Raw genomic sequence first — 57,671 nt, forward strand, 5'->3', positions numbered from 1 at the left:
CCACGCCCGGCGACATGCGCGTCATCCATGCCGCGGCGAATGCGGCCACCGCGAAGCCCGGCACGATGATCCACTTCTTGCGCGGCAGGAGCTTCGCGTAGCGCAGGTAGACGAACAGCGCGCTCGCCGAAATCAGCGACGTCACGCCGACCAGCCGCCCGGCATTCTCGACGGGATAGCCGAGGCCGCTCTCGAGAAAGCGCGACGTCAGATAGCTGAACACCGTCGAGATGTAGTAGTAGAACATGTACAGTACGAGCCCGACCTGAAACACCTTTTCGCGCAGCGCGTGCAGGCGCATCAGCGGCGCCGGATGGTGCCATTGCTGGTACGCGAACCAGCCGAGCGCGACGATGCCCGCGACCGTCAGCAGAATCAGCCCGGGCGAGGCGCTGAACAGCTGGAACCGCACTTGTTGCATGACGATTTGCAGCGCGCCTTGCGCGAACGCGAAGATCAGGTAAGGCCAGAAGTGCGCCTCGCCGCGCTCTTCCGGGAGGCGGTTGCCGGTGTCGGGCAGGGCGAGCAGGGCAAGGATGGCAAACAGCACACCCACCGGCGCGGTGCAGGCGAACAGCGCACGCCAGTCGAAATGCGCGACCAGTTGACCGCCGATCAGCGGCGCAAGCGCACTGCTCAACACGATCAGCACGAGAAAAGCGCGCGTCGCCGCAGGTCGCTGCCGCGGCGTAAAGCTCATCTGGATCAGGATGCGGCAGGTGCCCATCATCGGGCCAATGAAGTAGCCCTGAAAGCCGCGCGCGAAGGCGAGTTCTATCGATGACTCGCACAGCGTGGCGGCGATCGCGCCCACTGAATAGAGCAGCATGCAGCCGGCCACGTAGCGCCGGTAACCGAAGCGCTCGACCCACCATTGCTGCTGCATGATGCCGAGCACGGCCGCCACCGCATAGGCGCTCGACGCCCACACCAGTTCATCTGGCGACGCATTGATGCCGCCCGCGATGTAGCTGGTGAAAAACGAAAAGATCGCGTTGTCGAAATAGTCGAGGCCGGTGACGACGGCCAGTACCCACGGGAAAAAATCGCCGCGCAGTTTTGCGGCGCTAAACAACGGTACGCGAGAAGACGTGGCGCTCATGCGGATTTGTCAGGCTCTGCGGCATCGGGTGCTGCTTCATCCTGCGTCTTCCGGCGTTTCGCGGACGGACCCGCCGCCGCCGCCGCCGCGGCACGCGCGTTGCGCCGTTGCTCGAGCAGAACGTCGGCGTTTTCTCCTGCGAGGCGGCGTTCGAGATAGTCGAGATCGGGCGCCAACTCGGTCCGCAGCTTCTGCGCTTCCTTGAGTTCGCGACGCATCGCTTCGATGCGCGTGTCGAGGGCGCTGACCTGTTGCGAGAGGGCGTCACGAATCTGCTGTAGCGATTCCTGCGAGTAACGGTGGCCGCCGTCGACTGCTTCTAGCGGGCGTTTGAGCATCTCGGTGACGCTATGCAGCGAGAAACCGAGTGAGCGCAAACGCAGAATGCGGCCGAAGCGCTTGAGGTCTTCCTCGTCGTACAGCCGGTAACGGCCTTCGCTTCGACCAGGCGAAACGAGGCCGCGCTCCTCGTAGTATTTCAGCGTGCGTGGTGTGACGCCAAGGCGCTCCGCGGCGTCTCGGACGGTCAGCAGGGTGGGCGAGTCCTTTGACATGGGAGTTGGCGGGTTGGATGGATTGACCGCATTATAGTACAACGTGTACGTTCACGTTCAGGTTGGCAGGGGCACCAGCATTTGAATGAGCGCGGTGCCTGTGTGTCATTGCAGGTGCTGCGGACGAAAAAAAAGCCGCTCGTTTGCGGCGAGCGGCTTTTTTGCGGTGTGGTTGGTTGCTTCTGGCGCAGCCTTGAGGTTTAAACCTTAGCTGCCGCCGCCACGGCGCATCATGTCGAAGAACTCGGAGTTGCTCTTCGTCTGGCGAATCTTGTCGAGCAGGAATTCCATCGACTCGACTTCGTCCATGTCGTGAATGAACTTGCGCAGCACCCAGATCTTTTGCAGGACTTCGGGCTTGATTAGCAGTTCTTCACGGCGCGTGCCGGACTTGTTCAGGTTGATCGACGGATAGACGCGCTTTTCAGCAAGGCGACGTTCCAGGTGCACTTCCATGTTGCCGGTGCCCTTGAACTCTTCGTAGATCACGTCGTCCATGCGGCTGCCGGTTTCGATCAGCGCCGTACCGATGATGGTCAGCGATCCGCCTTCCTCGATATTGCGCGCCGCGCCGAAGAAGCGCTTCGGACGTTGCAGCGCGTTGGCGTCGACACCACCCGTCAGCACCTTGCCCGAGGCCGGCACGACGGTATTGTACGCACGTGCGAGACGCGTGATCGAGTCGAGCAGAATCACCACGTCGTTCTTCATTTCGACGAGGCGCTTGGCTTTTTCGATCACCATTTCGGCGACTTGCACGTGACGCGCAGCCGGTTCGTCGAACGTGGAGGCGATCACTTCGCCGGCCACCGAACGCTGCATTTCGGTCACTTCTTCCGGGCGTTCGTCGATCAACAGCACGAACAGCACGACATCCGGATGGTTTTGCTTAATGGCGTGCGCGATGTGCTGCAGCATCACCGTCTTACCGGACTTCGGCGATGCAACCAGCAGGCCGCGCTGGCCCTTACCGATCGGCGCGATCATGTCGATGATTCGGCCCGTGACGTTTTCTTCGCCACGCATTTCACGTTCGAGCAGCAGCACCTTGTTCGGGTGCAGCGGCGTCAGGTTTTCGAACATGATCTTGTGCTTCGAGGCTTCCGGCGGCTGGCCGTTGACCTTGTCCACCTTGACCAGCGCGAAATAGCGTTCGCCGTCTTTCGGCGTGCGCACTTCGCCTTCGATCGTATCGCCCGTGTGCAGGTTGAAGCGGCGGATTTGCGACGGGCTGATGTAAATATCGTCCGTGCTGGCGAGATACGAGGTTTCCGGCGAACGCAGGAAGCCGAAGCCGTCCGGCAGCACTTCGAGCGTGCCGTCGCCGAAGATCGTGTCGCCCGTTTTGGCTCGTTTTTTTAGAATGGCAAACATCAATTCCTGCTTGCGCAGGCGGTTTGCACTTTCGATCTCGAGGCCATTGGCCATCTCAATCAATTCGGACACGTGCAGAGTCTTAAGCTCGGATAAATGCATACGGAGAACCCGCAGGAGAAGGTGCGACGAAATGAAATCTGGGAGGAGAGTGAGCGGAACCGCTCAAGGACTTACACGTCTTTTCGACGTTTTGCGGATTCTAGCATAGCACAGGCCAATTTCCGTCAGTACGACGGTTTGGCATCTTTCTTATTAAGCGTGTTGTCGCCGGACAACACGCCTATAGCAGCGCGCCTGAAGGTCCCGAGGGCCTCACGCGCGCCGATGCGGCAGTTTTACAGGTTGCCGTCGAGGAACGCGGTGAGTTGCGACTTCGACAATGCGCCGACCTTCTGCGCGGCGACAGCGCCGTTCTTGAAGAGGATCAGCGTGGGGATGCCACGCACGCCGAACTTGACCGGCGTCGATTGATGTTCGTCGACATTGATCTTGGCGATTTGCAGGCGATCGGCGTAATCCTTCGCGACTTCGTCGAGGATCGGCGCGATCATCTTGCACGGACCGCACCATTCAGCCCAGAAATCGAGCAGCACGGGTTTATCGGATTTCACGACGTCCTGTTCGAACGATGCGTCGCTAATATGCTTGATTGATTCGCTCATTGTATGAATACCTCTATCGGTTCGAGGCCCGCCTGAATTGCTCGCCACGATACGTCAAAATCTAAGGAAACTTCCGTTCGCTTTGCCGCAATCGGAGTCTTACCTGCGCACGCCTGAAATGGTCGAAAAACCCATTCTGGAATGCGCGGAAAGCTCGCGTCTGCGGGTCATCCGTACCGGAGTTTAGCTTAATTCGCTATGCGTTGCCGGTGGTGATAGTACTCATCAAGGGCAGTGGGGCCAACGGCTGCCGGTGAAGCACCGCTACGTTCTGATAACCGCGACGCAGCTTATCTGGTGGCGGGCGGCGCAAACTCAAGTGACCCGGACGCGTCATTCGAGGGTAGTGTCTATATGGTACGAAGCGCGTGATTCGGCGCGTCGATGTCGGTTTGGTCGTATTAACAGTCGCGCGACGGGCCAAGCGGTGATAGAATGTTTCGTGACGGGCCTCCTCGCATGGAGGGATGGTCAACCTGGTCAGGTCGGGAACGAAGCAGCCACAGCCGTTTTCCACCAGTGCCGAGGGTCAGGCTCGTCACCTTCCTTTTTTCTGTATTTTTCCGCCTTACCTCCCATTTTCTGTTTACCCCAAGCGCTGTTACCCAGACGCCGCAGTGGCATTTTTCGCGCGCTTCATCTATTTTTTTCTATCGGTCCGTTAGCCTGTTTCAATGAAGCGGCAACACGCGTTCGCACGCCGTCTCGATTCGGTTTTGCGCGCCATCGTTACTGATACAATTTCCGGATGACCTATCAAGTTCTCGCACGCAAATGGCGGCCGAAGGATTTCGCTTCGCTCGTCGGACAGGAGCACGTGGTGCGCGCGCTCACGCACGCGCTCGACGGTGGCCGTCTGCATCATGCCTATCTGTTTACGGGTACCCGCGGCGTCGGTAAAACCACGCTGTCGCGCATCTTTGCCAAGGCGCTGAATTGCGAAACCGGCGTGACCTCCACGCCGTGCGGCGTGTGCCGCGCGTGCCGCGAGATCGATGAAGGCCGTTTTGTCGATTATGTCGAGATGGACGCGGCGAGTAACCGCGGTGTCGACGAAATGGCGGCGCTGCTGGAGCGTGCGGTTTACGCGCCGGTCGACGCGCGCTTCAAGGTCTACATGATCGACGAAGTGCACATGCTGACCAACCACGCTTTCAACGCGATGTTGAAGACGCTGGAAGAGCCGCCTTCGCACGTCAAATTCATTCTTGCTACCACCGATCCGCAGAAGATTCCGGTCACGGTGCTGTCGCGCTGTCTGCAGTTCAATCTGAAGCAGATGCCGGCCGGGCACATCGTGTCGCATCTCGAGCACATTCTCGGCGAAGAGAAGGTGCCGTTCGACGCCCAGGCATTGCGCCTGCTCGCGCGCGCGGCCGACGGCTCGATGCGCGACGCGCTCTCGCTGACCGATCAGGCGATCGCCTATTCGGCCAATCAGGTGAATGAAGAAGCGGTGCGCGGCATGCTCGGCGCGCTCGATCAAAGCTATCTGATTCGCTTGCTCGACGCGCTTGCCGATGGTGACGGTGCCGCCGTGCTGTCGGTCGCGGACGAGATGGCGTTGCGCAGCCTGTCGTTTTCGACGGCGTTGCAGGATCTGGCGAGCCTGTTGCATCGAATCGCGTGGGCGCAGTTTGCGCCGTCGTCGGTGTTGGACGAGTGGCCGGAAGCGGGTGATCTGCGTCGTTTTGCGGAAGCGTTGAGCGCCGAGCAGGTGCAGCTGTTCTATCAGATTGCGACCATCGGCCGAAGCGAACTGGGTCTCGCGCCTGACGAATACGCCGGGTTCACGATGACGCTGTTGCGCATGCTGGCGTTCGAGCCCGCGCCCACCGGTGGTGGGGGCGGCGCGGCTGCGGCGCGAGCGGCAGGGCCGGCCGGGGCGGGTGGCGCTAAACGTACCGGCTCGCCGGCAGTCGCTGCGCAACAGGCGATGGCGTCGTCGCGTGCGGTTGACGCGGCCGCCGCCGTACCGGTGCGTTCGGCAAATCCCGTGGCGGAAGCGAAGCCTGCGATGCCGGATTCGCAGCACGTAGCGTCGGCGGAACCTGCTGAAAGTGTTGACGCGCCGAAACCAGCTATTGGTGAAGCGCCGATTGTTTCCAAGTCTGCGTCCTCGCCAGCTTCTAGCGAAGCGAGCACGGCGCCTGACGTCACCGCCGCGCCGGCTTTAGCGCCGTGGCAGGAAGAAGCGTCCGCCGAACCGGTTTTGAGCGATTCGGCACCTGCACCTATGGACACGAGCTTGCCCCAAGCGGCACCGATGCCCGAAGCGATGTCCCCGGCACCGGCGGCCGAAGCGATGGAAATAATCGCAGCAACAAAAGTAGCGGCTGTGACGGCGACCGAAGTGGCCGAATCGACCGCAGCAACGAAAGCAGCAGCTGCACCGGCCTTGGCACCATGGGACGACGTGCCCACCGAGCCAGCCTGGAACGAAACCCCTGCTGCCGCCGCGCCTCAGGAATCGGCGCCCGCGTCTCCGCTCACTGCTCCGGCCGCAGCCGCGTCCGCGCGGGCAGAAGAGGCCGCACCCGCGAGAGCATCGCAAGAATTGCCGCCCGCAGCCGACATCCCGCCGCGCCGCGCAGGTGGTGCGAGCGACGCGCTCAACGTATTGCGCAGCGCGGGCCTGAAGGTGTCATCCGACCGTGGCCGCGCTACAGCAGCAGCTTCCACCGCCAAACCCGCAGCAGCCCCAGCCACGCCGAAGGCCGTCGCACCCCGCGTGGTCGTCAATGTGCCGACACCGGGCGCCCCGCGCCGCGCGCCGCAACAGGACGCCGCTCCGGCCGCACGTGCGCCGTCGCCGCAAGCCCAGGAGCAGAACGGCTCGTCGAGCGCACCGTGGGACGACATGCCGCCCGATGAATACATGCCGCTCACGGCAGCGGACGAAGGCTATTACGGCCTGCCGGACGACAACTACATGCCGGTGTTCGACAGCGGACCCGACGACGTCCGCGTGAACGCCACGCCTGCGTCGGCCCCCGCACCCGTAGTCGACAAGCGGCCGTTGCCGCCCGCCGTGCCGCTCGATCCGCTGGGTTTTCAGGGCGACTGGCCCGCGCTCGCCGTCGACCTGCCGCTCAAGGGCATTTCGTATCAGCTCGCGTTCAACAGCGAACTGATGGCGCTCGAAGGCAGCACGCTGAAACTGAACGTGCCGGTGCCGCAGTACGCGGAAGCCTCGCAGGTCGCTAAACTGAAAGTTGCGCTTGCGGAAAAGCTCGGCCAGAACGTCGACGTCCTGGTCGAAGTCGGCCCGGCGCGCCGCACCGCGGCCGCGCACGACGCCGCCATGCGCGCCCAGCGCCAGCAGGAAGCGGAGCGCGAAATCGGCGCCGATCCGTTCGTGCAGTCGCTGATTCGCGAGTTCGGCGCGAGCATCGTGCCCGGCTCGATTCGCCCGATTACGCGGGACGCCGGCCCGAACGGCGCGCCGCCCGCTCACTGATTCGCCGCGCCGTGCGGCGCACCCGATTTTTCGGATTTCACGCTTTCAAGAAGGAGCATGTCCATGATGAAAGGCCAACTCGCCGGGCTGATGAAGCAGGCCCAGCAGATGCAGGAAAACATGAAGAAGATGCAGGAGCAGCTTGCATTGATCGAAGTCGAAGGACAGTCGGGCGCCGGTCTCGTCAAGGTGACGATGACCTGCAAGAACGACGTGCGCCGCGTATCGATCGATCCGAGCCTGCTCGCCGACGACAAGGACATGCTGGAAGACCTGGTCGCCGCTGCGTTCAATGACGCCGTGCGCAAGGCCGAAGCCACCGCTCAGGAAAAGATGGGCGGTATGACCTCGGGTCTGCCGCTGCCGCCGGGCTTCAAGCTGCCGTTCTGAGCGGCGTCGCTGCAAGAATGGGCTCATGCCGCGGCTTTGAGCGCGGCATGAGTTGAATACGCGAGCCGGGCTCGTTCAAATACCTGCTCAGTTCGCAGCTCCCGGTGCGCGCAAGTCTGCATCGGAGCAGTTCAGCTCGGTCGTCGAGCTGATAGCAGCAACCAGAAACAACCGCATCGCCACCCGCACACCGGGCCATACCGGGCAACACCCACTTCGACACCGCCGATCCGCATGAAACAACCTTCCGCCTTGTCGGCGCTCGTCGAAGCGCTGCGCGTGCTCCCCGGTGTCGGGCCCAAATCCGCTCAACGCATGGCGTATCACCTGATGCAGCACGATCGTGACGGCGCCGAAAAACTCGGCCGTTCGTTGCTGTTCGCGACTGAACATCTGCAGCACTGCGAGAAGTGCAACACATTTACCGAAGCGCAGATCTGCGAGGTCTGCCTCGATGAGGAGCGCGATCCCGCGTTGTTGTGCGTCGTCGAGACGCCCGCCGACCAGATCATGCTCGAACAGACGATGACCTATCGCGGCCTCTATTTCGTGCTGATGGGGCGGCTCAGTCCACTCGACGGCATCGGTCCGAAGGAGATCCATTTCGACCGCCTGGTCAAGCGCGCGTCGGATGGCATCGTCAAGGAAGTCGTGCTCGCAACCAATTTCACGAACGAAGGCGAGGCCACCGCGCATTACCTCGGGCAGACTCTCAAGGCGCGCGGTCTTGCCGTGACGCGCCTCGCGCGCGGCGTACCGGTGGGCGGCGAACTCGAGTATGTCGACGCCGGCACGATTGCCCGCGCGATGCTCGACCGCCGCTCGATGTAGCACGACGTGACCGGCAGCGCCATGCCGCGGCGCCTGCAATTCCTGAGCGCGCCGGGCGGGACCGCTCCGCAACGCTTCCAGCCGCGCTGCGCCAAGGCAAGCACAGAACACAGAGGAGACACATGAGCGTCAATCCCGATCCCAACGCCACCGCCACGCCGAAAGGCCCGCTCGCCGGCGTCAAGGTACTCGAGCTCGGCACGCTGATCGCCGGCCCGTTCGCCGCGCGCTTTCTCGGCGAGTTCGGCGCCGACGTCATCAAGATCGAAGATCCTAAAGGCGGCGACCCGTTGCGCAAATGGCGCAAGCTTTATCCGGAAGTCGGCGGCACGTCGCTTTGGTGGGCCGTTCAGGCGCGCAACAAGAAATCCGTCACGATCAATCTGAAAGCCGAAGAGGGCAAGGAAATCGTGCGGCGTCTGGCGAAAGAAGCTGACATCGTCGTCGAGAATTTCCGACCGGGTCTGCTGGAGAAGCTCGGCCTCGGTTATGACGTCCTCTCAGCGGAGAACCCCGGGCTCGTGATGGTGCGTCTGTCCGGCTACGGCCAGACCGGGCCCTATCGCGACCGGCCCGGATTCGGCGCGATCGCCGAATCCATGGGCGGCTTGCGCCATATCACCGGCTATCCGGATTTGCCGCCGCCGCGCATCGGCATTTCGATCGGCGATTCGATTGCCGCGCTGCACGGCGTGATCGGCGCGTTGATGGCGCTGCATCACAAGCAGGTGAATGGCGGCAAAGGGCAGGTGGTCGACGTCGCACTGTACGAAGCGGTTTTCAACATGATGGAGAGCGTGGTGCCGGAGTACGGCGTGTACGGCATGGTGCGCGAGCGCACCGGCGCATCGCTGCCGGGGATCGTGCCGTCGAACACCTATCCGTGCCGCGACGGCAGCATTGTGATCGGCGGCAATAGCGACCCGATCTTCAAGCGCCTGATGATCGCTATCGAACGCGAAGATCTGGCGAACGATCCAGCGCTCGCGCACAACGACGGCCGCGTGCCGCGTACCCAGGAAATCGACGGCGCGATCGCCGCGTGGCTCGCCACGCGCACCATCGACGAAGCGCTCGCCGTGCTGAACGCCGCCGACGTGCCGGTCGGCCGGATTTACAGCGTCGCGGACATGTTCACCGATCCGCAATACATGGCGCGCCAGATGATCCAGCGCTTCAAATGGCAGGACGGTCAGGAGATCACGCTGCCGTCGGTGACGCCGAAACTCTCGGAAACCCCCGGCGAGACACGCTGGTTAGGCCCGGAACTGGGTGAACATACCGATGAAGTCCTTCAATCACTGGGTTATGATTCTGACCACATTGCAAGGTTGCATGCGCAACAGATTGTGTGAGTGAGCGCGCGGCAAAAAGACAACAAAAGTTCGGAGACTAGAGACCATGCAACGCAGAACCTTCCTCGCCGGCAGCGCGGCGCTCGCGGGCGCCACGTTCGTCGCCACGCCGTTCGCTTTCGCACAGGGCAAGCCCGAAACCACCAAGGTGGCGATCGCCGTCGGCGGCAAGAACCTGTTCTATTACTTGCCGCTCACGATTGCCGAGCGCCGCAATTATTTCAAGGACGAAGGGCTCGAAGTCGAAATCTCGGATTTCGCCGGCGGCTCGCAAGCGCTGAAGGCAGCTGTGGGCGGCAGTGCGGATGTAGTCTCCGGCGCGTTCGAACACACCTTGCTGTTGCAGGCGCAAAAGCAGGCGTTCCGCGAATTCGTGCTGCAAGGGCGCGCCCCGCAGATCGTGCTAGCTGTGTCGAAGAAGGCGATGCCGAACTACAAGTCGATCGCCGATCTGAAAGGCAAGAAAATCGGCGTGACCGCGCCGGGTTCGTCGACCTCGATCATGGCGAGTTTCGTGCTGGCGAAAGCCGGACTGACCGCGAAAGACGTTTCGTTTATCGGCGTGGGCGCAGGGGCTGGCGCGATTGCCGCGCTGCAGTCGGGCCAGATCGACGCCATCGCCAATCTCGACCCGGTGATGACCAAGCTCGAACGCACCGGCGAGATTCGCGTTGTGTCGGATACACGCACGTTGGCCGATACGCGCAGCGTGTTCGGTGGCGACATGCCGGCCGGGTGTCTGTACGCGTCGCAAAGCTTCATCACGAAGAATCCGAACACCACGCAGGCGCTGACCAATGCGATGGTGCGCGCACTCAAGTGGCTGCAGACGGCGACCGGCAGCGAGCTGATCAATACCGTGCCGGAAGGCTACCTGCTCGGCGACCGTGCGGTGTATCTGGACGCGTGGCAGCACGTGAAGGAGGCCATGTCGCCGGACGGTCTGATGCCCGCCGATGGCCCGGCCACGTCGCTGAAAACCCTGCAGGCGTTCGACCCGAACGTGCAGGGCAAACCGATCGATCTGTCGAAGACGTGGACCAACGACTTCGTCAAGAAAGCGCTGACCACGGTCAAGGCCTGAGTGCTGTCAGTCAGTATGGGGCGAAGGACGGCGCGTGCCGCATTCGCCTCGACCACCGTCGTCATGACGACGTGACAAACCGAAATCGATCTTCGAAGCGAGTCGAACGATGACCGTTGCCGCCCTGGCGCTCGACAACATCACCTGCACCTTTGCTGCGCGCGACAACCGCGCGCAGCGCTATACAGCGGTCAAGGACACGACCTTGCGCATCGCGCCGGGCGAATTCGTCTCGGTGGTCGGCCCGACCGGTTGCGGCAAATCCACTTTGCTGAACGTCGGCGCGGGTTTGCTGGAGCCGTCGTCGGGAACGGTCAGTGCGTTCGGCGAACCCCTCAAGGGCATCAACCGGCGCGCCGGTTATATGTTCCAGGCCGACGCGCTGATGCCGTGGCGCTCGGCTATCGACAACGTGATGGCGGGGCTCTCATTTCACGGCGTGCCGCCGGCCGAAGCGCGCAGCAAAGCCGACGAGTGGTTGAAACGCGTGGGCCTCGGCGGTTTCGGCGACCGCTACCCGCATCAACTGTCGGGCGGCATGCGCAAGCGCGTCGCGATGGCGCAGACGTTGATTCTCGATCCGGACATCATCCTGATGGACGAGCCGTTTTCCGCGCTCGATATCCAGACGCGCCAGCTGATGGAAAACGAATTGCTCGACCTGTGGGCCGCCAAACGCAAAGCGGTGCTGTTCATCACGCACGATCTCGACGAAGCGATCTCGATGTCCGACCGCGTGGTGGTGCTGTCGGCGGGGCCGGGCACGCATCCGATCGGTGAATTCACAATCGACCTGCCGCGTCCGCGCGACGTCGCCGAAATTCGTGCGCATCCGCGTTTCGTCGAGTTGCATGCACAGATCTGGAGCGTGCTGCGCGATGAAGTGCTCAAGGGTTATCAGCAGCAACTCACGGCCGTTTAAGCGGGGTGCGTAGTTGCGTTGTTTACTTGCGTTACGCAGTGGCGGCACGTACGGATATCCGTAGTTAAGTCCTGTTTGTTGCGTCCTGTATTGGCGTCGATCAATCGTCTAAGGCAAACCGAGTCATGTGGAAGACGTTGCGCCCGAATCGGGCGAACCTGGTGATCTGGCAGTGGCTGCTGCTCGTGCTGTGCTTCGTACTGTGGTACGTGCTGACCAGTCCGACCTTGCTGCCGGCGTTCTATTTCGACGACCCGAACAAGGCCGCGTTCTTCTTCGGCGAGCCGCAGAAGGTGCTGCAGCGCATCTGGGAGTGGTTCACGGGCGGCGAAATCTATCTGCACCTGTGGATCACGCTGGTCGAAACGGTGCTCGCGTTCGTGCTAGGCACCGCGCTCGGGCTTGGCGTCGGTCTGTGGCTTGCACTGTCGCCGCTCGCGAGCGCGCTGTTCGATCCGTACATCAAGGCCGCCAACTCGATGCCGCGCGTGATTCTCGCGCCGATCTTCGGCGTGTGGTTTGGCCTCGGCATCTGGTCGAAGGTGGCGCTGGGCGTCACGCTGGTGTTCTTTATCGTGTTCTTCAACGTCTACCAGGGCGTGAAGGAAGTGAGCCCGGTCGTGCTTGCCAACGCGCGCATGCTCGGCGCGAATCGCAAACAGTTGCTGCGCTTTGTCTACCTGCCAAGTGCGATGAGTTGGGTGTTTTCGAGCCTGCACACGTCCGTGGGCCTAGCGTTCGTCGGTTCGGTGGTGGGGGAATATCTTGGCTCGGCGCGCGGCGTCGGCTACCTGATTCTGCAAGCCGAAGGCACCTTCGATATCAACACGGTGTTCGCCGGGATTCTGGTGTTGACCGCGTTCGCGCTGATTCTCGACGCCATCGTCGGGATCGGCGAGCGGCGGCTGATGAAGTGGCAGCCGAAGTCGGGTGATACGGAAAAGCTGTAGCCCCACATTCCTGAAGGCTCAACAAAAACGGCGTGCGGTTTTAAACCGCACGCCGTTTTGCGTTTTCTTGCCGCTCGAAGGAGCGGCTGCGTCAGAGCATTGCGCCTAAGGCGTAATCACGATCTTCCCGATCACCCGGCGCTCCGCCATATCGCGCAACGCGCGGCCGGTGTCTTCGAGCGAATAACGTTCCGATACGTAGGGCTTGAGCTTGCCCGCGCCGATCCATCCGGTCATTTGCTCGAACGCGGCGTGATTGTGTTGCGGCTCGCGTTTCGCAAAGTCGCCCCAGAACACGCCGACCAGACTCGCGCCTTTGAGCAGCGTCAGGTTGAGCGGCAACTTCGGGATTTCGCCGTTCGCAAAGCCGACCACCAGATAACGCCCGCGCCAGCCGATGCTGCGAAACGCCGGTTCCGCATACACACCGCCGACCGGATCGTAGATCACGTCCGGACCCTTGCCGTCGGTCAGCGCCTTGATGCGTTCGCGCAAGTCTTCGGTGCTGTAGTTGATGGTGGCGTCCGCGCCGTGCTTCACGCACGTGGCGAGCTTCTCGTCGGTCGACGCCGCCGCGATCACGCGCGCGCCGAGCGCCTTGCCGATTTCGACTGCGGCGAGTCCGACGCCGCCCGCCGCGCCCAACACCAGCATCGTCTCGCCGGCCTTCAACTGGCCGCGATCGACCACCGCGTGATGCGATGTGCCATAGGCGAGCGTGAACGCGGCGGCCAGTTCGAAGTCGACGCCGTCCGCCAGCGGCACGCAGGCCGCGACCGGCGCCAGCGCCTGCTCGGCAAAGCCGCCCGAGCCGGTGAACGCGACCACCCGCGAGCCCGGCTTGAACTGCGTCACACCGGCGCCGACCGCGCGCACGACACCCGCGACTTCCGAGCCGGGCGTAAAGGGCAGGGGCGGTTTGAACTGGTATTTGTTCTCGATGATCAGCACATCGGGAAAGTTGACGGCCGCGGCCTTGACGTCGATCACGACGTGGCCGGGCGGCGGCTCGAGGTCAGGCAGATTTTCGACGACCAGGCTCTCCGGCGGTCCATATTGATTACAGCGAATCGCGCGCATCGTGTCTCCATATCGATCAGGGGTTCGCAACTATTCTGAGTGTAAAACAATCCGCACGACCGTGCGTTTTTATTGTTCGAAGCCGGTTCGTGCGCGATCGATACCCATCGGCGCGCGGCCCGGCGCGTGCGCTTTGCATGGGATACGCGCACGGCCTGCCGTGTCGTTCGCGTGCCTTCTTTCCTCGGTTACAATCGCCGCATGCGAATCCTACTCAGCAATGACGACGGTTATCTGGCGCCCGGCCTTGCCGCGCTTTACGAAGCGCTCAAGCCGATCGCGGACGTTACCGTGATGGCCCCCGAGCAGAACTGCAGCGGCGCGTCCAATTCCTTGACGCTGTCGCGTCCGCTTTCGGTGCTGCGCTCGGCGAACGGTTTCTACTACGTGAACGGCACGCCAACCGACTCAGTGCACATCGCGCTGACCGGCATGCTGGACCACACGCCAGACCTGGTTGTCTCGGGCATCAACAACGGCCAGAACATGGGCGAGGACACGCTCTATTCGGGCACCGTCGCCGCCGCCACCGAAGGCATCATGTTCGGCGTGCCGGCCATCGCTTTCTCGCTGGTCGACAAAGACTGGGTGCATCTCGAAGACGCTGCGCGCGTGGCCGCCGAGATCGTCGCGCACTACCTCAAGCAGCCGTTGCCGGGGCATCCGCTCCTGAACGTCAATATTCCGAACCTGCCGTATGAGCAACTCGACGGCTGGCATATCACGCGTCTTGGCAAGCGGCATCCGTCGCAGCCGGTGATCCGCCAGACCAACCCGCGCGGCGAACCGATCTACTGGATCGGCCCGTCGGGCAGCGCGCGTGACGCCAGCGAAGGCACCGATTTCCACGCTGTCGCCAACGGCCAGGTGTCGATCACGCCGTTGCAGCTCGACCTGACCCACACGCAAATGCTGCCCGCAGCGCGCGACTGGGCGCGCGCCGGTAGCGGCGCTTCATGACGAGCGAGCGCGCAAAGCGCTTTCCGCTCGGTCTCGAGGACCTGGTGCGCGAGCCGCGCCGGCCCGAAGGACGTCCGGGCGAAGTGCGCGCAGCGGCACTTGCCGCGAGCGCGGCGCTGAACGCACGCCAGCAACCGGCGAAGAACTCGCCGCTTGGCTCTGCGGGGAAGACCCAGGCGAAGTCGCCGGCGAGAGCGCAGACCCAACCACAAGTGACATCGCAAGCCAAGCCGCAGGCGAAGGCGCCGATCAAGGCGCCGGTGAACTCGACGCTGAAACCGCCTGTCAGCGCCCAGGCCAAGCCACAAGCCAAACCACACGCAACAGCGGTCGGACAAAGCTCGCCTGCGCGCGCCGCGCCAAAACCGGCGCCGGTGAACAAGCCCGCCGCCAAACTCAACGAGCGCGCCGCTGTGCCAAACGTCGCATTGAACGGCGCTTTGGCACTGACTTCGGAACGGGTTCGCGAACGGATGGTCGAACGCCTGCGTGCGAATGGCGTAACCGATCAGCGCGTGTTGAATGCGATGTCGGTGGTGCCGCGCCACATGTTCGTCGACCCGGGCCTCGCCGCTCAGGCCTACGAAGATGCCGCGCTGCCGATCGGCCATCACCAGACGATCTCCAAGCCCTCCGTGGTCGCGCGGATGATCGAACTGGCGGCCGCCGGCCGCACGTTGACCAACGTGCTCGAAATCGGCACCGGTTGCGGCTATCAGGCGGCGGTGCTGAGCCAGGTCGCGCGCGATGTTTACTCGATCGAACGCATCAAGCCGCTGTCCGAACGCGCGAAGACAAACTTGCGTCCGCTGCGCATTCCGAACATCCGGCTGCACTACGGCGACGGTCGCCTGGGGTTGCCGTCGGCGGCGCCGTTCGACGCCATTGTGATCGCCGCAGCAGGACTCGACGTACCGCAAGCATTACTTGAACAACTCGCGATCGGCGGCCGTCTGGTCGCGCCGGTCGGCTCGCAGGAAGGCCAGAACCAGGTGCTGACTCTGGTCGAACGCCTCGGACCCGCGCAGTGGCGCGAGTCGCGGCTTGATCGCGTTTTCTTTGTACCCTTAAAATCCGGAGTGATTTGACACCGATGAGTATGTTGCGCGCGATGCAAAGAACCAGACTGACTATCCCTATGACCGTAACCCAGCGTAGCGTGTGCGTGCTCGCCTTGTCCCTGTTGATGTCGGCCTGTGCGACCCGCCTCGATCAGGCGCCGGTCGTCGACCGTTCCGGCAGCGGTGCGCTCGGCACGCAAGCCGCGCAACAGCCGGCCGTGCCGCTCGGACCGCCGCCGCCGGGCTACTACCGCGTGAAGCCGGGCGATACGCTGTATCGGATCGCGTTGGAGAACGGCCAGAACTACCGCGACATTTCGACGTGGAACAATCTCACTAACCCGAATCAGATCGAAGTCGATCAGTTGCTGCGCGTCGTGCCGCCAGGTGCGAACACCGCCGCGCTGACGCCGGGCGTGTCGACGGCGCCGATTGGCGGTGGTGGCGCTGTGCAGAGCGCACCGCTCGGCAGTACGCCGCCGACGGCAGGCGTCGCGGCGCCGCCGATCTATGGTTCGGGTGCGAACAACGCCTCGCTGACGCCGCCGGCCAACCCGGGCGCAGCGAGCGATTCGAGCGCCGGCGCGTCCGGCAACGTGGCGTTCTCATGGCCGGTGCGTGGACCGATGCTCGGCACGTTCAACGATTCGACCAACAAGGGTATTAATATCGGCGGCGCGGCTGGCGACCCGGTTAAGGCTTCTGCGGATGGGCGCGTGGTTTATGCCGGAAATGGGCTGCGTGGTTACGGCAATCTCATTATCATCAAGCATGATGCAACTTATCTCACGGCGTATGCACACAACCGCGCTTTGATGGTAAAAGAGGGAGATGCGGTAACCAAAGGGCAGAAGATCGCCGAGATGGGCAATAGCGATTCCGACCGCGTGATGTTGCATTTCGAAGTTCGCCGCCAGGGTAAACCTGTCGACCCACTGAAGTATTTGCCGCCGCAATAAGCGATACGACCATGCCGAAATCGAAGCGCCGCCTGCCGCAAGCCGAGTCTGAGACGATTAGCCGCGTCACGCCCGCTTCGGTGGAGGAAAGCGGCGCTTCGGAAGTTGAAGAAGAGATCGCAGAGGAGCGCGATCTCGACGAACGTCAGGGCGGCGCGGAAGAACCCAGCGAGGCCCGCGAAGTCCCTGCCGACGCAGACGACTTCCGCGCGCTGCTGCAAGCCGAGCTGACGGCCGACACGATTCAGCACTACCTGAACCGTATCAGCGTCAAGCCGCTCCTGACGGTCGAGGAAGAGCAGAAGTATTCGCGTCTGGCGAAGGCGGGCGAGTTCGAAGCGCGGCAAGTGATGATCGAGCGCAATCTGCGGCTCGTCGTCAGCATCGCGAAGGGTTACCTCAACCGCGGCGTGCCGCTGCTCGATCTGATCGAAGAGGGCAATCTCGGCCTGATGCACGCCATCGAGAAATTCGATCCCACGCGCGGCTTCCGTTTCTCAACCTATGCCACATGGTGGATTCGCCAAAGCATCGAGCGCGCGATCATGAACCAGGCGCGCACGGTGCGTTTGCCGGTGCACGTGATCCGTGAGCTCAATCAGGTGCTGCGCGCGAAGCGCCATCTGGAAAAGAATTCGATGAATTCCGGCGAAGCCGCCGAACGCCGCGACGCGAGCATCGACGACATTGCCTATCTGACCGGCAAGACCACAGACGAAGTTACCGACATTCTCGCGTTGAACGAGCACACCGCGTCGCTGGACGCGCCGCTCGATCTTGACCCGGCGAGCAGCCTGCTCGACCTGCTGTCCGACGACCAGAGCCAGTCGCCGGATGCCGAAGTGCAGCACCGCGAGCTGGAAACGCTTACACGGGCATGGCTCGCGCGGCTGTCGGACAAGCATCGTCATGTGATCGAGCGCCGCTTCGGGCTGAATCACATCGAGCCCGCCACGCTCGAAGAACTGGCCGACGAAATGGGCCTCACGCGCGAGCGTGTGCGCCAGATCCAACAGGAAGCGCTGGTGCGGCTGAAGCGCTTCTTTGCCTCCAACGGTGTTCGGAAGGACGCCGTTCTATAACCTGATGACACCGATTCTTGTTTTCGACATCGAGACGATTCCCGATGTCGCCGGCATTCGCCGCCTCGAAGATCTGCCCGCCACGCTGAGCGACGCCGAAGTCGCCGAGCACGCTTTTGCCGCGCGCCGCGAAAAGACCGGCAGCGATTTCCTGCCGCACCACCTGCAGCGGATCGCCGCCATTTCCTGCGTGTTCCGCGACAACAACGGTTTCCGCGTGCGCTCGCTCGGCACGCTGGAAGACGGCGAAGCCGCGCTCGTGCAGTCGTTTTATCGCGTGATCGAAAAATACACGCCACAGCTCGTGTCCTGGAACGGCGGTGGGTTCGACCTGCCGGTCCTGAACTACCGCGCGCTGGTCAACGGCATTCCCGCCTCCCGTTTCTGGGACCTCGGCGAGGACGACCGCGAGTTCAAGTGGAACAACTACATCAGCCGCTATCACTCGCGTCACACCGATCTGATGGACGTGCTGGCGATGTATCAGGCGCGCGCCAATGCGCCGCTCGACGCGCTCGCGAAGATGTGCGGCTTCCCCGGCAAGATGGGCATGGACGGCAGCCAGGTGTGGAACGCTTACCAGGAAGGCCGCATCGAGGAAATCCGCAACTATTGCGAGACCGATGTCGTCAATACATACCTGCTGTATTGCCGCTTCCAGCTAATCCGCGGCGCGTTTTCGGCCGAAGAGTATGCTGACGAGATCAACCTGGTCAAAAATGCGCTGGCGTTGGAGGCGGCGCCGCAATGGGCCGAGTATCTGGCCGCATTCGATCAGTAAGCGGCTTGCTTATCGGTCTTGTTGAAACGAAACCGTTCGCCGCACACTAACGCAGTTGAGCGTCTGTTGGTAGCCGCCGTAGTGCGAAGCCGGGCGCAAGCGCCAGGCGTCGCCGTATGCTGATCGTGATCGAAGCGATCGGTGTGCGCGGCGCTTCGTCTACAATCTCGCCTTTCCCCAAGTTTGTCAGGAAGTCGCAGGTGTCCCGAACTGCCCCCCAACGCCGCTCGCCGAAGCGCCAGAAGGTGCCCGCTCCGGCGAAAGCGCACGTCATTACCGGCAATGAGCCGATCATCGAAATCGTTTCGCTCGACATGGAAGCGCGCGGCGTGGGCCGCATCGAGAGCGAAGACGGCACGCCCGGCAAGGTGATTTTTGTCGAAGGCGCGCTGCCCGGCGAGCGTGTCAGCTACTCGACGCATCGCAGCAAGCCGAAATTCGAGCAGGCTGAGGTCGTCCAGGTGTTCCGCGAAAGCGTGCTTCGCACCAAGCCGAAATGCACCTACTTCGATATCTGCGGCGGCTGCTCGATGCAGCATCTCGACATCCGCGCCCAGATTGCCGTCAAGCAGCGCGTGCTCGAAGACAATTTCCAGCATCTGGCGAAGCTGCGCCCGGAGACCGTGTTCCGGCCGATTCACGGTCCGGCCTGGGGATACCGCTACCGCGCGCGTCTGGCGGTGCGCTATCTGCCGGAAAAGGGCGGCATGCGCATCGGCTTCTACGAGAAGAAGAGCAGCTACATCTCGGACATGAAGACCTGCGAGATACTGCCGCCGCACATTTCGGCGATGCTGATGCCGCTGCGGTTCATGGTCCGCAAGCTGTCGATTTACGATCGTATGCCGCAGATCGAGCTCGCGGTCGGCTCGTCGGTCACCGCGCTGGTGCTGCGCAATCTCGCGCCGATCACCGCCGCCGACGAGCAGGTGCTGCGCGATTTCGCCGACGAACACAATATCCAGTGGTGGTTGCAGCCGGGCGGTCCTGACACGGTTGCGCCGTTCTATCCGCTCGACGCGCAACTCGACTACACGCTGCCGGAATACAACATCCGGATGCCGTTCAAGCCGACCGATTTCACCCAGGTGAATCACGCCATCAATCGCGTGCTGGTGAGCCGTGCGCTGCGTCTGCTGGCCCCGTCCAGCACGGACCGGGTGCTCGACCTGTTCTGCGGAATCGGCAACTTCACGCTGCCGCTCGCCCGGATTTCGAAAGAAGTGATGGGGATCGAAGGCAGCGAAGTGCTGACTTCGCGAGCGCTTGCCAATGCCGAGCTGAACGGTGTGGCGGGCCATACGTCGTTTGCTTGCCGCAACCTGTTCGAAGTCACCGCCGACGACATGCGCGCGCTCGGCCATTTCGACAAAATCCTGATCGACCCGCCGCGCGAAGGTGCGCTGGCTGTCGCCAAGGCGCTCGCGGAGATCGCGCAGAGCGGCAATGGGCCGTTGCCCAAGCGTATCGTCTACGTGTCGTGCGCGCCCGCCACGCTCGCTCGCGATGCGGGCCTGCTGGTGCATGAGGCCGGTTATCGGCTGGTGGGGGCGGGCGTGGTGAACATGTTCCCGCACACCTCGCACGTGGAGTCGATTGCGTTGTTCGAGCGGGACTGAGAGCGCTGGTTGCAGGCTGGTGCTTCATAGGCTGGGCGGCGACTGCGCAAACAAAAACGCCACGACCGAAGTCGTGGCGTTTTTGTTTAAGGCAGCTGGTCGAGGCTTAGAACTGCCACCACGACTTTTCCTTACCGGGCCTTGCGTGACCCGTGATATACGGGCTGTCAGGGAAGGTGCCGGCCAGAATGCGCTTCGTGTCGTCAGCCAGTTGCGGCTGGTTCAGCTTCTCATACGACAGCATCATGATGTGCAGTGCGTCTTCGATAGCCGGTGCGTTCTTGTATTCCTTCAACGCCAGTTGCGCGCGGTTGATTGCGGCGACATACGCACCACGGCGGTAGTAATAATCCGCCGCGTGGACTTCGTGCGAGGCCAGCGCATTCACGATATAGCGCATGCGTTGCGCGGCGTCCGGCGCATACTTGCTGTTCGGGTACTTGTCGACCACGACCTTGAACGCGTCATACGACTCGCGCAGCGACTTCGGATCGCGCTCGCTCATGTCCTGGCCAGAGAAGCGGCCGAACAGACCGAGGTCGTCGTTGAAGTGGATCATGCCCTTCAGGTAGTACGCGTACGCGATGTCCGGGTGATCCGGGTGCAGCTGGATGAAGCGGTCGATCGCCTGGTCGGCGGCGGCGTTTTCGTTATCTTTCCAGTTGCAATACGCGACGTTGATCTGCGCTTGCTGGGCAAAGTGGCCGAACGGATCGCGGCCTTCGAGCATCTCGAAATACTTGGCGCACTTGCCGAAATCACCACCGGTCAGAGCGTCGTTCGCCTCCGTATATAATTTGTTGTTGTTCCACGCAGCCGTCTCGTCGGTCTTTTCCGGCAGGCCGTGGCAAGCCGCAACAACGGCGACGGCTGCGGCGCACGCAATGTATCCGGCCACTTTCCGGGCCATCTTCTTGATGACCGCCAAATTGATCGCCGCTTTAGTGATGGTGTTCAAGGCTCGCATTTTCCAGTCTAGCTTTACGTCCAGGTGACCCAGACTCAATGACCCGCTCAAATACTCCAGGCGCCGCAACCGGTGCCGGGAATAGCAACAAAGATTATAGCGTAAGCGCTGACCCCTCCGACGCGTTGGGCGTCGATTCACTCGACGACGATCTCGGCAGCGACGCCCTCGCGGCCGCCGGCCCGGACAGGGTGCCAACCGTGGCGAGCCCCGTGGCGGACGAGTCGCCGCGCAGCGTCATCGTGCCCGACGAACTGGCCGGCGAACGCCTCGACAAGGTGCTCGCCCGAATCTTTCCGGAGTTTTCACGTAACCGGCTGCAAAGCTGGATCGAGTCGGAGCGGGTGCGCATCGACGGCAAGCCGGCCAAAATCCGTCAGCCGGTGCCGCTTGGGGCGACCATCGAGCTCGTGCCCGATCTGCTGCCTGAGCAGCTCGCGTTCACGCCCGAGCCGGTGCCGCTCGAGATCGTCTACGAGGACGACACGCTGGTGGTCATCAACAAGCCGGCCGGCATGGTCGTGCATCCGGCGGCCGGCAACTGGAGCGGCACCGTCCTCAACGGTTTGCTGTACCGCTATGGCGATGCCGCAGCCGGCTTGCCGCGCGCCGGTATCGTGCATCGGCTCGACAAGGAAACGTCCGGTCTGATGGTGGTGGCGCGCACGCTCGAGGCGCAGACGGATCTGGTGCGCCAGCTGCAGGCACGCACGGTGAAGCGCCGTTACCTTGCGCTGGTATGGGGCAACATGCCCGAAGAGGGCACGATCGACGCGCCGATTGGCCGCGATCCGCGCGAACGCACGCGCATGGCGGTGGTGACGAGCGCATCGGGCAAAGCGGCGCGCACGCATTTCCGGCGCGTGGACACGGCGATCTGGCAGCGTCAGCCGGTCACCGCGATTCATTGCGATCTGGAAACCGGCCGCACCCATCAGATTCGCGTGCATTGCGCGCATATCGGCCATCCGCTGCTCGGCGATCCGGTTTATGGACGTGCACGCGGCAAGCGCTCGGTGACGCCGCTGCCGGACGGTTTCGCGCGTCAGGCGCTGCATGCATGGCGCCTCGGTCTGATTCACCCGAAAACCGGCCGGACCATGCAATGGCGCGCCGATGCACCGGAAGACATGCAGGTGCTGTCGGCGGCGCTTGGCCTGGGGCGTGACGATGCGGGCGAGTTCGACGAGACGTACTACGAGGAAGACGACTACGACGCTTCGCTTGACGACGATATCGATGAAGACGGCGACGGCGAGCACGACGAAGACCAGGATCACGATGACGAACATGACGAGGACGGTCACGCATGAGTTTGCCCGAGCTGAGCTTTGCCGATGTTGTGCAACCCGCATGGAACGTATCGCCGCGTGTGCGTGCGCTCGTCACCACCCGTAACGGCGGTGTGAGCGAGCCGCCGTTCGGCCGTTGGCAGGATGGCGCTGATCAGCCTGGCGGCCTGAATCTGGGGATGAAAAGCGGCGACGATCCCGCCGCGGTCGCAACTAATCGCGCACGCTTGCTGAGTCTGGCAGGTGTAGGCGAGGCCGCGTGGCTTGAACAGATTCACGGCGCCGGCATCGTGCGTGCGGAAGATGCGCTCGCACAGACTCAGGCAAGCGGTACGCCGACACGAGCGGACGCCAGCGTCACCGATCGGCCGGGCACGGTGTGTGTCGTGATGGTCGCCGATTGCATGCCGGTGTTGTTGTGCGACGAAGCAGGGCGCGCGGTCGGCGCGGCCCATGCCGGCTGGCGTGGTCTGGCAGCGGGTATCGTCGAGCAGACTGCACAGCGTGTGGCCAGTCTCGCCGGTGTGGAGGCCGCATCGTTGCATGCCTACCTCGGTCCGGCGATCGGCCCGGGCGCATTCGAGGTGGGTGCAGATGTGCGTGACGCCTTCATGAACGGCGTGGACGGCGCACAACGCGAAGCCACCGCGAATGCATTCATTACGCATACGCAAAATCCTGGCAAATATCTCGCCGATCTCGCGGCGCTGGCGCGCTTGCGCTTGCAACGGATTGGTGTGACGCGCATTGTCGGCGGCGATCTGTGTACGGTCACGCAACGCGAACGTTTCTATTCCTATCGCCGTGATCGCGAGACAGGGCGCATGGCTGCGCTGATCTGGCTGGACGATCAGGCTACGCGTTAGTCCGGCACTCAATCATCCACGCACGGCCGCATGATGGCGCTTCGATTTATCAGCGCCATCATGCGGCCGTGGCGTTTCTCGCCGTTGCCTCGATTAGCGCGATGTGTTCCCGCAAGCATCCGTATGAGGGTTTATTCGGAGATACGTTGCGTGCTTTTGCTGCGCTGCCGGAATTTGTCGCGCGCACGTTAATCTGCCGCTCAAAGTGCGCGCGAGTGAACGGATAAATACGCATAAATATGCACAAGCCCATGCAATAGGGGAGCTTTTTTTGCTTATGCGAGCACTTATCAACCCATGTTCCAAAAGCGCGATCTGCTATACAGGGAAAACGATAATTAAAAAACTATCGCACTGCGGCAAAATCGGGAACAAGCATTGACATGCCTTGCGATGGGGAGCAAGAATGTTCCTCACAGCTCCTCGTACATGGGACAGGGCGTGACGAGGTCGCGAGCAATCGCCCACGTGCGCATGAACCTGCCTCTCAACCCGTCCGCAAGGACTCACCGGTCAAAAGCAGGTATGGCAGCATCACATTCCTCAGCTTCTCCCAGCACGGACTCCTCGACGGAGCACACGCAGCAGGCCGGTACGAGCGGCGCATCACCAGCCGCAGGCATGCAGCAGTTACTGGACGCCTGGATGAACGCATGGCGTTCGCTAGGCACGCCGCCTGGTGGCAGCGGCATACCTTTTCAGATGCCGCAGGTGCCCCAGATGCCGCCAATGGGCTTGCCGCAGATACCGTCGTTCCCCGGCATGCCTGATTTCAGCAAACTGGCTGCGGGATCCCTGCCGTCAATGCCTTCATTCGCCGGACTCAATGTCCCGAGCGCCGCGATTCCATCGGAGCGTTTGCAAAAGCTGCAAGCCGATTATTCGCGTGAGGCGATGGAGTTGATCCAGCAGGCGGCCACCTCCACGACGAAAGCCCCCGAACTCAAGGACCGCCGTTTCAGTTCCGACGCGTGGAGCGCGACGCCGGCCTATGCATTTACCGCTGCGTGGTATCTGTTGAACGCGCGTTATCTGCAGGAAATGGTCGACGCACTCGAAACGGAACCGAAGATGCGCGAGCGCGTTCGGTTCGCGGTTCAGCAATGGACCGCAGCCGCATCGCCGAGCAACTTCTTCGCGTTGAATCCGGAAGCGCAAAAGACCTTGCTCGATAGCAAGGGCGAGAGCTTGCGCCAGGGCGTGATGAATCTGCTGGGCGATATGCAGCGCGGCAAGATTTCGCAAACGGACGAATCGCGTTTCGTGGTCGGCGAAAATCTCGCGAACACCGAAGGCTCAGTGGTGTTCGAGAACGACCTCATTCAGTTGATTCAGTACAAGCCGCGCACGGCCACCGTGCGTGAGCGACCGCTGCTGATCGTGCCGCCTTGCATCAACAAGTTCTACATTCTCGATCTGCAGCCGGAGAATTCGCTGGTCGCGCACGGACTCGATTCGGGTCATCAGGTGTTCCTGATTTCGTGGCGCAACGCGGACGCATCGATCGCCGGCAAGACGTGGGATGACTACGTGAGCGAAGGCGTCCTCAAGGCGATCGAAACGGTCAGCAAGATCAGCGGCCGCGAGCAGATCAACACGCTGGGTTTCTGCGTGGGCGGCACCATGCTTGCCACGGCGCTGGCAGTAGCGGCCGCGCGCGGTGAGCATCCCGCCGCGTCGATGACCTTGCTTACCGCGATGCTCGATTTCTCGGACACGGGCGTGCTCGACGTATTCGTCGACGAGGCGCATGTGCAGATGCGCGAGCAGACCATCGGCGGCAAGAACGGCGGCAAGCCCGGATTGATGCGCGGCATCGAATTCGCTAACACCTTCTCGTTCCTGCGGCCGAACGATCTGGTGTGGAACTACGTCGTCGACAATTACCTCAAAGGGCGCACGCCAGTGCCGTTCGATCTGCTGTACTGGAACAGCGATTCGACGAGCCTGCCGGGCCCGATGTATGTCTGGTATCTGCGCAACACGTATCTCGAGAATCGTCTGCGCGAGCCGGGTGCGGTGACCACCTGCGGCGAGCCGGTCGACCTCTCGAAGATCGACGTGCCCACCTTCATCTACGGTTCACGCGAAGACCATATCGTGCCGTGGCAAACCGCCTATGCGTCGGTGCCGCTGCTCTCCGGGCCGCTGAAGTTCGTGCTCGGCGCGTCGGGTCATATCGCTGGCGTGATCAATCCGCCGGCGAAGAAAAAGCGCAACTACTGGGCGCTGGAAGGCGACGTCAAGACGTTGCCGGAAAGCCCGGACGAATGGCTCGACCAGGCGACCGAAGTGCCCGGCAGTTGGTGGCCCGAATGGACCACGTGGCTCGATCAGTATGGTGGCAAGAAAGTGAAGCCGCGCGCCACGGCCGGCTCCGCCGAATTCCCGGTGATCGAACCGGCGCCAGGGCGTTATGTGCGGCAACGGGAGTAGGCTTCAGCGCGTCTGAGGGCGCGGTGGTGTGGCGGTATGAGTGCGCGTCCTGATAGACGCAAGGGCGCATTGGCAACAAGATTTTTAACTTGACGGGCAGCGGCGTATTTAGCCGATGTCCCGGAGGATATGGAAATGACTGATGTTGTGATCGTATCGGCCGCCCGTACGGCAGTTGGCAAATTCGGTGGGTCGCTGGCGAAGATCGCTGCGCCCGAACTCGGCGCTACCGTGATTCGCGCCGTGCTCGAACGGTCTGGTCTGAAGCCTGAGCAGGTCAGCGAAGTCATTCTGGGGCAGGTGCTGACGGCAGGCTCGGGGCAGAACCCGGCGCGTCAGTCGCTGATCAAGGCGGGGCTGCCCACGGCGGTGCCCGGCATGACAATCAACGTGGTTTGCGGCTCGGGGCTGAAGTCCGTGATGCTGGCGGCCAACGCGATCATCGCGGGTGACGCGGACATCGTGATCGCCGGTGGTCAGGAAAACATGAGCGCCGCGCCGCACGTGCTGCCGGGCTCGCGCGACGGTTTTCGCATGGGCGACGCAAAGCTGATCGACTCGATGATCGTCGACGGTCTGTGGGACGTCTATAACCAGTATCACATGGGCGTGACAGCAGAAAACGTCGCCAAGGAATACGGCATCACGCGCGAGCAGCAGGATGCGTTCGCGGCGCTGTCGCAGAACAAGGCGGAAGCCGCGCAGAAGTCGGGCCGTTTCAACGACGAAATCGTGCCGGTCGAAATTCCGCAACGCAAGGGTGAGCCGCTGCGTTTCGCAACCGACGAATTCGTACGTCACGGCGTGACGGCTGAATCGCTGGCGGGTCTGAAGCCGGCATTCTCGAAGGAAGGCTCGGTGACAGCGGCCAATGCGTCGGGTCTGAACGACGGCGCGGCGGCGGTGCTGGTGATGTCGGCGAAGAAGGCCGAGGCGCTCGGCCTCACGCCGCTCGCGCGCATCAAGGCGTACGCCACCTCGGGTCTGGATCCGAAGGTGATGGGCATGGGCCCGGTGCCGGCCTCGCGCCGTTGTCTCGAACGCGCGGGCTGGACGCCGGCCGATCTGGACCTGATGGAAATCAACGAAGCGTTTGCCGCACAGGCGTGCGCCGTGAATCAGCAAATGGGCTGGGACACGTCGAAGATCAACGTGAACGGTGGCGCGATCGCGATCGGCCATCCGATCGGTGCGTCCGGCGCCCGGATTCTCGTCACGCTGATCCATGAAATGCAGAAGCGCGATGCGAAGAAGGGTCTGGCGTCGCTGTGTATCGGCGGCGGCATGGGCGTGGCGCTGGCGCTCGAACGCGCTTGATGGACCTTCAGGTCTTGAGGTCTCAAGCAGGCTCAGACAGGTTTTAGCAGGCGGTAAGCAGGGTTGCCGCGCGCCACATTGCAGCAGGTAGTGCGCGGTGAGCAATGGCCTCGTCGGCCGGTCGCCCGGCGGCAGCGGAGATGAAGCACAGGCGAGGGAAGAGGTAGCCGGTCGGCACCTCGAAAACGAAAAACGGAGTGTAGTTTATGACACAGCGAATTGCGTACGTAACGGGCGGGATGGGTGGCATCGGCACAAGCATTTGCCAGCGTCTGCACAAAGAGGGCTTCAAGGTGGTCGCCGGCTGTGGCCCGAACTCGCCGCGCCGCGTGAAGTGGCTCGAAGAGCAGAAGGCACTCGGCTACGATTTCATTGCGTCCGAAGGCAATGTCGGCGATTGGGAATCGACCAAGGCGGCGTTCGACAAGGTCAAGGCCGAAGTCGGTGAGATCGACGTGCTGGTGAACAACGCCGGTATCACGCGCGACGTCGTGTTCCGCAAGATGACGCACGAAGACTGGACGGCGGTGATCGACACCAACCTGACCAGCCTCTTCAACGTCACGAAGCAGGTGATCGACGGGATGGTCGAGCGCGGCTTCGGGCGGGTCATCAACATTTCGTCGGTGAACGGCCAGAAGGGGCAGTTCGGCCAGACCAACTACTCGACCGCGAAGGCCGGTATTCACGGCTTCACGATGTCGCTGGCGCAGGAAGTGGCCACCAAGGGCGTGACGGTCAACACCGTGTCGCCGGGCTACATCGGCACCGATATGGTCAAGTCGATCCGCCCGGATGTGCTGGAAAAGATCGTTGCGACGATCCCGGTGCGCCGTCTCGGTCAGCCGCAGGAAATCGGCTCGATCGTGGCATGGCTCGCCTCGGACGAATCGGGTTTCTCCACGGGCGCGGATTTTTCGCTGAACGGTGGTTTGCATATGGGCTGAGTCACCGGCGCACCGCTCACAAGGCAGCGCGCTTCGACTCAGATGGTTCCGGCGGCGTCCCGGTTGCACAATTGCCCGATTGTGCGCCGGCATGACGCCGTTTCCGCGCTCAACTCGCGCTCAAAGGCGTTACATGACCACTACTACAAAGAAAACAGCCGAACGACTGATCAAGAAGTATCCGAATCGCCGGCTCTACGATACCGAGACAAGCACGTACATCACGCTGACGGATGTTAAGCAGCTCGTGCTGGATCAGGAGGATTTCAAGGTCATCGATGCGAAGAGCAACGAGGATCTGACGCGCGCCATCCTGTTGCAGATCATTCTCGAAGAGGAGAGCGGCGGCCTGCCGATGTTCTCGTCCTCGATGCTGTCGCAGATCATCCGTTTCTACGGCCATGCCATGCAGGGCATGATGGGCACGTATCTGGAGAAGAACATCCAGGCCTTCATCGACATTCAGGCGAAGCTCGCCGACCAGTCGAAGAATCTGTACGAAGGCAAGGCGATGAACCCCGAAGTCTGGTCGCAATTCATGAACATGCAGGCCCCCATGATGCAGGGCATGATGACCAGCTACATCGAACAGTCGAAGAACATGTTCGTGCAGATGCAGGAGCAGATGCAGAACCAGGCTAAATCGATGTTCGCTACCTTCCCGTTCACGCCAGGTGGACCGGTGAATGCGGCAGGCGGACCGGCCACACCGGCTACGCCGCAAACCAATCCGGAGCCGGAGAAGAAGTAACGGCGCGACGCCGACGCGGCGACTGGGTCTTTACGGGTCGGCCCCATGGCCAAACAACGGTGCAGGAGTGGTGTGCCCGTCGCTCGATGAGGCGGCGGGTGGGCCACGGCGGCCTGCGTGCCGGGCGCAAGCGGACGGGCGCGGTACAATTACGGGTTGCGTGCGCTGGTGCTGTTGCAGGGTGTGGTCTTCGTGATCTTTTTGATCCCGTTACCCCTCAGGCCGCGGCGCAGCGTCCCATTTGTCGCCGTCGCCACCGCTGTATCCCAGCCCCACCTATGTCACAGACCCGTTTCCCTACCATCCCCACGCTTTCGATTCCGAAGGCCGGATTTGTCAGCTTTGGCTGACCGTACGATTCGCAGAAGCAGCCTGGGCGCCATTCCCACATGAGCCAGCTGTTTCTTGCGCCCATGGAGGGGCTTGCGGACTACGTATTGCGCGACGTGCTGACCAGCACGGGCGGATTCGAAGGCTGCGTTTCCGAATTCGTCCGAGTGACGGGCTCGGTGCTTCCCGAACGTGTCTACGAGAGGGATACGCCCGAAGTCCTCCACGGAGGACGCACACCCTCCGGCACGCCGATGGTGATCCAACTTCTTGGCAGCGATCCTGAATGGATGGCGCTGAATGCGGCCCAGGCGGCCAGTCTGTCGCCGCATGGACTCGATCTGAACTTCGGCTGTCCAGCCAAAGTCGTCAACCGGCACGGTGGCGGCGCGATGCTGCTCGCGCATCCTGAACAACTGAACCGGATTGTTTCGTCCGTTCGCGCCGCGGTGCCTGCCGGCATCGCCGTGACCGCAAAAATGCGGCTCGGCGTGTCCGATACGTCGCTTGCGATCGACTGCGCCACGGCGCTGGCGGAAGGCGGCGCGGCCTCGCTCGTCGTGCATGCCAGAACGCGCGACCACGGCTACCGGCCGCCGGCCCACTGGGAGTGGATCGCGCGTATCGACGACGCCGTGGACGTGCCGGTCACCGCCAACAGAGAAGTCTGGACGGTTGCCGACTGGGAGCGGTGCCGGGCCGTTAGCGGTTGCGCGGATGTAATGATCGGGCGGGGCGCCGTGTCGGATCCTTTCCTGGCATTGCGCATACGGGGACTGATGGAGCAGACGGCTTCCGCCGAGGAATGGCCGGCTGTACTGGGTTTACTCGCCGACTACCTGAGAAAATTGCAGGCCCGCGTCGCGGCCCGCCATGAGCACGGGCGCGTCAAAATGTGGCTCAGCTATCTGAAGCGGACGTGGCCGCAGGCTGCCGAACTGCATACGGCCATCCGGCGCCTGCATGATTCGCGCGACATTCTTGACGTGATCGAGCGCGCCCAGGCACTCAATGGCTTGATCCCGATGCCGGCGCATCAATACGCGGCCGATCCGGCAACGCCCCGCTACGTGGCCGACTGCACGGTCGCCGGCGCGGTACAATAAAGGGTTGCGTGCGCGGGACGCTGTCCGGGCCGTGGTCTGACTGACCATTGGCCCTTGGCCTTGCCGCACCGTCCCCATTTGTCGCCATCGTCACCGCTATACGCCGGACCCATCCTATGTCGCAGACCATTTCCCCCGCCGTGCCGACCCCTTCGACTCCGAAGGTCGGTTTCGTCAGCCTCGGCTGTCCTAAAGCGCTTGTCGATTCCGAGCAGATCATCACGCAGCTGCGCGCCGAGGGCTACGAGATCTCCGGCACGTACGACGGCGCGGACCTCGTCGTCGTCAACACGTGCGGCTTCATCGACGAAGCGGTGCAGGAAAGCCTCGACGCGATCGGCGAAGCGCTCAGCGAAAACGGCAAGGTGATCGTCACGGGCTGTCTCGGCGCCAAGCAGAGCGCGAGCGGCTCGAATCTGATCGAAGAAGTGCATCCGAAGGTGCTGGCCGTGACCGGTCCGCACGCGCTGGGCGAAGTGATGCAGGCGGTGCACAATCATCTGCCGAAGCCGCACGATCCGTTCATCGATCTGGTGCCGGCTGCCGGCGTGAAGCTCACGCCGCGTCACTACGCCTATCTCAAGATTTCCGAAGGCTGCAACCACCGCTGCACGTTCTGCATCATCCCGTCGATGCGCGGCGACCTCGTGTCGCGCCCGGTCGCCGACGTGATGCTCGAGGCGGAGAACCTCTTCAAATCCGGCGTGAAAGAACTGCTCGTGATTTCGCAGGACACGAGCGCATACGGCGTCGACGTGAAATACCGCACCGGCTTCTGGAACGGCAAGCCGATCAAGACGCGCATGACCGATCTGGTCGGCGCGCTCGGCGAACTCGCGGCGCAATACGGCGCATGGGTCCGTTTGCATTACGTGTATCCGTATCCGAGCGTCGACGAAGTCATTCCGATGATGGCCGAAGGTCCGTTCAAAGGCCACGTGCTGCCGTATCTGGATGTGCCGTTCCAGCACGCGCATCCGGAAGTGTTGAAGCGCATGAAGCGTCCGGCCAACGCCGAGAAAGTGATGGAACGCGTGAAGGCGTGGCGCGAAATGTGCCCCGATCTGACGATCCGCAGCACGTTTATCGCGGGCTTCCCGGGCGAGACTGAAGAGCAATTCCAGACGCTGCTCGATTTTATTCGCGAGGCGGAGCTGGATCGGGTCGGCTGCTTTGCTTATTCGCCGGTCGAAGGCGCGAGCGCCAACGAACTCGACGGTGCGTTGCCCGACGAAGTGCGTGAAGAACGCCGCGCGCGTTTCATGGAAGTGGCCGAAGAAGTGTCGGCCAAACGGATTGCGAAGAAGGTTGGCAAGACGCTGAAAGTACTCGTCGACGAGATCAATGCCGACGGCGGCATCGGCCGTACCGCGGCGGATGCGCCCGAGATCGACGGCGTCGTGTACATCGCACCGGCCACCAAGGCGTCCAAGCGTTATAAGGTCGGCGATTTTGTCTCGGTAAAGATCACCGGCGCCGACGGTCACGATCTGTGGGGCGAGGTCTAAGCAATGACGGTGAGCACCGCCGGCACGCCGGCAACCCGGCCTCCGCGTCCGGAGATCCTCGCGCTCGGCGAGGCGATGATCGAGTTCAACCAGTCGGCTAAAGATCAGCCGAACTATCTGCAAGGCTTCGGCGGCGATACGTCGAACTTCTGTATCGCGGCAGCAAGGCAGGGCGCGAAGACGGGTTTTGTGTCGGCCGTGGGCAGCGACCATTTCGGGCGTCTGCTGATCGATCTGTGGGAACGCGAACAGGTTGAGACGTCGCTCGTGCGCGTCGATCCGCACGCGCCCACCGGCGTCTATTTCGTCTCGCACGGTCCCGCAGGTCACGCGTTCGACTATCTGCGCGCGGGTTCGGCCGCGAGCCGCTACGCGCCGCACGATTTGCCGCTCGATGCGATCGCCGCGGCCAAAGTCATCCATTTGTCCGGCATCAGTCTCGCGATCAGCTTAAGCGCCTGCGACGCCGCGTTGGGGGCGATCGAACATGCGCGCGCGAACGGCGTGCGCGTGAGTTTCGACACCAATCTGCGTTTGAAGCTGTGGCCGCTCGCAAGAGCGCGCGCGGTGATGCTCGAAGCCATTCGTGGCACCGACATTTGTCTGCCGAGCTGGGACGACGTAACCGAGCTCACCGGCTTGACCGGCCGTGACGAGATCGTCGACTTTCTGCTGTCGCACGGTCCGCGTGTCGTGGCGCTCAAGCTCGGCAAGGAAGGTTCGTATATCGCCACGCCGGATGAGCGGCGCGTCGTGCCGGGCCACGTCGTCAACGCGGTCGATGCGACTGGCGCGGGGGATTGCTTCGGCGGCGCATTCATCGCGCGCCTCGTCGCGGGTGACGATCCTTTTCAGGCGGCGCGTTATGCGAACGTCGCCGCGGCACTGTCTACGCAAGGTTACGGCGCGGTCGCGCCGATCCCTTCGCGCGCGACGGTCGAACACATCCTGGCCGGCTGACAGTAACGCGCTCCGAGGCGCGCGCCGCAGCCTGCCAGGACATGATTATCTTGAGACACTAAACAGGAGCGAGCGATGCAACGAGACGTGGTGGTGGTAAGCGGGGTGCGTACGGCGATCGGCGGTTTTGGCGGCAGTCTGAAGGATTTTCCGCCGACCGATCTCGGCGCACGCGTCGTGCGTGAAGTGCTGGCGCGCGCGAACGTGTCGGGCGACGAAGTCGGTCACGTGGTGTTCGGCAACGTCGTGCATACCGAACCGAAAGACATGTATCTGGCCCGCGTGGCCGCGATCAACGGCGGCGTTGCGCAACATGCGCCCGCGTTGACCGTCAACCGCCTGTGCGGCTCGGGCCTGCAGGCCATCGTCTCGGCCGCGCAAAGCGTGCTGCTCGGCGACGCCGACATCGCGATCGGCGGCGGCGCGGAAAACATGAGCCGTGCGCCGTATTCCATGCCGGCTGCGCGCTTTGGCCAGCGCATGGGCGATGCGCGCCTCGTCGACATGATGGTCGGCGCGTTGAACGACCCGTTCCAGTCCATCCATATGGGCGTGACCGCTGAGAACGTCGCCCGCAAGTACGATATCTCGCGCGAAACGCAGGATGCGCTCGCGCTCGAATCGCATCGCCGTGCGGCCAACGCGATTACGAGCGGCTACTTCAAGGACCAGATCCTGCCGATCACGATCCCGTCGAAGAAGGGCGACGTCGTGTTCGATACGGATGAACACACGCGTATGAACGCAACGGCCGAAGACTTCTCCAAGTTGAAGCCGGTGTTCGCCAAGGAAAACGGCACGGTGACGGCCGGCAACGCCTCGGGTATCAACGACGCCGCCGCGGCGGTCGTGCTGATGGAACGCAGCGTCGCCGAAAAGCGCGGCATCAAGCCCTTGGCGCGGCTGGTTTCGTACGCGCATGCAGGCGTCGATCCGGCCTACATGGGCATCGGCCCGGTGCCGGCGACGCGCAAGGCGCTCGAACGCGCCGGCCTGACGGTCGCCGATCTCGATGTGATCGAAGCGAACGAAGCGTTTGCCGCTCAGGCGTGCGCGGTCAGCAAGGAGCTCGGTCTTGATCCGGCCAAGGTCAATCCGAACGGTTCGGGCATTTCGCTCGGTCACCCGATCGGCGCAACCGGCGCTCTGATTACCGTCAAGGCGTTGTATGAGTTGCAGCGCATTGGCGGCCGCTATGCGCTGGTGACGATGTGTATCGGCGGCGGGCAGGGCATCGCGGCGATCTTCGAACGGATCTGAAGCTGAGGCGGGGCAACGTGACGCCACGCGAGGCGTCGCGCTGGCCCCGCCGAACTGAGCCCGGTAGCAAGCGGCTAGCAAACGAGTATCGAGCAGTATCAGGCAACAAGGAAAGAACGGATGCAGGAATCCAAAGCGATGAAGGGTGTGACGCGCCGGCGCGGTTGGGCAGTCCTCCAGGGGCACTTCCTTCGGGGTTTAGTGAGCACGGCCGCATTGCTGTGTGTCGGCGCCGGGGCTGTGCTGCCCGCGCAGGCATGGGCGGAAAGCGACGCGGTGAAGGAACTGGCGGCGCCCCCGCCGATTCAGTTGCCGCTCAAGCCGAGCCCCGAATTCGCGAAGTTTCCGCGTTACGCCGGCATGCTGGGTTCGCGTCAGATCGTGCTGCGTCTCGGCGCGAAAACCGACGATCCGGCCGGCGTGCACGGCGAGTATCAGTACACCGACACCGGCGAGGTGATCCTGATCGCGGGTGACCGCGACGGCGATACGCTCGAAGTCGAGGAGTCGAACGACGGCACGCATATTACCGGCAACTGGGTGGGCAAGTTTGCCGCCGACGGCTCGGTGGCGGGCGACCGGATGAACGTCGACGATTCCGACCCGCAGCCATTCGATCTGAAGCCGCTGGCAGCGGGGCAGGCTGTGCCGGCTGCTTCAGCGAGCGCCGGTGCTGCCGCTAACAAAGCTGCGTCCGCCGGCAGCGCAGCAGCGCCTGCCTCGGCGACAGGCGGTGGTCACGCCGTTGGCGGGGTGAGCAACCTGCAAACCGGCGAATAAGATCTACCTACACCATGACCCAATCCAAACTCAAACGCGGCCTGCAAACTAGCATCGTGCGTCACGAAGACCAGCTTACGCCGGGCTTCGAATCCTTCTCGACGCCGGTGACGCGCGCTTCGACCGTCGTGTTTCCCGATCTCGCGACGATGCGCGCGCTCGACTGGAAAAACGACGCGCAATGGCGCTATGGCCTGCACGCCACGCCGACTTCGCTCGCGCTGGCGCAGCGGCTTGCCACCATCGAAGGCGGCAATCACGCGTTGCTGCAGCCGTCGGGTTTGTCGTCGATTTCGAACGTGTACTTCGGCCTTGTGAAGACTGGCGACGACGTGCTGATTCCCGATAACGTCTACTCGCCGAACCGCGATCACGGCGACTGGCTGGCGCGCGATTTCGGCATCACCGCGCGCTACTACGATCCGATGATCGGCGCGGGCATCGCGGATCTGATCCAGCCGAATACGCGTTTGATCTGGCTCGAAGCACCCGGTTCGGTCACGATGGAAGTGCCCGACGTGCCTGCCATCACCACGGTGGCGCGTGCGCGCAACGTCATCACGGCGATCGACAATACCTGGTCCGCAGGGCTCGGTTTCCGGCCGTTCGACCACGGCGTCGACATCTCGGTGCAGGCCTTGACCAAGTACCAGTCAGGCGGCGGCGACGTGCTGATGGGCGCGACGATCACGGTCGATCGCGAGTTGCATCTGAAGCTGAAGGCCGCGCGCATGCGCACGGGTATCGGTGTGTCAGTGGATGACTGTTCGCTGATTCTGCGCAGTCTGCCGAGCATGCGCTTGCGTTTCGAACAGCATGACCGTGCAGCGCTCAGCCTCGCCCACTGGCTGAAGACGCGTCCGGAAATTGCCGCGGTCCTGCACCCGGCGTTGCCCGACTGTCCGGGGCATGAGTTTTTCAAGCGCGACTTTACCGGCGCCGGCGGACTGTTCTCAGTGGTGTTCGACGCACGTTACAGCGCGGCGGAAATCGACACGTTCTGCGAGTCGCTCGAGCTGTTTTCGCTCGGCTGGAGCTGGGGCGGTGCGCACAGTCTCGCGATGCCGTACGACGTCGCCTCGATGCGCACGGAAGGTCAATGGCCGTATCGCGGCACGCTGGTCCGGTTCTATATCGGCCTGGAAGAAGAAGCCGATTTGCGCGCGGATATCGAACAGTGCCTGACGGCGCTGAGTTGAGCGTCTGAGCGCTGGCTGCTGATTGCCGGCGATTGCAGAAGTCGAGAAAGCCCATTGTGACGTGTTCACGATGGGCTTTTTGTTTTGTCAAGATGGCCAGTAAGCCTAACCATTCGGCCGAATGGTCGGCGCCGGATCCCGACGCTACGATGGTGCGAACTTTACTAACGGTTGCCGCACTATGGTGAGTTTCGATGAATCTTTTTTTCTGGATGTTACTGAATCTTGGCGTGCCGATTGTCGGCCCGATCTTTACGCTAGCGCTCGTCGCACCCACGCACGGCTGGCGCGTCGCGAAGGCGTTGATCGCCGCATCAGTGAAAGACGGCCAACTGTTCTGGTGTGCGATCGGGCTGTGCGCGGCCGCGGTTTATGAGGCGGTGACCGCGCTGGAGCGGGGAAATGGCGTGGTGCCGATCCTGGCCTTCGCCATCGCCGGACTCTGCATCGTGGCGTTTTCCTGTTCCACTATCGTCATGTCGGCGCTGGTCAATGCGCATCATGACCGGGCGGGCACGCAAGCTCACAATCGGCGGACACCGGACGTTGCCGGTTTGTTATCGCCCGTAGCAATTGGCGCCTCTATTTTTGCAACGGCCGTCGCCGCAGTTCTGTTTGCAATCCTACACGTGCGCCTGATTTAGTTTTTTTAGATAACGCAGCAATTATACTAATCAGCTTAAGGAGGCACTCATGCACAAACTATTCACGTTTCTGGAATCCGACGAAAATTTCGCTCGTGTTGTGAAGTGGGCTAACGTTGTGAACGGCACCGTTGCGGTCAGCGTGTTAGGTGTGTTCCTGATCAGCTATCTCAACAAATAATGCTCTTGTCAGCGCTGGCCGCCATCGCATCGGCCGGCGCAAACCCGGCTTCAAAACAGGCGCAGCAAACCATCCAGCCCAACGTGGTTGAACGCCACACTGGCTGCTTCGCGCACTACCGGCTTCGCACGGAACGCTACCGAAAGTCCGGCAGCCGCCATCATTTTCAGATCGTTCGACCCATCGCCCATCGCAATCGCGCGGGTTGACTCGATGCCCAGTTGGGCGCATGTCTCGCGCAACGTGCGTGCTTTCACGTCGGCGTTGACGATTTCGCCGATTACCTTGCCGGTCAACTTTCCATCCACGATTTCGAGCGTGTTCGCGTGCGTGAAATCGAGGCCGAGTCTGGCTTTCAGTTTTTCGGTAAAGAACGTGAATCCGCCCGACACCAGCAGCGTTTTCAATCCGGCCGCTTTCGCGCCGGCCAGCATTCGTTCGGCGCCCGGCGAGAGTTGCAGCCGCTCTTCATAAACGCGTTCGAGCGCGCCGGCGTCGAGCCCCTTGAGCAGTGCCACGCGGCGAGTCAGGCTCTCATTGAAGTCCTTGATTTCGCCGCGCATCGACGCTTCGGTGATCGCGGCGACTTCCGCTTTCAATCCGCAGAAGTCGGCGATTTCGTCGATGCATTCGATCGTGATCAGCGTCGAATCCATGTCCATCGCGACGAGGCCGAAATCACGCAACTGGCGGCCGGGTTCGACAAACGCGTAGTCCAGTTGATGCGTGCTGCAATAGACCTCAAGGTCGCCGCGCTGCGCAACGTTCGCGTCGGCGATACGAATCGCGTTCGCGTCGATAACATTGGCGCGTGAGCCGCGCGCAAGCGCGACGAGCGTTTTGTGGTGGTCGGCGGAAAGAGGCGCGGTGCTTTGGATGACGAGGTTCATGGACGACGCATTGAAGCAGAAAAGGGCGGCCGCGCGAGGCGCGCGGAAAATTCCGTCATTGTAACGGTTCGGCGGCATGCGGCCCGCAGGGGCAGCCGACAAAGGGCGACAGGTATCCGCGGGCGGCACTCGAGCCGACGGGCGGCAATTGGCCAATAGACAAACAAACGACCGGCCAGGAGGCCCATCGCCTGGCGCATCGCGTATCCATTCGGGCAATCCACCGTGCAACGATCAGGCGCCCGCGTCATACTGGCGCTTCGAACGACGCCTCGCAGCCTATCGAACCCGCCAAGCCCGTCGCGCCCAAAAGGCGCGCAGCACACCCGCACGTGGCTAGCCTCGGCAAGGTATCGGCACCCATGACGAGGCGCACTACCACGGAGACAAGCAATGCCCCCTGCGACAGTCAGCGACGCGTCCGCCCTCGCACGCGATTTCGATCTGAGGCAACTGAGCCCCGCGTTCTATGCCGACCCATACCCGGTCTACCACGCGCTGCGCACCCATGAACCGATCAAACGCATGCCGGACGGCTCGCTGTTTCTGACGCGTTTTCGCGACGTGCAGGCGGTCTACCGCGACCCGAAAACATTCAGTTCCGACAAGACCGTCGAATTCAAACCGAAGTACGGCGACTCGCCGCTCTACACCCACCACACCACCAGTCTCGTCTTCAACGATCCGCCGCGTCACACGCGGGTGCGCAAACTGATCGCCGGCGCGCTGACGGCGCGCGCGATCGCGGCCATGGAGCCGGGGCTGATCCGCCTCGTCGATGGTTTGCTCGATGCAGCCGCCGCGCGTGGCCGGATCGATCTGATCGGCGAGTTCGCGTCGGCGATTCCGGTCGAGATCATCGGCAATTTGCTGGATGTGCCGCACGCTGAGCGCGAGCCGTTGCGCGACTGGTCGCTGGCGATACTCGGCGCGCTGGAGCCGTCGCTGAGCGAGGCGCAGCTCGAACGGGGCAACCGTGCGGTCAGCGAGTTTGTCGACTATCTGCGCGATCTGGTGGCACGGCGCAGGCGCGAGCCTGGCGATCCGCAACACGACGTGCTGACGCGCCTGATTCAGGGCGAACAAGGCGAACAGGGCGGCGAGCAATTGTCGGAAGCGGAACTGCTGCAAAACTGCATCTTCATCCTGAACGCCGGTCATGAGACCACCACGAATCTGATCGGCAACGGCCTCGTTACGCTCACCGGCTGGCCGGAGCAGCGCGCCGCGTTGCTGCGCGAACCGTCGCTGATCGAGTCGGCGGTCGAAGAGTGTTTGCGGTTCGAGAGCTCGAATCAGCTGGGTAACCGGATGGCCACCGTCGACACGGAGATCGGCGGCATCGCGGTGGCGCGCGGTACGCCCGTCACGCTGTGCATCGGCGCGGCCAATCGCGACCCCGAGCAGTTCGCGAAACCGGATCGCTTCGACATCCGCCGTGATCCGAACCGGCATCTGGCGTTTGGCTTCGGCATTCACCAATGCGCGGGGTTGTCGCTCGCGCGACTCGAAGCGCGTATCGCCATTGGGCGCTTCGTGCAGCGCTTCCCGGCGTATCGGCTCGACGGCGAGCCAACGCGCGGCGGACGGGTGCGGTTTCGCGGCTTCGCTGCGGTCCCGATCGAACTTGAACCGGCAAGCGGTGGTTGAAGATCGGCGCTTGCCGAGCACCGTTAGACGAGCCGACAAGCGCCGTATCTTTTGCCGACATGACGCAAGACTTACAGCCGATGCCGGCGGCAACCTGCACGGCGCCACGGCGGCAATAGCGCCCAGAACCGTGGCAGCCACCGCCGTACCGCGCGAGCGAAAGCGCGCAAAACCGTGGCACGCTTGCTGCTTCACCAAAGGTCTCAGGCCTTGGGGAGCGCACGATGGCACACATGATCTGGAAGGGCGCAATCAGCTTTGGCCTCGTCCACGTTCCGGTGCAGTTGTATCCGGCGACGCAGTCAGAGAAAGTCGGCTTCAATCTGCTGGACAAGCGCTCGATCGATCCGATCGGCTACAAGCAGATCAACAAGCGCACCGGCAAGGAGGTGGCGCGCGAGAACATCGTGCGCGGTTTCGAGTACGAAAAGGACAAGTACGTCGTCCTCTCCGACGACGAGATTCGGGCGGCCAATCCCGAGTCGACACAGACGGTCGATATCCTCGCCTTCATCGACGCACCCGACATTTCGTTTCTCTATCTCGACACGCCATACTTCCTGACGCCTGACCGCAAGGGCGAAAAGGTGTACGCGCTGCTGCGCGAAGCGATGAAAGCGTCGGGCAAGATCGGCGTGGCGAGTGTCGTGCTGCACAACAAGCAGCATCTCGCGGCACTGATTCCGGTCGGGCCGATGCTGGCGTTGAACACGTTGCGCTGGGCCGTCGAGGTGCGCGACTTCGACGAATTCAAATTGCCGCCGGAAGGAATGAAGGCGGCCGGCGTGACCACGCGCGAACTCGACATGGCGAAAAAGCTGATCAACGACATGAGTGACAAGTGGGATCCATCGCAGTATCACGACACCTTCCACGATGACATCATGGCGCTGGTCGACCGAAAGATTCGCGCGGGTAAGACCGAGGAAATCACCGAGGTCGAGGCGCCGCGCGAATCGCGTCAATCTGCCGACATCCTCGATCTGTCCGATCTGCTCAAGCGCAGCCTCGGTCGCGGCAAAGGCAAGCCGGCGGCGGGCGCGCGCAAGCATGCCGCGGACGATGACGAGGAGGGCGGCGATGCCGATGCCGAAGCAGCCGCGCCAGCCCGCAAGAAGCCGCGTGCAGTGCGCTCGGCGGCCACGGGCCGCAGCGGTGGCAAGACCAGTGGCGCCAGCGCCAAGTCAGCCCCGGCTGCACGCAAACGGCGTGCGGCCGCCTGATCGCTCGCTTGATCGATAACACCGCACCAGCTCGATCCACGACGAGTTCATCTCCATGAACGACAGGCTCGATCTCTACAGCCGCAAGCGCCGCTTCGGCGAAACGCCGGAGCCATCGGGCACGGCTGCGCGGAAGAAAGCCGGCCGCAAGAGCGCCGCGCGCATCTCGAACGAGGCGCTGTCATACGTGATTCAGGAGCACGACGCGCGGCGCTTGCATTACGACTTCCGCCTCGAACTGAACGGCACGTTATTGTCGTGGGCGGTGCCCAAGGGGCCGAGCCTCGACCCGTCGGTGAAGCGGCTCGCGGTGCATGTCGAAGATCATCCTGTCGAATACGGCTCTTTCGAAGGTGAGATCCCGCCTGGCAACTACGGCGCGGGGACCGTGATCGTGTGGGATCGCGGGACGTGGGAGCCGGTCGGCGGCGCGGCGGAGGCGGCCAGATCGTATAAGGCGGGCAAACTCAAGTTCCGGCTCTTTGGCGAAAAGCTGCACGGTGGCTGGACGCTGGTGCGCAGTCACATGCGCGGCAGTGGCGACAAGGAGCAGTGGCTGCTGATCAAGGAGCGCGACGATGAAGCCCGTGATCAGGACGAATACGACGTCTTGAAGGAGTGGCCTGGCAGCGTACTGGAGGGCAGTGGGTCGGCGGGCAAGCGCGCAAAGGCCACGAGAACCGCGACAAAAACGGCTGCGAGCGAGTCCACACGCCAGAGCGCAAGCAAGACCGGAGCGAGGACTGCAATCAAGGCCGCCAGGACTGCAAACGTCGCCAGTGCCAAAGAAACAGCATCGAACTCGAACATCACTGGCAGGAACCGCGCGAAAGCCAGCTCTTCAAGCCGTCCCGACCCGAAAAAAACCGACATCGTGTCGACCCGCAGCACACAGTCACTGCGCGAGCTTGCCGCATCGCCCTCAATTGAAGGCGCGGTCAAGGCCGCGTTGCCCGCCACCTTCAAGCCGCAACTGGCTACGCTCGTCGACGCCGCGCCACCCGGTGATGAATGGGCATACGAAATCAAGTTCGACGGCTATCGTGTGTTGACCCGCATCGATCGAAACGCAAAGACCCGTACGCTCAAGGTGTTCACGCGCGCAGGCAACGACTGGACCGCGAAGTTCGGCAAGCAGGTGAAGGCGTTCGAACGACTCGACATCGAAAGCGCCTGGCTCGACGGCGAAGCGGTGGTGCTAGACGACAACGGCGTACCGAGTTTTCAGGCGCTGCAAAACGCATTCGACGCGGACCGCCCGCAGGACATCGTCATCTATCTGTTCGACGTGCCGTTCCTTAACGGCTACGACTTGCGAGGCGTGCCACTCGAACAACGCCGCGCGATTCTGCGCGCGTTGCTGGAAGGCACGGATGGGCACGACGACAGCGTACTGCGCTTCTCGAACGACTTCGCGTTCAGCGCCGACGATCTGCTGAAGAGCGCGTGCGACATGGCGCTCGAAGGCATCATTGGCAAACGGCGCGATAGCGGTTACACCTCGGGGCGTTCGTCCGCATGGATCAAATTGAAATGCCGACGCCGCCAGGAATTCGTGATCGGCGGCTATTCGGAGCCGGCGGGTAGCCGTGCGGCGTTCGGTGCGTTGTTGCTTGGCATCTACGACGACAAAGGAAAACTGCAATACGCCGGCCGCGTCGGCACGGGCTTCGACGCGGCGTTGCTGCGCTCGCTCAAGAAGGAACTCGACGCGCACGCCACCAGCCGCATGCCGTTCGCCAGCACACCGCGCGAGCGTAGCCGAACGCCGGTGCATTGGGTCGAACCGGTGCTTGTCTGCGAATGCAATTTCGCTGAATGGACGAGCGAGGGCATCGTGCGGCAGGCGTCGTTCGTGAGTCTGCGTAATGACAAACCGGCGCGGCAGATCGTCAGGGAAGCATCCCGTAAAGGAGCCGATGTGCAGGAGCAAACCGATACCGCATCCGACACCGTGGCGAAGAAGCGCGCGACGAAAAAGAACGCTGCGAGTGCCGCATCCGAGTCCGCTAAAAAAGGTGCAGTGAAGACGCCCGCAACAAAAACCACGGCAGCGAAATCAAAAACCGCTGCAACACCGGCCTCAGTCGCCGGCGTCCGCGTATCCCATCCCGACCGCGTCATCGACAAAAGCACCGGCATCCGCAAAATCGATCTCGTGCGCTACTACGAATCGGTCGCCGACTGGATGCTGCCGCATCTGCAAGACCGGCCGGTCTCGCTGGTGCGCGCGCCCGAGGACATCGGCGGCGAGCTGTTTTTCCAGAAGCATAGCCAGAAGCTGTCGATTCCTAACGTCACGCAGCATCCCGGACTCGATCCTGGTCATCCACCGCTGATTACCGTCGATACCCTCAAGGCGCTGGTCGGCGCCGCCCAGATGGGCACGATCGAATTTCACACGTGGAATGCCGTGGTGTCGAACATCGAAAAACCCGATCGCATGGTGTTCGATCTCGACCCGGACGCATCGCTCGGTTGGGAGCGGATGATCGAGGCCGCGCAACTGACGCGCTCGCTGCTCGAAGAACTCGGCCTGACCTCGTTCTGCAAGACGAGTGGCGGCAAGGGATTCCATGTGGTGGTGCCGCTCGCTAAACATGCCGGCTGGGACGAGGTGAAGACCTTTTCGCAAGCCGTCGCGCAGCATATGGCGACGACGTTGCCCAAGTACTTCAGCGCGAAGATGGGCGCCCAGAATCGCAAGCAGAAGATCTTTGTCGATTACCTCCGCAACAACCGCGGCTCGAGTACGGTGGCCGCATTCTCGGCACGCGCCCGACCGGGGCTGGGCGTTTCAGTGCCGCTCTCGTGGGACGAAGTCGCCACCACCACGAGCGGCGATCAATGGACCATCGAAAACGTACATGAGCGTCTCGCAGACCTCGAGCGCGACCCGTGGGCGGACTACGCAAAGACACGTCAACGCATCACCGCAGCGATGAGAAAGCGTCTGGATGAAGCGGAGTGACCGCGCCCCAGCCGACCTGATTCAACCTGAAAAAGGAGCAAACCATGAAGACCTCAGCGCAATCGTCCGACGGCGAGAAGCAGGCCGACCCGCATGCAAAGATGACTCCGCGTTCACGCGAGGAAGCGTCGGCGCCGCTGCCGCATGAAACCGATCAGGACCCGGAATCGCAACATGAAGACGCTCCGCGTCGTGTCGGCAAGCAGGCGCATCGCGACATCGAGCGCGGACTGAAGGACACGGACCGCCGCGGCGGTGACGAGTATCAGCAAAAGACGCAGAACGATGCGCACGTGGACGTCAACTCCGATGGCAAAGCAAGTGGTGGCAGGTCCAGCAAGCGCTGATGTTAGGTGCGCGCTGATCCGCGTAAAACGTTGCGTCGTGCTGGTCCGGCGCGTCCGCAAATGAGCCGTCGCGGCTGCACTTTGAACCGGATCCTATGCGCTCGCACCGAGGCCATCGGTGATCACTCAGCGCCTTGGTGCGGCCCAGCGTTTGGCCCACCGGCTCACCCCGGCTCCACATCCCAGTAAGGTGGATCGCCGAAATGCGCGACAAGGAACTCAATAAACGCGACCGTCTTCGGCGGCACGAACGCACGGCTTGGATAGACCGCCCAGATCGCCACTTGCTCCGCGAGCGGATAGGTGTCGAGCACGCTGACCAGTTCGCCGCTGCGCAGATACGGCGCCACGTCCCAGGTCGACTTGAGCGCGATGCCGAAACCGGCTAGCAGGGCGTCGCGAATGACTTCGCCGTTGTCGACGACGAGGCGTCCGCTCACGCGCACCGTAAGCGGTCCGGCGGGCGTCACGAATGCCCAATCGCGTTGGTCCGACAGGATGATGCATTCGTGCTGGGCGAGGTCCGAAGGATGGTGCGGCGCCCCACGCGCGGCGAGGTAAGTGGGCGCCGCGCATAGCACGCGGCGGTTGACGGCGAGGCGCCGCGCCACCAGCGACGAATCCTTGAGCACGCCGACTCGGATCGCCACGTCGATACCCGCATCGACCAGATCGACCATCTGATCCGTCAGACGCAGATCGACGCTCACGCCGGGATAGCGGCGCAGAAATTCGCTGATTACTGGCGATACGTGCTGCCGCCCGAACGACGATGGCATCGACACCCGCAAGCGCCCCTGCGGCTCGGCCTGCGCGCGGCCCACCGAGGCGCGCGCGGCATCGGCTGCGTCGAGCAGCGCCTCAGCGCGTGTCATGAACACTTCGCCGTCCTGCGTGAGACTGATGCGACGGGTGGTCCGATGCAGCAGCCGCGCGCCGAGGAGCCTTTCCAACTGCGCGATGCGCGAACTCGCCACCGCTGCCGACAGGCCGAATTCGCGGCCGGCCGCCGACACGTTGGCGAGCAGGGCGGCCCGCACGAACAGGGCGACGTCGAGCAGATCGAGTCGTTCCCGTTCGCCGGACGAGGGCTTGACGGCGGGTTTCACGGAGTCGGCAGGATGGTCCATTCTTCTGAAATTCAAAAAGATGTTTCAGTCATTATGATGCTTTTATGAGAATAAGAACCGCCTTAGGATGACGGCAATGCGATCGAATAGCCCTGCACGGCGCGAGGCGCTGTCGGCACCGATCGCCGGTTTCTCAACCTCATCAGAAAAAACAGGAGCTGTGATGAAAGCTGTAGGTCTCCATCGTTACTTGCCGATCGATCATGCCGAGTCGCTGGTCGATGTCGAAATTCCCAAACCCGAAGCCGCCGGCCGTGACCTGCTGGTGAAGGTGGAAGCCATCTCGGTCAATCCGGTCGACACCAAGGTGCGCGCCCCGAAAGACACCGTCGAGAAAGCGCCGCGGGTGCTCGGCTGGGACGCCGCCGGCACGGTGGTGGCGGTTGGCCCCGACGTCACGCTGTTCAAAGTTGGCGACCCGGTTTTCTATGCGGGCAGCATCACCCGGCCGGGCGCGAATAGCGAGTTCCATCTGGTCGACGAACGCATTGCCGGGCGCAAGCCGGCGTCGCTCGATTTCACACACGCGGCCGCTTTGCCGTTGACCGCGATCACGGCGTGGGAAGCACTCTTCGACCGCCTCGGCGTGTCACCGCAAGGCGCGGATGAAGGCCGCACGGTGCTGATCATCGGCGGCGCGGGCGGGGTCGGTTCGATCGGCATTCAGCTGGCCAAGCAACTCGCGAAACTCAAAGTGATTGCGACCGCCTCGCGCCCTGAATCGGCGAAGTGGGCGACGGAGTTGGGCGCGGATCATATCGTCGATCACTTCGACCATATGCCCGCGCAGTTGAAAAAGCTCGGCATCGACCAGGTCGATTACGTGCTGATCTTCAACGATACCGACAGTAATTTCCCAGCAGCCGCCGAAGTGGTCAAGCCGCAAGGCGGCATCTGCACGATCGTCGAAAACAGCCAGCCGGTGCCTGTCGAACTGCTGAAGGCGAAAAGCGCCGCGTTCCACTGGGAGTTCATGTTCACGCGTTCGATGTTCGGCACGCCGGACATGATCGAGCAGCATAAGCTGCTCACCGAGGTGGCGCGTCTCGTCGATGCGGGCACGTTGCGCACGACGGTCGGCCAGAATCTCGGCACGATCAACGCCGACAATCTGCGCCGTGCGCATCGACTGCTCGAAGAGGGGCGCGCGATCGGCAAGCTGGTGCTGACGGGCTTCTAGCCAGAGCTGGGGTTGGCGTTCCTGTCACGTCGCACCCGCAGAAAACGCCTCAACGCAAGCGGGGTAACACCCGATTCGTATGAAGCGCGCACGGCGCCGCTTGGCGGTAGACTGGTGGGGCATCATGCTAAAACAGTTGCGCGTCTCGCGGCTCGTCTGGCAGGGCCTCAGCCGGGTGTGAACCAGGTGCTACCAGGTATTAACTCGGCGTGAATCAGGCTCCAGTCAGGCAGTGCATTGGCAGTAGCGCTAGAGCGGGCGCGCAGCGGTACAACAACGAGGTGACAGTATGAGCTCAAGCTTCAAACTCTCCGCCGTTTCAGTTGTTGCTTCTCTCGCATGCGCGCTCGCGCCCGGCATGCTCGTGACGACAGCTCACGCAGCCACGCCGATCACAGTGACGTCGCAGTCCGCCCTCGACGGTCCGATCCGCTATACGGTCCGTGTCACGTCGAAGCAGTTCGGCAATTCACAGGAAACGCGTACGATCCGCTCCGGCGAATCAGACGACTTCACGTGGAAGACGGTGCCCCCAGGCGGCCCCGTGCCCGCGACGGATAGCTGCCCGAATTACTCGTCGCTGCCAACCGATACCAACGGCGCGATGATTCGCCAGACGCAGATCCGTTTTGCGCCGGTCGTCGGCAGTGACGGCACCGCGTCAGTGCAATTGAGCTTCCAGGCGCAGACCCCGCATGGCGTCAAGACGGTGACGAGCGGTGGCAAAACGCTCAAGTGTCCGAACAGCGTGGCCGTCAGCCAGATTCTGCGTTTTACGATGCCGACCAACGGCAGCACGAAAACGTTGACGCTTAGTGACGGCACCGAAGTGGCGGTCACCGCGAAACGCTGAAGGCCACGCGTGAGGTCTGCGCGATGAGCGGAGACCTCACGCGCGCGGCCGATGAGGCAAACCGCGAACGGGCGACGCCAGCCGCGTCGCCCGTTCGCGGTTTGCCCCATCAACGCTGCGCCGCGGGCCGCTCCACCAGCCGCGCCGACAGAAACCGGTGCTCCGCCGAGAAGAGCCGCCGATACGTGAGCAGCATCGCGCCCACCGTCCCCAGGGCTGAGGCCGCGGCGATCAGGAACATGATCACGATCTGATAACGCACAGCTTGCAACGGCGACTGACCGGCCAGCACCTGCCCGGTCATCATGCCGGGCAAACTCACCACGCCGACCACGGCCATCTGATTCAAGGTGGGCATCATGCCCGCGCGCACCGCCTGGCGCGCCGGCGCCTGCGCCGCTTCCCAACGGGTCGCGCCGAGTGCGAGCGCCATATCCACACGGTCGCGCCGCGCGGTCAGTTCCTCGGTCATCCGTTCGATGCCGAGCGACACGCCGGTGAGCGTATTGCCGAGGATCATGCCGAGAATCGGAATCGCGTACTGCGGCTCGTACCATGGGTGAATGCGGATCACGACGAAGAGTCCGACCGCGGCCACCAACCAGGAACTGACCCAGATCGACAGCACGCTGTCCGCACGCTGCCCGGCGTAGGTGCGGCTGCCGCGCTGTGCGCCCGCGAAGCCGGCGATCAGCGTCATCACGATCATCAAGGGCAGCACCACGAACCAATGGTCATAGCGGAACACCCAGCCGAGCACATAGCCGATCGCCAGCAATTGCACGACGGTGCGTACCGCCGCCCACGCGAGCTTGCGTTCGAGATCGAGCTTGAGCGCCACCGACACGGCACCGTTCACCACGATCAGCAATGCGGCGATCGCGACGTCCCAGAGACTCAGATTTTGCAATGTCATTGGCCGAGCTCCTGGTGCGCGGGCGTCACGGGGGATTCGTCGAGCACGCCGGCGCGCATCGTGAGGTGCCGCTCGCTCATGCGCGCGGCTTGCGCGGGATCGTGCGACACCCACATCGACGCATGCCGGCCGGGTTCGGCCGCGAACCACGCGTGCACCAAAGCCTCGATCGCATGCGACGACTCCGGATCGAGCGAAGCGGTGGGTTCATCGAGCAGCAGCACTTCAGGCGCGAGTTGCAGAACGCGAATCAGCGCGGTGATCTGCGCTTCTCCGCCGGACAACTCGCTCGCGCGCTTGTCGAGAAAATCGTCGCCGCGGCCGGCCTGAGCGGCGAGGCCTGCAGCACGCGCGCGATCGAAGCGCACGTCGCGATAGGTCCGCAATTCGAACGGGTAACGTAGGTTGTCTTCGACGCTGCCGTCGAGCAGCGCGGGTCGCTGCCGGATATACGCGACGTTGCGCCGGTAACGCGGAATGGCGGCGCGCTCGACCGCCGCGCCGTGCCACATGATGCGTCCCGCATCGAGCGGATCGAGCAGGGCGAGGGCGCGCAGAAACACGCTCTTGCCCGAACCTGACGGCCCGGTGACCGCGACGCGGTCGCCGGCGCAAAGGGCGAAGGTCGTCGGCTGCAGCAGCGTTTGTCCGCGCAATGCATCGCGCCGGGCGATGCCTTCAGCGGAGACGAAGGGAACATCTGACATGAGTTGGATCGTGGTGGATTTTTTCGTGGATTCGGAGGCCGCCATGACATTTCCTTACGTTTCCATGGCCGGGAGACCTGTGCCGGCGCTGTGCGGCATGATAAAACGACCCCTATTAGACAATACCACCGGGCACGATACGTGCTGGTCCCCATGCACAACGAAGAAAAAAGACGGAGCTTTTCAATGGCAGTGTCGAGCACGATTGGAAGACGGATAGGAAAAATCATCGCATGGTTGCTGGCGATCATCGTCATTCTGATTGTCGCCCTGGCAATCTTCATCCTGACCTTTGACTGGAACCGGGCGCGCCCCTACATCGACGACAAGGTTACGCAGGCGATCGGCCGGCCGTTCGCGATCAACGGCGATCTGAAAGTAGGCTGGCAGCATCCGGTCGGCGAAACCGGCTGGCGTGGCTGGGTGCCCTGGCCGCGTTTCTCAGCGGCCAATATCACGGTAGGCAATCCCGACTGGGCCAAACAGCCGCACTTCGCGACGCTGGACGAAATCGACTTCCAGGTCAAGGTGCTGCCGCTGCTCGCGCATGACATCGTGATTCCCGCGATCAACCTTGTGAATCCTTCCGTCGACCTCGAACGACTGCTCGACGGGCGCAACAACTGGACCTTCAAACTGGCATCTTCCAGCGGCCCTTCCGAATGGAAGCTCGATCTGCACGACATCGCCTTTGCCAAAGGCAATATCGCGCTCTCGGATCAGCAGCAGAAGGTCGAGATGCAGATGGCCATCGATACGCTCGGCCAGCCGATTCCGATCGGCGAAGTGATGAAGCAGCAGGAGACGGCGTCGCGCAGCGCATCGGCGGAGGCGGTCGGTAAAGCGGGTGCGAGCAAGCTGACGGCGCAGGCTAACGCGCAGGCCGCATCGGAAGCGGCGGCAGCGTCCGCGGCGGCGGCTTCCGGCGCTTCGTCGACCGATATCAACGCGTCGGGCGCGACAGCGGCCACTGGCGCGTCGGGCGCGCTGATTGCCGGCGGAGCGAGCGAGGGCGCAAGCGGCGCCGCCGTAGCCTCGGCGCCGAACGCCAGCGAGGCAGGCGCGGCAACCGGCGCAAAGCCGACGATCCCGCCGTACGCGATCGGTTGGACCGTCAAGGGCACCTACAACAAGACGCCGGTTTCCGGCAGCGGCAAGGTGGGCGGCGTGCTGGCGTTGCAGGACGCGAACCGGCCGTTCCCTGTCCAGGCCGACGTGAAGGCCGGCGATCTGCGCGTCGGCCTCGTGGGCACGATTACCGATCCGGCGCATCTTGCCGCGGTCGATCTGCGTCTCTGGCTGCAAGGCAACAGCCTGGCGCGGCTATATTCGCTGACGGGCGTGACCTTGCCCGACACGCCGCCGTATGCCACCGAAGGGCGCCTGGTCGGCCAGTTCAAGCCCGGCGCCAACGTCTTCAAGTATGAAAATTTTACAGGCCGGGTGGGTGGCAGCGATCTGAATGGCTCGCTGACCTACACGGCCCGTGAGCCGCGTCCGCTGTTGCAGGGCGAACTGGTGTCGCATCTGCTGCAATTCGCCGATCTGGCGCCGGTCATCGGCGCGGATTCGAAGGCCAGCAAGGCCAAACGCGGCGATGCGACCGCGCAGCCCGCCAACAAGGTCCTGCCGGTCGAAGAATTCCGCACCGATCGCTGGAAGGCGATCGACGCCGACGTAAAGTTCACGGGGCGCCGCATCGTCAAGGACGCCAATCTGCCGATTACTGACCTGTACACGCACGTCGTGATGACCGACGGCGTGCTGTCGCTCGAACCGCTGAAGTTCGGCGTGGCGGGTGGCTCGCTGTCATCGGATATTCATCTGGACGGCAGCACGACGCCGCTAAAGGGCCGCTTCGCGACCTCAGCGCGGCATCTGAAGCTCAAGCAGCTGTTCCCGGACTTCAAGACGATGCAGAACGCGCTCGGCGAAATCAACGGCGACGCCGCGCTCACCGCGACCGGCAATTCGCCGGCGGCATTGGCGGCGACGTCGAACGGCGAGGTGAAAGCCTTGATCACCGACGGCACGGTAAGCCGCCTGCTGATGGAAGCCGCGGGTCTGAACGTGGCGAACGTGGTCTATGAAAAGCTGTTCGGCAATCGCGACGTGAAGATCAACTGCGCGGCGGCGGATTTTGTCGCGACGAACGGTGTGCTGGATTCGCGTGTGTTCGCGCTCGACACGGACGACGCGGTCATCAATATCGACGGCAACGTGAACCTGCGCGACGAATCGATGGATCTTGGCGTGCATCCGCATACCAAGGGTTTCCGGGTGTTTTCGCTGCGCTCGCCGCTGTATGTGAAGGGGACGTTCAAGGATCCGCACGTCGGCGTGAATGCCACCGCGCTGGCGCTGCGGGGGGGCGCCGTAATCGGGCTCGGGTTGATCAATCCGTTTGCGGCGCTGATTCCGCTGCTGGCGCCCAGCAATAACAAACCGCTGCCGTGCGGGGAGTTGCTGGCGCAGGTTCGTCAGGCGCCGACCGCGCCGGCGCCGGGTATGAAACAACAGCCCAAGCCGGCCATTTCCCTTGACGGCGCGCCGGTGAACAAGTCTTCCGCAGGCGCTTCCTCACCGGCTGCGGGCGACAGGAAGCCTGCGGTCACGTCGCCGCCCACGGGAGCTGAATACAAGGGGAGTTAATGTTTTCTGCTGCGTCGGCGGACTGGTGGAGTTGGTTCTTCGGGTCTGGCCTTGCCTTTATTTTCTTGTGGCTGATTAGCGTTCCCCCAATACGGAGCGAACACTAATCAGTCGCAACAGGCAAAGGAAAGAAAAGAATTACCGTAGCGAGCGCGGAGCAGCATCTCCCGCCGCGTCCTGCCTGCGAACCCCGCGCCGGGCGCCGCCAACGCGGGTGGCGCCAAACTCCGTCAGAATCTTGCCGCGGGCCCGGCTGGCAAAGACCAGGAACCCGAATCCGTCGGCCTCATACCAATACCCGCCGTTCTCGAGACCATCGAGCGGCTGTTCCAATGCATTGGTAATGGATTCGATACAACGCCGCCGCAATTCGGCGGGCGCGGGATAGGGCGGCTGGGCGCCGCGGACGCTGCACAGAAGAACGTCGAGGCCGGGCAGCACATGCGCATAGAGCACCGGCTCGTCCTGTGCGCGAGCGCGCGCAATTTTGGTGTCGAGCTGACCGAACGGCTTGAAATGCCGTAGTACCGCGAGGAACGACTCATCGCCGTCCACCTTCGCGCGTCTACGCTTTTTCGGGAAGGACATAAAAATTCGCCTGAAAAAGAATTGCAAGAAACGCAGCGTCCTCATGCGACAACTCCCGGCTTCGCGCGCCGCACGTCGATCTTTTATAGCATACGACAAGGCCGGATTCACGATGATTCGGCTTCTACGCCGTTCTCACCGCCTCCCGCACGAATCATGCCGAACCGCCTCGCCGCGCGCTTTCGCTTCCCAGCACATCTGTCTCCATCATAGACGCACGCGCCGCCGAAAAAACAACTCGTATCAATAAAAAAGTCATTTTTATGTGGGCGAGCGCATCTAGCCGCTACGTTGAAATATCTCACATTCACGTCGATAATGGCCCGTCCGGCTGCACCGCGGCGTGCTGGCCAGTCCTGCACCGCAACGGCCCGCCCGCATGCCGAGGCGAGGCGCATGGTCCGTGCGTACTGCCGTGGCTTGAACGACCCTTCGGGCGAACATGAAACTATTCACCAAGGGTCTGCTGCTGATTGCAGTGCCGAGCGCGGTCGAGCTGGCGCTTCTGGGCGTCGTCTTCGATACCCAGGAGCAAACAGCGCAGGCCGCGCGGTGGGTCAGCAACAGCAAGCAGATCCTTTATCAGTCGTCGGCTATTGTCGATCCGCTGCTGCGTCAGGCCGCGCGGGTCCGCACGGGTATGGTCGTCGGCGATCCGTCGTTTGTCGACCGCCATACTGTATGGGTCGATCTCGGCGACCGCCTGTCGAATCTGGAAACGCTGGTGGCCGATACGCCGCAACAGGTCACGCGTGTGCGCAAGATGCAACAGGCGATCGACGCGTATCGCATGCAGGCCACTGAGATCTCGCAGGCGCTGCGTGCCGGACACAACCTGAATTCGTTTGCCGCGCAGGACACGGGTGCGCTGCCCCAGCAGATCGCACTGTTTCGCGATCAGCTTACCGAGTTCGGCAACGAGGCTTCGCGGCTCGACACCGAGCGCGGCGCGGCCCTGGCACGGCGCCGCGAACGCCAGCAATATGCGCTGATCGCCGCGGTGTTGGGCTCGATGCTGATCTGGGCGGCCACTGCGGTCGTGTTCGCGCGCAGTATTGGCCGGCGGCTGGAGGTATTGACCGGCAATGCCGAGCGCCTGGGCAGTGGGCGGCAGCTTGCGGCGCCGCTCTCCGGCAGCGACGAAATTGCCGCGCTCGACGCCGTGCTGCATCAGACGGGTGAACGCCTGCGTGAGGCCGAAGGCGAGCAGGCCAAGCTGAAAGTGCGGCTCGAAGCGCGCGCGCGGGAACTGGCAGGCGTCAACGAGGAACTGCGCCAGGAGACGCAAGACAACGAGATGTTCATCTACAGCGTGTCGCACGATTTGCGCTCGCCGCTGGTGAATCTGCAAGGATTTTCGAAAGAATTGCAGGTGTCGTGCGACGATCTCGACAGCCTCGTCGAGGCGGCCAAACTGCCGGAAGCCGAACATCGGCGTATGACGCATATTCTTGACGGCGACGTGCGCGAGTCTCTGCAATATCTACGCACCGCGGTGACGCGGGCGGCGGCGATCATCGACGCGCTGTTGCGGATTTCACGCGCCGGGCGGCTCGAATATCAGTGGCAGCGGGTGAGCGTCGGGCGGGTGGTGGGCAAAGTGGTCGATGCATTGCAAGGCGCCATCAGCCAGCGCGGTACGGTGGTGACCGTGCGCGAGTTGCCGCCTGCATGGGGCGACCCGGGTGCGATCGAGCAGATTTTCGGCAACCTGATCGGTAACGCGCTCAATTATCTCGACCCGGCGCGCAACGGGCGCATCGAGATCGGCGCGCTGGAGCCGGAACCGGTCGACGAAACCGAGCCGCGCGCGTTGCGCACGCGCACCTATTATGTGCGAGACAACGGACTCGGGATTCCGGCGGCGTATATGTCGAAGGTATTCAGGGCGTTTCAGCGCCTGCATGGCGACGTCGCGAACGGAGACGGCATCGGCCTCGCGGTGGTGCGGCGTATGGTAGAACGGCATGGCGGCCGCGTTTGGGTCGAGTCGGCCGAAGGTGCGGGATCGACTTTTTTTGTCGTGTTACCAGAACAGCCTGCGCGCAATTGAACCGCGACCGGCGCGAGAGAAAACGGTGGGGATAGTTAAAAGCATGATGCAAAAACGGATTGTCAGTACGGAGGGCATATGAGTCACGGGGAAACGGTCAGTATCGTGCTGATCGAAGATGACGACGGCCACGCCACGCTGGTCGAGCGCAATCTGCGCCGCGCCGGTATTTCGAACGGTTTCGTGCGCTTTCGCGACGGCCAGCAGGCTCTTGATTATTTCTTTGGTCCGGCGCCGGCGGACCCCGCTGCCAGTCCTTACCCACCTCGCGAAGATCTGACGAATTTCGTCGTGCTGCTCGATCTGAAAATGCCGCGCGTGGATGGCTTCGAGGTGCTGCGGCGTCTGAAGGATTCGCCACAGACAGCCGCGGTGCCCGTGATCGTGCTGACCACGACCGATGATCCGCGCGAAATCGCGCGCTGTTACGAACTCGGCTGCAACGTCTATATCACCAAGCCGGTCGAATATGATGCGTTCATCGAAGCGGTGCGCCGTCTCGGCTTCTTCCTGCAGGTGGTCAAACTGCCCTCGGGCCACCGGCTGGCCGCGCCGTGACAGAAGATTCACATGAAGGCGCTCCCAAAGCGACCCATGACAAGATAGCCACACCAGACCTAGCCAGAGAAGACTCCGCATGACCGAAGACGTGTCCACGCAGCCTGCCGCGTATGTGCTGGTCGTCGATGACGACGAAGGCATCCTGCGGCTCGCGCGCAAGTCGCTCGAACGCGCCGGCTGCCGGGTTGCCATCTGCGCGCAGGTCGAAGCGGCCCGCGCGCGTCTCGCCGCGGGTGCACCCGACCTGCTCGTGCTCGACTACCAGCTCAGCGGGCCGGAGACCGGCCTCGATTTCTTTCGCCGCCTGCGTGCGGAAGGCGTGCGGATCCCCGCCATCCTCGTGACCGGTTTTACTGACGAATCGCGTGTGATCGAAGCCTTGCGCGCGGGCGTATCCGACGTTGTGCCGAAATCCGGCGACTACCTCGATTACCTGCCCGAGGCGGTGGAGCGGGTGCTTTCCCAGGTGCGTTTGCAGAAGGCCTCGGACGAAGCCTTGCTGCTGCGCGATCGCGAACAGCATTACCGAACCTTGTCAGAGGCGTTGCCGCACCTCGTGCTGACCTGCAACGCCGCGGGCGATTGCGATTTCCTCTCGAAGCAGTGGTTCGACTACACCGGGCTGGCGGAAAGCAGTTCGCATGGTCTCGCGTGGCTCGAAGCGGTGCATCCCGACGATCGCGAAGAGATTCGCCGCACCTGGCTCAAAGCGGTGACGGGCGGCGCCGGTGACTATCGGCACGAACTGCGGATTCGGCGCCACGACGGCGCCTATCGCTGGTTCGACATCCGCGCGGTCGCCATGCGCGACGCCGAAGGCAACGTCAGCAAGTGGTTCGGCAGTTGCACGGACATTCATCCGCAGCGCGAGGCGATCGAGGAACGCGAACGGCTGCTCGCCTCGGAGCAGGCCGCCCGCCAGATCGCCGAAGAAGCCAATCGTGCGAAAGACCGCTTCCTCGCCATGCTGTCGCACGAATTGCGCACACCGCTCACGCCTGTTCTGGCAGGAGCTAGCGTGCTGGAGATGATCCCGGGTCTGCCCGATCAGGCGCGTGCGAGCGTGCGCATGATTCGCCGCAATGTCGAACTCGAAGCGCGCCTGATCGACGACCTGCTCGATCTCACGCGCGTGGCGAACGGCAAGCTGCGTTTGTCGCTTGAAACCGTCGACGTGCACGAGGTGATCGACAGCGTGCTCGAACTGTTTCGCAGCGAGATCCAGGTCAAGCAGCAGGATGTGCACGTCTGCACGAATGCGCAGCACCATTACGTGCTCGCCGACCGCGCGCGGCTGCAACAGATGCTGTGGAACCTGATTCGCAACGCCGCCAAGTTCACGCCGGACGGCGGCCATATCTACGTGCGCACGCACGATGAACGCATGCATGTGCAGATCTCGGTCGAGGATACGGGCATCGGCATCGAGCCCGAGCAGATCGGCAAACTGTTCAACGCGTTCGAGCAGGGCAACCAGAACATGACGCGGCAATTTGGCGGCCTGGGTCTCGGTCTCGCGATCACGAAGGCCCTGACTGACGTGCACGGCGGTACAGTGGTCGCACAGAGCCCGGGCGCGCACTGCGGCGCGACTTTCACGATCACGCTGCCGACCGCCGCCGCGCCTGAGGAGCTCACGCCCGTTGCAGCGCCGGATGAGGTGCGTCATCACGGCCAGCTGACCATTCTGCTGATCGAAGACCACGTGGATACCGCCGAGGTGATGGCGCAGCTGATTCGCAGCCTGGGTCACGACGTGACCATGGTGGGCCGTGTGGACGATGCGCTCGCCGCCACCCAGTCGCAGACGTTCGATCTGGTAATCAGCGACGTGGGCTTGCCCGACGGCACGGGCCTCGATTTCGTCAAAGCGTTCCGCGAGCGTTCGGATGCGCCGGCAGTCGCGTTGACCGGCTTCGGTACTGACGACGATGTGCGCCGTTGCCTGAGCGCCGGCTTTACTTCGCATCTGACCAAGCCTGTCAATTTCGGACAGCTCGAGACGATGATCGAAAGCGCGGTGAATCAGAAGGCAGAAAAGAACGAAGGGGACGAAAAGAACGCTTAGTGTATTCGCCACGTCGACTCGACGCAGGTGGCGTAATCTGCACGCGGTATGAAAAAGGCCTGTAGCGATTTCCTCGCGACAGGCCTTATTTATTTGCGCCGCTTAATGTGTCGACGCGAACGTTTAACGTGGTTCAGGTTGATCCAACTTGGGTGACTTAACTCCAGCGGCTCAACGCGGCGACGAGCTCTTCAGCGAATCGCGGATTTCACGCAGCAGCACGACTTCTTCCGGCGTTGGCGCCGGTTCTGCCGGCGCGGCTTCAGCCGGCTTGCGCAGATTATTGATGAACTTGACCATCAGGAAAATGATGAACGCGAGGATCACGAAGTTGATGGCCACGGTGATAAACGAGCCATAACCGAACACTGCCACGCCCGCCGTCTGCAAGTCTTTATACGACTCGGGACTGCCTTTGAAGCTGGCGGGAATATCGCCGAGGCGAACGAACTTGTTGGAGAAATCGAGGCCGCCAGTGGCAACGCCGACAACCGGCATGATCAGGTCTTTAACAATTGAATTGACGATGGTGGAAAATGCGCCGCCGATAATCACCCCGACGGCGAGATCCATTACGTTGCCTTTGAGGGCAAATTCCTTGAATTCCTTGATCATGCTCATATACGTTCCTCCCAGAAGTCGATTATCGAATCATACCAATCTGAGAAGGATAGGCTAGTCTTTTGGCACGGAAAGGAAGGATTGCGTTTATTCTGGAAACTGTGACTGGCTATGACGCGCCCGTTCGATATGCGCAGCAAAACTGACCGGATCGGTATTGGTGCCGCACAGCAGCACGCCCACGCGTTTGCCTTGCAGCGTTTCGCGCAGCGGTCCGAGCAGTGCCGCCGTAGCGGCGGCGCAGGCGGGTTCGACAGCGAGCTTCAGTTGTCCGAACAAGGTCAGCATCGCCGCGCGCAACTGGTCGTCGGATACGGTGACGAGCTGGTCGATATGGCGACGGCACAACTCGTAGCTGTATTCCTCGGTATGCGGCGATGCCAATGAATCGGCGATGGTGTGCATATGGCCCATCTTGACCGTGTGATTGGCGGCAAAGCTTTTGCCCATCACATCCGAACCTTCCGGTTCGACACCGTACAGGTGCA

At 62.7% G+C, this 57,671-nt stretch carries 50 protein-coding genes and 1 other RNA gene (2 of these 51 running past the window's edge); 38 read left to right on the plus strand and 13 right to left on the minus strand.

Translation table 11 applies throughout. The annotated features are described in order from the left end of the window. From M0D66_RS09575 to trxA, 4 genes are all read right to left on the minus strand, one after another. A protein-coding gene (locus M0D66_RS09575; RefSeq protein WP_211701644.1) for an MFS transporter crosses the window boundary here: on the minus strand, positions 1-1,102 show its 5' portion. Its footprint begins 455 nt before the window's first position; the window shows 1,102 of its 1,557 coding nt (coding positions 1-1,102); its start codon is at positions 1,100-1,102; the stop codon falls past the left edge of the window. Next, positions 1,099-1,656 (minus strand): MerR family transcriptional regulator, encoded by a 558-nt coding sequence (locus M0D66_RS09580; protein ID WP_266210647.1) that lies wholly within the window; start codon positions 1,654-1,656, stop codon positions 1,099-1,101. Before M0D66_RS09580 ends, M0D66_RS09575 begins: the two co-directional genes overlap by 4 nt. Positions 1,657-1,863: 207 nt before the next feature. Then, entirely contained in the window at positions 1,864-3,132 is a 1,269-nt protein-coding gene (gene rho / locus M0D66_RS09585) for a transcription termination factor Rho (RefSeq protein ID WP_006048863.1), read from the minus strand. 236 nt (positions 3,133-3,368) lie between these two features. Further along, positions 3,369-3,695 carry a thioredoxin TrxA gene (gene trxA, locus M0D66_RS09590; RefSeq protein ID WP_054039468.1) on the minus strand — a complete coding sequence of 109 codons (327 nt, stop codon included), beginning with the start codon at positions 3,693-3,695 and terminating at the stop codon, positions 3,369-3,371. Between the two features lie 444 nt (positions 3,696-4,139). On the opposite strand from trxA, the gene ffs reads away from it, so the two are divergent. The 8 genes from ffs (at position 4,140) to M0D66_RS09630 (ending at position 12,687) form a co-directional block, all read left to right on the plus strand. Continuing rightward, an RNA gene (gene ffs / locus M0D66_RS09595) (signal recognition particle sRNA small type) lies at positions 4,140-4,238 on the plus strand. A 205-nt stretch (positions 4,239-4,443) separates the two neighbouring features. After that, positions 4,444-7,155, plus strand: coding sequence for a DNA polymerase III subunit gamma/tau (gene dnaX, locus M0D66_RS09600; protein WP_266210648.1), 2,712 nt, complete (start codon positions 4,444-4,446; stop codon positions 7,153-7,155). A 63-nt stretch (positions 7,156-7,218) separates the two neighbouring features. Further along, complete coding sequence (locus M0D66_RS09605; protein WP_007182071.1) at positions 7,219-7,545, plus strand: YbaB/EbfC family nucleoid-associated protein; 327 nt, start codon at positions 7,219-7,221, stop codon at positions 7,543-7,545. Positions 7,546-7,779: 234 nt separating this feature from the next. Continuing rightward, positions 7,780-8,376, plus strand: a complete 597-nt coding sequence (gene recR, locus M0D66_RS09610; protein WP_063496327.1) for a recombination mediator RecR — start codon at positions 7,780-7,782, stop codon at positions 8,374-8,376. 122 nt (positions 8,377-8,498) lie between these two features. Continuing rightward, positions 8,499-9,731 carry a CaiB/BaiF CoA-transferase family protein gene (locus tag M0D66_RS09615; protein ID WP_093632646.1) on the plus strand — a complete coding sequence of 411 codons (1,233 nt, stop codon included), beginning with the start codon at positions 8,499-8,501 and terminating at the stop codon, positions 9,729-9,731. A 46-nt stretch (positions 9,732-9,777) separates the two neighbouring features. Next, positions 9,778-10,815 carry an ABC transporter substrate-binding protein gene (locus M0D66_RS09620; RefSeq protein ID WP_093632647.1) on the plus strand — a complete coding sequence of 346 codons (1,038 nt, stop codon included), beginning with the start codon at positions 9,778-9,780 and terminating at the stop codon, positions 10,813-10,815. Positions 10,816-10,924: 109 nt separating this feature from the next. Then, complete coding sequence (locus tag M0D66_RS09625) at positions 10,925-11,737, plus strand: ABC transporter ATP-binding protein (RefSeq protein ID WP_266210649.1); 813 nt, start codon at positions 10,925-10,927, stop codon at positions 11,735-11,737. A 125-nt stretch (positions 11,738-11,862) separates the two neighbouring features. Continuing rightward, on the plus strand, positions 11,863-12,687 hold the full coding sequence (locus M0D66_RS09630) for an ABC transporter permease (protein ID WP_093632649.1): 825 nt from the start codon (positions 11,863-11,865) through the stop codon (positions 12,685-12,687). A 105-nt stretch (positions 12,688-12,792) separates the two neighbouring features. Here M0D66_RS09630 and M0D66_RS09635 read toward each other — a convergent pair whose 3' ends face one another. Further along, positions 12,793-13,767 carry an NADPH:quinone oxidoreductase family protein gene (locus M0D66_RS09635; protein ID WP_175052247.1) on the minus strand — a complete coding sequence of 325 codons (975 nt, stop codon included), beginning with the start codon at positions 13,765-13,767 and terminating at the stop codon, positions 12,793-12,795. A 201-nt stretch (positions 13,768-13,968) separates the two neighbouring features. Between M0D66_RS09635 and surE the strand changes: the two genes are divergently transcribed. The 6 genes from surE to rlmD all read left to right on the plus strand — a co-directional run bounded on the left by surE (position 13,969) and on the right by rlmD (position 20,229). After that, positions 13,969-14,727 carry a 5'/3'-nucleotidase SurE gene (surE, locus tag M0D66_RS09640; protein ID WP_054039538.1) on the plus strand — a complete coding sequence of 253 codons (759 nt, stop codon included), beginning with the start codon at positions 13,969-13,971 and terminating at the stop codon, positions 14,725-14,727. After that, entirely contained in the window at positions 14,724-15,815 is a 1,092-nt protein-coding gene (locus tag M0D66_RS09645; protein ID WP_266210650.1) for a protein-L-isoaspartate(D-aspartate) O-methyltransferase, read from the plus strand. Before surE ends, M0D66_RS09645 begins: the two co-directional genes overlap by 4 nt. A 5-nt stretch (positions 15,816-15,820) precedes the next feature. Continuing rightward, positions 15,821-16,747: a peptidoglycan DD-metalloendopeptidase family protein gene (locus tag M0D66_RS09650; RefSeq protein ID WP_093632652.1), complete on the plus strand. Its 927-nt coding sequence runs from the start codon at positions 15,821-15,823 to the stop codon at positions 16,745-16,747. Positions 16,748-16,758: 11 nt separating this feature from the next. After that, positions 16,759-17,829, plus strand: coding sequence for an RNA polymerase sigma factor RpoS (gene rpoS, locus M0D66_RS09655; RefSeq protein ID WP_054039479.1), 1,071 nt, complete (start codon positions 16,759-16,761; stop codon positions 17,827-17,829). A 4-nt stretch (positions 17,830-17,833) separates the two neighbouring features. Next, positions 17,834-18,610, plus strand: coding sequence for a 3'-5' exonuclease (locus tag M0D66_RS09660; RefSeq protein ID WP_200564512.1), 777 nt, complete (start codon positions 17,834-17,836; stop codon positions 18,608-18,610). A gap of 200 nt (positions 18,611-18,810) precedes the next feature. Then, complete coding sequence (gene rlmD / locus M0D66_RS09665) at positions 18,811-20,229, plus strand: 23S rRNA (uracil(1939)-C(5))-methyltransferase RlmD (RefSeq protein WP_093632776.1); 1,419 nt, start codon at positions 18,811-18,813, stop codon at positions 20,227-20,229. 106 nt (positions 20,230-20,335) lie between these two features. On the opposite strand, the gene M0D66_RS09670 is transcribed toward rlmD, so the two are convergent. Next, entirely contained in the window at positions 20,336-21,196 is an 861-nt protein-coding gene (locus M0D66_RS09670; RefSeq protein WP_093632654.1) for an outer membrane protein assembly factor BamD, read from the minus strand. A gap of 38 nt (positions 21,197-21,234) precedes the next feature. Between M0D66_RS09670 and M0D66_RS09675 the strand changes: the two genes are divergently transcribed. The 14 genes from M0D66_RS09675 to M0D66_RS09740 all read left to right on the plus strand — a co-directional run bounded on the left by M0D66_RS09675 (position 21,235) and on the right by M0D66_RS09740 (position 36,773). Continuing rightward, on the plus strand, positions 21,235-22,509 hold the full coding sequence (locus tag M0D66_RS09675) for an RluA family pseudouridine synthase (protein WP_266210651.1): 1,275 nt from the start codon (positions 21,235-21,237) through the stop codon (positions 22,507-22,509). Beyond that, positions 22,506-23,354: a peptidoglycan editing factor PgeF gene (gene pgeF / locus M0D66_RS09680; protein WP_266210652.1), complete on the plus strand. Its 849-nt coding sequence runs from the start codon at positions 22,506-22,508 to the stop codon at positions 23,352-23,354. The genes M0D66_RS09675 and pgeF overlap by 4 nt, the downstream gene beginning before the upstream one ends. A 621-nt stretch (positions 23,355-23,975) precedes the next feature. Next, a complete protein-coding gene (gene phaC / locus M0D66_RS09685; RefSeq protein WP_167378282.1) occupies positions 23,976-25,790 on the plus strand; it encodes a class I poly(R)-hydroxyalkanoic acid synthase in 1,815 nt (604 codons plus the stop codon). Between the two features lie 135 nt (positions 25,791-25,925). Beyond that, positions 25,926-27,107, plus strand: a complete 1,182-nt coding sequence (locus M0D66_RS09690) for an acetyl-CoA C-acetyltransferase (protein WP_093632777.1) — start codon at positions 25,926-25,928, stop codon at positions 27,105-27,107. A 206-nt stretch (positions 27,108-27,313) separates the two neighbouring features. After that, on the plus strand, positions 27,314-28,054 hold the full coding sequence (locus M0D66_RS09695) for a 3-ketoacyl-ACP reductase (RefSeq protein ID WP_054039485.1): 741 nt from the start codon (positions 27,314-27,316) through the stop codon (positions 28,052-28,054). 133 nt (positions 28,055-28,187) lie between these two features. Further along, the gene (gene phaR / locus M0D66_RS09700; RefSeq protein ID WP_054039487.1) at positions 28,188-28,805 is read left to right on the plus strand and encodes a polyhydroxyalkanoate synthesis repressor PhaR; all 618 of its coding nucleotides are present in this window, start codon (positions 28,188-28,190) and stop codon (positions 28,803-28,805) included. 389 nt (positions 28,806-29,194) lie between these two features. Beyond that, positions 29,195-30,241: a tRNA-dihydrouridine synthase gene (locus M0D66_RS09705; RefSeq protein WP_266210653.1), complete on the plus strand. Its 1,047-nt coding sequence runs from the start codon at positions 29,195-29,197 to the stop codon at positions 30,239-30,241. Positions 30,242-30,357: 116 nt separating this feature from the next. Next, positions 30,358-31,749, plus strand: a complete 1,392-nt coding sequence (rimO, locus tag M0D66_RS09710; protein WP_054039491.1) for a 30S ribosomal protein S12 methylthiotransferase RimO — start codon at positions 30,358-30,360, stop codon at positions 31,747-31,749. Positions 31,750-31,752: 3 nt separating this feature from the next. Beyond that, positions 31,753-32,709 (plus strand): sugar kinase, encoded by a 957-nt coding sequence (locus M0D66_RS09715; RefSeq protein ID WP_266210654.1) that lies wholly within the window; start codon positions 31,753-31,755, stop codon positions 32,707-32,709. A gap of 75 nt (positions 32,710-32,784) precedes the next feature. Beyond that, on the plus strand, positions 32,785-33,969 hold the full coding sequence (bktB, locus tag M0D66_RS09720) for a beta-ketothiolase BktB (RefSeq protein ID WP_211701633.1): 1,185 nt from the start codon (positions 32,785-32,787) through the stop codon (positions 33,967-33,969). Positions 33,970-34,089: 120 nt separating this feature from the next. Continuing rightward, positions 34,090-34,749 carry a hypothetical protein gene (locus tag M0D66_RS09725; protein WP_266210655.1) on the plus strand — a complete coding sequence of 220 codons (660 nt, stop codon included), beginning with the start codon at positions 34,090-34,092 and terminating at the stop codon, positions 34,747-34,749. Positions 34,750-34,763: 14 nt separating this feature from the next. Further along, complete coding sequence (locus tag M0D66_RS09730) at positions 34,764-35,948, plus strand: cystathionine beta-lyase (RefSeq protein WP_266210656.1); 1,185 nt, start codon at positions 34,764-34,766, stop codon at positions 35,946-35,948. Positions 35,949-36,142: 194 nt separating this feature from the next. Beyond that, entirely contained in the window at positions 36,143-36,592 is a 450-nt protein-coding gene (locus M0D66_RS09735; protein WP_266210657.1) for a hypothetical protein, read from the plus strand. A 49-nt stretch (positions 36,593-36,641) separates the two neighbouring features. Then, complete coding sequence (locus tag M0D66_RS09740; protein ID WP_266210658.1) at positions 36,642-36,773, plus strand: hypothetical protein; 132 nt, start codon at positions 36,642-36,644, stop codon at positions 36,771-36,773. 50 nt (positions 36,774-36,823) lie between these two features. Here the strand turns inward: M0D66_RS09740 and serB are convergent, their stop codons facing one another. After that, positions 36,824-37,663, minus strand: coding sequence for a phosphoserine phosphatase SerB (gene serB / locus M0D66_RS09745; protein ID WP_093632778.1), 840 nt, complete (start codon positions 37,661-37,663; stop codon positions 36,824-36,826). Between the two features lie 393 nt (positions 37,664-38,056). On the opposite strand from serB, the gene M0D66_RS09750 reads away from it, so the two are divergent. From M0D66_RS09750 to M0D66_RS09765, 4 genes are all read left to right on the plus strand, one after another. Further along, positions 38,057-39,313: a cytochrome P450 gene (locus tag M0D66_RS09750; RefSeq protein WP_266210659.1), complete on the plus strand. Its 1,257-nt coding sequence runs from the start codon at positions 38,057-38,059 to the stop codon at positions 39,311-39,313. Positions 39,314-39,537: 224 nt separating this feature from the next. Further along, complete coding sequence (locus M0D66_RS09755) at positions 39,538-40,536, plus strand: Ku protein (protein WP_266210660.1); 999 nt, start codon at positions 39,538-39,540, stop codon at positions 40,534-40,536. A gap of 55 nt (positions 40,537-40,591) precedes the next feature. Next, positions 40,592-43,507 (plus strand): DNA ligase D, encoded by a 2,916-nt coding sequence (ligD, locus tag M0D66_RS09760; RefSeq protein ID WP_266210661.1) that lies wholly within the window; start codon positions 40,592-40,594, stop codon positions 43,505-43,507. Between the two features lie 44 nt (positions 43,508-43,551). After that, a complete protein-coding gene (locus tag M0D66_RS09765; RefSeq protein ID WP_266210662.1) occupies positions 43,552-43,854 on the plus strand; it encodes a hypothetical protein in 303 nt (100 codons plus the stop codon). A 164-nt stretch (positions 43,855-44,018) separates the two neighbouring features. Here the strand turns inward: M0D66_RS09765 and M0D66_RS09770 are convergent, their stop codons facing one another. Further along, complete coding sequence (locus tag M0D66_RS09770; protein WP_266210663.1) at positions 44,019-44,984, minus strand: LysR family transcriptional regulator; 966 nt, start codon at positions 44,982-44,984, stop codon at positions 44,019-44,021. Positions 44,985-45,147: 163 nt separating this feature from the next. Here M0D66_RS09770 and M0D66_RS09775 point away from each other — a divergent pair, with 163 nt between their 5' ends. After that, entirely contained in the window at positions 45,148-46,164 is a 1,017-nt protein-coding gene (locus tag M0D66_RS09775; protein ID WP_200621599.1) for a zinc-binding alcohol dehydrogenase family protein, read from the plus strand. A 289-nt stretch (positions 46,165-46,453) separates the two neighbouring features. Beyond that, complete coding sequence (locus tag M0D66_RS09780) at positions 46,454-47,017, plus strand: DUF6013 family protein (protein ID WP_093632670.1); 564 nt, start codon at positions 46,454-46,456, stop codon at positions 47,015-47,017. A 109-nt stretch (positions 47,018-47,126) separates the two neighbouring features. Here M0D66_RS09780 and fetB read toward each other — a convergent pair whose 3' ends face one another. Beyond that, positions 47,127-47,933, minus strand: a complete 807-nt coding sequence (gene fetB / locus M0D66_RS09785) for an iron export ABC transporter permease subunit FetB (protein WP_266210664.1) — start codon at positions 47,931-47,933, stop codon at positions 47,127-47,129. Beyond that, entirely contained in the window at positions 47,930-48,640 is a 711-nt protein-coding gene (locus M0D66_RS09790) for an ATP-binding cassette domain-containing protein (protein ID WP_200621597.1), read from the minus strand. Before M0D66_RS09790 ends, fetB begins: the two co-directional genes overlap by 4 nt. Positions 48,641-48,826: 186 nt before the next feature. Between M0D66_RS09790 and M0D66_RS09795 the strand changes: the two genes are divergently transcribed. After that, entirely contained in the window at positions 48,827-51,292 is a 2,466-nt protein-coding gene (locus tag M0D66_RS09795; protein WP_266210665.1) for an AsmA family protein, read from the plus strand. A 138-nt stretch (positions 51,293-51,430) separates the two neighbouring features. Here the strand turns inward: M0D66_RS09795 and M0D66_RS09800 are convergent, their stop codons facing one another. Next, complete coding sequence (locus tag M0D66_RS09800; RefSeq protein WP_028196609.1) at positions 51,431-51,925, minus strand: hypothetical protein; 495 nt, start codon at positions 51,923-51,925, stop codon at positions 51,431-51,433. Between the two features lie 397 nt (positions 51,926-52,322). Here M0D66_RS09800 and M0D66_RS09805 point away from each other — a divergent pair, with 397 nt between their 5' ends. From M0D66_RS09805 to M0D66_RS09815, 3 genes are all read left to right on the plus strand, one after another. Continuing rightward, entirely contained in the window at positions 52,323-53,933 is a 1,611-nt protein-coding gene (locus M0D66_RS09805; RefSeq protein WP_266210666.1) for an ATP-binding protein, read from the plus strand. Positions 53,934-54,011: 78 nt separating this feature from the next. Continuing rightward, a complete protein-coding gene (locus tag M0D66_RS09810) occupies positions 54,012-54,491 on the plus strand; it encodes a response regulator (protein ID WP_054039505.1) in 480 nt (159 codons plus the stop codon). A 79-nt stretch (positions 54,492-54,570) separates the two neighbouring features. Then, positions 54,571-56,562, plus strand: a complete 1,992-nt coding sequence (locus M0D66_RS09815) for a response regulator (protein WP_200621594.1) — start codon at positions 54,571-54,573, stop codon at positions 56,560-56,562. A gap of 171 nt (positions 56,563-56,733) precedes the next feature. On the opposite strand, the gene mscL is transcribed toward M0D66_RS09815, so the two are convergent. Both mscL and M0D66_RS09825 read right to left on the minus strand, forming a co-directional pair. Continuing rightward, positions 56,734-57,183, minus strand: a complete 450-nt coding sequence (gene mscL / locus M0D66_RS09820) for a large conductance mechanosensitive channel protein MscL (RefSeq protein ID WP_054039506.1) — start codon at positions 57,181-57,183, stop codon at positions 56,734-56,736. An 87-nt stretch (positions 57,184-57,270) separates the two neighbouring features. Further along, positions 57,271-57,671 carry the final stretch of a pyridoxal-phosphate dependent enzyme gene (locus M0D66_RS09825; RefSeq protein WP_093632675.1) on the minus strand. 634 nt of this gene lie beyond the right edge of the window, so the window shows 401 of its 1,035 coding nt (coding positions 635-1,035); the start codon falls outside the window, past its right edge; the stop codon is at positions 57,271-57,273.

Origin of the sequence: Paraburkholderia sp. SECH2, from assembly GCF_030464795.1 — a bacterium.
Taxonomy (GTDB): Bacteria; Pseudomonadota; Gammaproteobacteria; order Burkholderiales; family Burkholderiaceae; genus Paraburkholderia; species Paraburkholderia aspalathi.

Bases quoted from the DNA above. Each gene is read 5' to 3' on its own strand.
- bktB (WP_211701633.1), top strand. From the start codon at position 32,785: ATGCAACGAGACGTGGTGGTGGTAAGCGGGGTGCGTACGGCGATCGGC.
- M0D66_RS09770 (WP_266210663.1), bottom strand. From the start codon at position 44,984: ATGGACCATCCTGCCGACTCCGTGAAACCCGCCGTCAAGCCCTCGTCC.
- mscL (WP_054039506.1), bottom strand. From the start codon at position 57,183: ATGAGCATGATCAAGGAATTCAAGGAATTTGCCCTCAAAGGCAACGTA.
- recR (WP_063496327.1), top strand. From the start codon at position 7,780: ATGAAACAACCTTCCGCCTTGTCGGCGCTCGTCGAAGCGCTGCGCGTG.
- trxA (WP_054039468.1), bottom strand. From the start codon at position 3,695: ATGAGCGAATCAATCAAGCATATTAGCGACGCATCGTTCGAACAGGAC.
- M0D66_RS09725 (WP_266210655.1), top strand. From the start codon at position 34,090: ATGCAGGAATCCAAAGCGATGAAGGGTGTGACGCGCCGGCGCGGTTGG.
- M0D66_RS09620 (WP_093632647.1), top strand. From the start codon at position 9,778: ATGCAACGCAGAACCTTCCTCGCCGGCAGCGCGGCGCTCGCGGGCGCC.
- M0D66_RS09635 (WP_175052247.1), bottom strand. From the start codon at position 13,767: ATGCGCGCGATTCGCTGTAATCAATATGGACCGCCGGAGAGCCTGGTC.
- M0D66_RS09690 (WP_093632777.1), top strand. From the start codon at position 25,926: ATGACTGATGTTGTGATCGTATCGGCCGCCCGTACGGCAGTTGGCAAA.
- rho (WP_006048863.1), bottom strand. From the start codon at position 3,132: ATGCATTTATCCGAGCTTAAGACTCTGCACGTGTCCGAATTGATTGAG.
- M0D66_RS09660 (WP_200564512.1), top strand. From the start codon at position 17,834: ATGACACCGATTCTTGTTTTCGACATCGAGACGATTCCCGATGTCGCC.
- M0D66_RS09810 (WP_054039505.1), top strand. From the start codon at position 54,012: ATGAGTCACGGGGAAACGGTCAGTATCGTGCTGATCGAAGATGACGAC.
- phaC (WP_167378282.1), top strand. From the start codon at position 23,976: ATGCAGCAGTTACTGGACGCCTGGATGAACGCATGGCGTTCGCTAGGC.
- M0D66_RS09730 (WP_266210656.1), top strand. From the start codon at position 34,764: ATGACCCAATCCAAACTCAAACGCGGCCTGCAAACTAGCATCGTGCGT.
- M0D66_RS09650 (WP_093632652.1), top strand. From the start codon at position 15,821: ATGAGTATGTTGCGCGCGATGCAAAGAACCAGACTGACTATCCCTATG.
- rimO (WP_054039491.1), top strand. From the start codon at position 30,358: ATGTCGCAGACCATTTCCCCCGCCGTGCCGACCCCTTCGACTCCGAAG.
- M0D66_RS09675 (WP_266210651.1), top strand. From the start codon at position 21,235: ATGACCCGCTCAAATACTCCAGGCGCCGCAACCGGTGCCGGGAATAGC.
- surE (WP_054039538.1), top strand. From the start codon at position 13,969: ATGCGAATCCTACTCAGCAATGACGACGGTTATCTGGCGCCCGGCCTT.
- M0D66_RS09750 (WP_266210659.1), top strand. From the start codon at position 38,057: ATGCCCCCTGCGACAGTCAGCGACGCGTCCGCCCTCGCACGCGATTTC.
- pgeF (WP_266210652.1), top strand. From the start codon at position 22,506: ATGAGTTTGCCCGAGCTGAGCTTTGCCGATGTTGTGCAACCCGCATGG.
- M0D66_RS09615 (WP_093632646.1), top strand. From the start codon at position 8,499: ATGAGCGTCAATCCCGATCCCAACGCCACCGCCACGCCGAAAGGCCCG.
- M0D66_RS09645 (WP_266210650.1), top strand. From the start codon at position 14,724: ATGACGAGCGAGCGCGCAAAGCGCTTTCCGCTCGGTCTCGAGGACCTG.
- M0D66_RS09740 (WP_266210658.1), top strand. From the start codon at position 36,642: ATGCACAAACTATTCACGTTTCTGGAATCCGACGAAAATTTCGCTCGT.
- M0D66_RS09630 (WP_093632649.1), top strand. From the start codon at position 11,863: ATGTGGAAGACGTTGCGCCCGAATCGGGCGAACCTGGTGATCTGGCAG.
- M0D66_RS09695 (WP_054039485.1), top strand. From the start codon at position 27,314: ATGACACAGCGAATTGCGTACGTAACGGGCGGGATGGGTGGCATCGGC.
- dnaX (WP_266210648.1), top strand. From the start codon at position 4,444: ATGACCTATCAAGTTCTCGCACGCAAATGGCGGCCGAAGGATTTCGCT.
- M0D66_RS09800 (WP_028196609.1), bottom strand. From the start codon at position 51,925: ATGAGGACGCTGCGTTTCTTGCAATTCTTTTTCAGGCGAATTTTTATG.
- serB (WP_093632778.1), bottom strand. From the start codon at position 37,663: ATGAACCTCGTCATCCAAAGCACCGCGCCTCTTTCCGCCGACCACCAC.
- fetB (WP_266210664.1), bottom strand. From the start codon at position 47,933: ATGACATTGCAAAATCTGAGTCTCTGGGACGTCGCGATCGCCGCATTG.
- M0D66_RS09670 (WP_093632654.1), bottom strand. From the start codon at position 21,196: ATGCGAGCCTTGAACACCATCACTAAAGCGGCGATCAATTTGGCGGTC.
- M0D66_RS09580 (WP_266210647.1), bottom strand. From the start codon at position 1,656: ATGTCAAAGGACTCGCCCACCCTGCTGACCGTCCGAGACGCCGCGGAG.
- M0D66_RS09795 (WP_266210665.1), top strand. From the start codon at position 48,827: ATGGCAGTGTCGAGCACGATTGGAAGACGGATAGGAAAAATCATCGCA.
- ligD (WP_266210661.1), top strand. From the start codon at position 40,592: ATGAACGACAGGCTCGATCTCTACAGCCGCAAGCGCCGCTTCGGCGAA.
- M0D66_RS09625 (WP_266210649.1), top strand. From the start codon at position 10,925: ATGACCGTTGCCGCCCTGGCGCTCGACAACATCACCTGCACCTTTGCT.
- M0D66_RS09775 (WP_200621599.1), top strand. From the start codon at position 45,148: ATGAAAGCTGTAGGTCTCCATCGTTACTTGCCGATCGATCATGCCGAG.
- M0D66_RS09715 (WP_266210654.1), top strand. From the start codon at position 31,753: ATGACGGTGAGCACCGCCGGCACGCCGGCAACCCGGCCTCCGCGTCCG.
- M0D66_RS09605 (WP_007182071.1), top strand. From the start codon at position 7,219: ATGATGAAAGGCCAACTCGCCGGGCTGATGAAGCAGGCCCAGCAGATG.
- M0D66_RS09780 (WP_093632670.1), top strand. From the start codon at position 46,454: ATGAGCTCAAGCTTCAAACTCTCCGCCGTTTCAGTTGTTGCTTCTCTC.
- rpoS (WP_054039479.1), top strand. From the start codon at position 16,759: ATGCCGAAATCGAAGCGCCGCCTGCCGCAAGCCGAGTCTGAGACGATT.
- M0D66_RS09735 (WP_266210657.1), top strand. From the start codon at position 36,143: ATGAATCTTTTTTTCTGGATGTTACTGAATCTTGGCGTGCCGATTGTC.
- M0D66_RS09790 (WP_200621597.1), bottom strand. From the start codon at position 48,640: ATGTCAGATGTTCCCTTCGTCTCCGCTGAAGGCATCGCCCGGCGCGAT.
- M0D66_RS09765 (WP_266210662.1), top strand. From the start codon at position 43,552: ATGAAGACCTCAGCGCAATCGTCCGACGGCGAGAAGCAGGCCGACCCG.
- phaR (WP_054039487.1), top strand. From the start codon at position 28,188: ATGACCACTACTACAAAGAAAACAGCCGAACGACTGATCAAGAAGTAT.
- M0D66_RS09815 (WP_200621594.1), top strand. From the start codon at position 54,571: ATGACCGAAGACGTGTCCACGCAGCCTGCCGCGTATGTGCTGGTCGTC.
- M0D66_RS09705 (WP_266210653.1), top strand. From the start codon at position 29,195: ATGAGCCAGCTGTTTCTTGCGCCCATGGAGGGGCTTGCGGACTACGTA.
- M0D66_RS09805 (WP_266210666.1), top strand. From the start codon at position 52,323: ATGAAACTATTCACCAAGGGTCTGCTGCTGATTGCAGTGCCGAGCGCG.
- M0D66_RS09755 (WP_266210660.1), top strand. From the start codon at position 39,538: ATGGCACACATGATCTGGAAGGGCGCAATCAGCTTTGGCCTCGTCCAC.